This is a genomic window from Tropicibacter sp. S64 (genome assembly GCF_049803835.1).
In the GTDB taxonomy this organism is placed as follows: domain Bacteria; phylum Pseudomonadota; class Alphaproteobacteria; order Rhodobacterales; family Rhodobacteraceae; genus Pacificoceanicola.
The window spans coordinates 54,621-112,291 of record NZ_JBNAGK010000013.1; the positions used below are offsets into that span (position 1 = coordinate 54,621).

Below are 57,671 nucleotides of genomic sequence, written 5' to 3' on the forward strand. Positions count from 1 at the left end.
GTTCCAGCGGCTGAGAGGAGACATTTCGTGACGTCCAAATCTTCCTATGTCGCGCTCGGCGTGATGGCTCTTATCGTGCTGGCAGGACCGGCGCTTGCGCAAAGCATCGACCTCTCGCCCGTGCAGACGCTGCTGCAGGGCATCGTCGATGCGATCACCGGTCCTTTGGGCATCGTGATCGGCACGCTTGCGCTGATCGGCGTGTTCCTCTCCTGGCTCTTCGGCATCCTCGATTTCCGCCAGGCGCTTTGGGTCGTGGTTGCGATCGCGGGCATCGCCGCGGCGCCCACCATCGTCGCAGCAATCTGGACGACCTGAGAAGTACCCATGTCCGACCAGTCCCGCGTGTTTATTGGCCTTCTCAGGCCGCCCAAGCTGATGGGCTTGCCGATCATGTATGCCATGGTCTGGCTCTTCGGCTCGACGCTTCTGTTCCTCTGGGTCCAGAGCTGGGTGGTGGCTGTGTTCGCGGGGCTGGCTTGGCCGGCGCTCTGGAAGGCCGCGGACTGGGATCCGAACTTTCTCGATGTCCTGGTGATCACCTTGCAGGAAACCCCGCCCACGGCGAACCGCAAACTGCACGGAGGTGACAGCTATGCCCCGTGATGGACTGGCCAGTGACGTGGCCGATACCCTCGATCCGCTGACGGCACTGCCGGCATGGGTCAAGGGCGAGAAGCGGCTGTCGTCGATGCTGCCTTACGTCAGCCTTGTCACCGACCGGACGATCCGGACGCGCGGCAACGAGCTGATGCAGTGTATCCGGCTTGAGGGGGTGAACAGCACCACGAGTGAGGATGCCCATCTCGACCGGATCGGCGGGCTTCTCGCCGGCATCGTCGCGCAGGTCGGAACCGAGTTCTCTTTCTACCTGCACAAGGTGTCGAAAGCGGTCGATGTGACCCTGCCGCCCATCCCGGGCGAGGGCTTCGCGGCCGCCGTCGACCAGCGCTGGCGCGCGCATCTGGGCCGGTCGGGCCTGCGCGACAAGACGCTGACCCTGACGGTGCTAAAACGCCCGGAGACAGGCAGCCGTCTGCCCTTCGGTCTGGGAGCGTCCCGCGCGCGGCATGCAGCCGACACGACCCGGCGCTTGCGCAAGCTCGATGAGGTCGTGGGGTTTCTCCTGTCGTCATTCGATGAGCTGAAACCCCGACTGCTTTCTGCCAAGACCGGCGAACTTTTGGGCTTCCTCGGCTCGCTCAACACCGGCGAAGAGCACCCGCTCTTCCCGCGGTCGCGCCTCGGCGTGATCGCCGAGGACGTCGCCAACACCCGCGTCACCTTCCGCGGCACGACCATCGCACTCTCGGACGGTGCCGTCGGCGACAAGCTCGGCGTGATCTTCGCAGTGAAGAACTACCCCGCCAAGACCGACAGCCTGATGCTCGACGAGTTGAACCTGCCCGTCGACATGGTGGTCACCCACTCTTTCGTGCCGATCAACGCCAACATCATGGCAGGCCGGATCAAGCGGCAGCTGCGCCTGATGCAGGCCGCCAATGACGGGGCCGTCAGCCTCGCGCAGGAACTGGAACTCGCCCAGGACGATCTGGAATCGAAACGCCTTATCTTCGGCGAGCACCACATGACGGTGGCGGTCTATGCGCGGACCCAAGCCGCGCTCGACGACATCGCGGCCGAGATCCGCAACATCTCCGCGACTTCCGGAATCAACCTGATCTCGGAAGCCTTCGGGGCCCGGGCGCATTTCATGGCGCAGCATCCAGGGAACACAGGGGCGCGCAGCCGCAAGGCCGCCATCACGAACCACAACTTCGCCGATCTCGCCACCTTCCACCGCACCCCGCTTGGCAAGACCGGGCGAGAAGTCCCTTGGGGCGTGCCGATCACGCTTTTCCCGACGCCCGAGCGCAGCGGGTTCCGCTTCAATTTCCACGAACAGGGCGCGCCGGATCGTGAACCCACGGGTGGACACACGCTGATCCTGGGGCGTCCCGGCTCGGGCAAATCCGTGTTGGCGGCGTTCCTGATGACCATGGCTCGCCGGGCCGGCGCGCGGCTCTTCGTCTTCGACTATCGCGCCGGGATGGAAATGGCCGTCCGCGCGCTTGGCGGCAGTTATTCGACGGTGCGAGCCGGGCGGCCAACAGGGCTCAATCCCCTGCAGACCGAGATCGATGCCCGCGGGCAGGCTTGGCTTGCCGACTGGCTCGCGAGCCTTCTTGAGCGCCGCGAGCGGCCCCTGACCCCGGTGCAAACCAACCGCCTGCAGGAGGTCGTGCGCCAGAACGCCAGCGCCGGGAATGCGGGGCTGCGAAACTGGTCGGATTTCGCCTCGCTCCTCGTCTCCACCGATGACGAGGGCGATCTGTTCGAGCGGATGCAGGAATGGACCGCCGAGGGCCGCTATGGCTGGATCTTCGGGGCCAATGCCGAGGACAGTTTCAGCATCGACGGGGACGTCGCAGGGTTCGATCTGACCGGCATCCTCGATTCCGAGAGCGAGCGCGAACGCATGGCGGTCCTGTCCTACCTCTTCCGCAGGGTCGAGCGCGTGATCGAGGATCGCAAGCCCACGATCATCGTCATCGACGAAGCCTGGAAGGCGCTCGACAACGCCTATTTCGCCGAGCGGCTCTCGAACTGGCTGGTGACCGCCCGCAAGCAGAACGCCGTCGTCGTGATGATGACACAGTATGCCAGCCAGCTCGAGCGGACCCGGACCGGCAAGACCATCGTGGAAGCCGTGCCAACCCAGGTGCTTCTGCCCAACGTCCGCGCGTCAGCCGCCGACTACGCAATGCTCGGCCTCAGCGAGAAAGAGCTCGACGTGCTTCTGGGCGTCGGCTCGGCCTCGCGGCTGGCCCTTGTCCGCGATGACCGGGGCGCAGTGGTGATCGACGCCGATCTGAGCGCCCTCGGCCCGCTCGTGACCATCCTCGGCGGCATGGAGAAGGGCGAGGCCCTCGTCGGCCCCGACTACCGTGACCGCCCTGATTTCTGGAGAGTGACATGACCCGTATCATGATCCGCAGCGTTGTGCTGCTTGGCCTTGGCCTCACCCTGACGGCTTGCGCGCAGCATAACCCTGCGCAGGCAAACTGCTTCAACTTCCGCGATGCACCTGCGCAGACGGGAACAGCCACGACGACGATCTCGACGATGGGTGCCGCCGTCACGCGGCGCGACACGGCTTGCGATTTCGTCCTCTTGGGGGCGGGCGGCTAAGCCCATGCGGACCTGGTTTCCCCTCTCGATGATCGGCCTTGTGCTGGTGGTTCCCCATGTGGGGACTGCCGCAGCGCAAGGCGTGCCGACCTTCGATCTGCGCCTTTTCGCAGAGCGCCAGGCGATCCTCGAGCAAACCGATCAGGATCTGGCGCTGCAGCAAGACCGGCTGACCCGCGAAGAAGAACTGGCCGAGATCGAGCGCCAGCAACTCGCCTCCCTCGAAGGGCTGATGGATGCCATGTCCCTCGGCTCGGGCGATGTCGCGGGCACCGTGGCCGGGCTTGAGGCGGGGCAGGGGGTAGTTGGTGACGTCGAAAGTGCGGCCGCCAGCCTCTACGCGCCTGAGGACAACAACCCGGCCGCAGCCCGGATGTTCGGCGATGCCCGGGAAGGGATCGAGGAGCTGATTATCCGCGCCGCGCGCGACACCCATAGCCTGCCCGGGGTGAGCCGCGCGGGCCTGTCGCTCGTCCAGTGGCGCTGCCTGTTGCAGGCATTGATCTGGCAGGAGAGCCGTTTTCAGATCGGGGCGCGCTCACCCGTGGGGGCCTTCGGACTTACCCAGATCATGCCCGGAACGGCGGGCGATCTCGGGATCTACCCGGCCTATTACGACGACCCCTGGCTGCAGGTCACCGGCGGCGCGCGGTACCTCGCGCAGATGCTGAACATGTTCGATGGCAACATCATCCACGCGCTCGCCGCTTACAACGCAGGCCCGGGCAACGTTCAGAACTATGGTGACGTCCCGCCCTTCGCGGAGACGCAGCATTACGTCGTTGTGATCCCCCAGCAGTACAACAGCTATCTCGCCGCCGTGGGCGGCATCGATGCGCTCGGCACCATTGACCCTGTCCTTCTGGCGAATGCGAGCTTCAGCCTCTCCGCCCATGGGGCGGGGGTCTATGGGGATTATTCGCTGGTCTCGGTCCGCGCGGCGGCCCTGCGGGTGCAGGACATCATCACCCGAATTGGCGAGACGGAAGATCTGCACGAGGCCATCGCGCTCAACACCTATGCGCGCGCCGAATTGGCCCGGCTGGTCGCGATCCGGACCCGGATCAAGGCCGCCCATACCCAGCCGCTGAGCGAGGAACAACTCGCCATGGCCGCAGCCCAAGCCGCTGAGCGGCAGTTCATGGATTTCACCCAGGAGACATTGCGATGATCCGGCGCTTGTACCGTTCCCTCACCACCACCGCCGCGACCCTCGCGCTGACCACCGCCCTCGCGGGGCCTATCACCGCTCAGGGCGTGCCCACGGTCGATACCCAGAACATCGCCCAGGAAATCCGCCAGCTTCAACAGATGCTGCAGGATTTCGGGATCCAGACCGATCTTCTGGACAATGCGCTCGAACAGCTTGAGACGCTGCAAGGCCAGCTCGATCAGCTGAACGAGATGTATGCGTCGCTGACCGGGCCGCGCAGTATCCTCGGGCTCGCCATGGGCGGCGATCTCGACGATCTCCTGCAGGCCAACTTCGAAGACATTCCCGGCCTGATCCGAGGCATCCAGGCGGGCGACTGGTCGAGCCTGATCGGCCCCAACGCAGGGCCCCTGCGCACACAGATGGAACAGGCGCTGGCGAGTGCAGGCTTCGACGAGGACTCGCTGCGCGAGATCGCCACCAGCGGCAATCCCGGTGCGGAAGGTGTCGCGACCCGCGCCACGACCGGTGCCGTGATGTCTGCGGCAGCCCAGAACAGCCATGCCGAGGCGGCGCAATCGCTGGAACGCGTCGAGCAACTCGTGTCGTTGATCCCCGACATGGAGGACCTCAAGGAGTCGATGGATCACAACACCCGCGTCACGGCGGAACTCGCCATCGCCATGACGCGGATGTGGGAGCTTGAAGCCATCCAAACCCTCGGCGCAGGCAATGCGGGCGTGGTGGATGCCGCCACCGTCGCCGAAGAGCGCCGCTACATGGACTTCACCCTTCCGAGCCTACGGCCATGACCAAGGCACCGGACATGACGGCAGGCATGAGTGCGCGGGAACTCGTTGAGGAGGAACTGATCCATGGCGCGCTGCGCCGGGAGCAGCTCTGGAGGATGATCGGCCTTGGCGGGGCGGGCTTTGGCGTTTTCGGCTGCCTTGCAGCCGCGGCCGTCGCCCTGATGGTCGAGACGCCCCCGCCAGTCGTCGTGCCCTATGATCCCGCGACGGGCTTGGCCCTGCCGAACGCCACGGTCGAGACGGTGCGACTTGCCGAGCGACCTGCGATCATCGAGGCGCAGATCTACCGCTACATCCTCGACCGCGAAGCCTACAACCAGCTCGACAATGATCTGCGCGTGCGCCGGGTGCTGGCGCAATCCACCGGGGCGGCCGAGGCCGGCATGCGCGCCATGTGGACCTCGGGGCAGGAGAGCTATCCGCCGACCCGCTACGGCCCCGCGGCCGAGATGGCCGTCGAGATCGCCTCGATCACGCTGATCGGCGAGAACCGCGCGCAGGTGCGCCTCAGAAAGCGCCTGACCAGCCCGCAGGGGGCGCAGGACGGATCCTTCACCGCGACGCTGATGTTCGCCTTCCAACCCGAACGGACCCGCTCGATCGACGATGTCTGGCAGAACCCTTTCGGCTTCACCGTCACCCAATATGCCATCCGATCGGACCGTTCCGAATGACCTCTGTTCCAGTTCTTGCCCCAGTTCACGCCCTGCTTGTCGCCGGTGCCCTCGTGCTCTCCGCACCAGCCGCCTTCTCCGAGACCACGCCGCGCCCTGGCTCCCATGACAACCGCGTCCGGATCGCCACCTGGACCGAGGGGCAGGTCTACCGCGTCGTCACGACCCTGACCCGCGTTACCACAGTCGAATTCGGCGAAGGCGAGACCATCCGTTCGATCATCGCGGGCGACACGGTGGGCTTCCAGTTCGACGGTGTGCCCGGCGGACGCGCCTTCGCGATCAAGCCCGCCGCCTCTGGGGTCGCCACCAACATCACAGTCTACACGAACCGTCGCTCCTACTACTTCCACGTGGTCGAAGCGCGCGAGACCCCGCATTACGTCGTGCAGTTCCGCTATCCCGAGAGCCGCGTTCAACCGGCCCGGGCAGTCGCGGCCGAGGCGCCGAATGCCAACTATGCCGTCAGCGCCCGGGAAGAATTCACGCCGACCGCCATCTGGGATGACGGCACCTTCACCTATTTCCGCTTCGCGCGGAACGCGCCGGTCCCGGCGATCTTCCGCTATGCCAATGGCGGCGAGCGGGCGGTGAACAGCACAGCACTCGAGGACGGCGTCATCCGTGTTTCGGGCGGGAACCGCCAATGGGTGCTGCGCCTCGGCGAAGACGAGGTCTGTGTTCAGGATATGGGTGGGCCCACATCATGAGCCAGGACACCGAAGACCTCGCCGCGCGTCTCGTGGCCCTTGAAGCGACGGGCGACAAGAAGCGCGGTGCCGCACGGCCCTCCCCGCTTGCCGCCATCCTCGGTGTGGCCGGGATCGTGGCAGCAGGCGGCCTGGCCTGGGCCGCCCTGCAGCCATCACCGGAAGCGCCCCTGCCGACCGCGGCCCCCGAAGAGTTTCAGACCGCAGGATCGGGCTTCGGCGACCTCGCACCCATGCCCTTGGTTGAGCCTGCACCGCCGCCGGCCGAGACGGGCCCCTCCGCGTCAGAACTGGCGCTGATGGAGAGTCTCGCAACGCTACGCGCGGAACTTGAAGACCTGCGGGCGCGGCCCGTCGAGGCATCGGACAGCGGGGTAGAGCAGGCCATCGCCGATCTCACGGCGCAGATCGCGGCGCTGCAAGAGGCCTCGTCTGAGGCGCAGCGCGCGCTCGAGCGGCAATTGACTGAACGCGACCGCGAGCTAGACCAGCTGCGCATGGACCTCGAGGTCGCGCGGCTGACCCCGCCTGCGCCCACGGACCTCGGTCCGAACGAGGAGGAATTGCGGCTTGCCGAACTCGAGCGCCGCCGCATCGCGGAGGCCGAGGCGCGGGCCGAACGCATCGCATCGCCCATGATCGCGTTTTCCGGGATGGGGGCGGGGACCGACCCGGAGAACAGCATAGAGGCCGCGCGCCTGAATGAAGACGAAGCCTTCGTGCGCGCAGGCGGAAGGCCTGCCCCGGTGACGCGCGCCGAAGTGATCGTGAACCCCGGCAACACCGTCGTGCAAGGTACGATGATCCAGGCCGTGACCGAGACGGCGCTCGACAGCACGCTGCCCGGCGCGATCCGGGCCATCGTCTCAGAAGACGTTCATTCATTCGACGGCACGCGGGTCCTGATCCCGCGTGGCGCGCGTCTCGTGGGGCGTTACCGCTCCGATGTGGCGCTCGCGCAGTCGCGGGTCATGGTAGCCTGGGACCGCATCATCCTGCCCGACAACCAGACCGTGGAGATCAGCGCCTTCGGTGGGGATGAACTCGGCCGCACCGGCACCACCGGCTTTGTCGATACCCGCTTCGCGCAGCGCTTCGGCTCGGCCGCGCTGATCTCGCTGATCGGGGCCTTGCCTGCAGCCGCGGCGGGACAGATCGAGGATGAGGCTACGGCCGATATTGCGAGCGATGTGGGCACGGACCTACGCGACAGCACCCAAAGCGTGATGCAGGACTATCTCGCGATCCGGCCCGTGATCCATGTCGATCAGGGCACGCGGATCACGGTCATGGTCGACCGCGATCTGGAGATTTTCTGATATGGCGGCAAGCTATCTCGAAGCCTCGCTCGACCGGCTGGGCGCGCCCGTGCAACGGGACGACACGATCGAGATCTGCATCAACCCCGATGGTCGGGTCTGGGGCGAGTTCCAGGGCGATCATTTCATGCGGGGTCTTGGCACGCCGCTGACGCAGACCGAGATCAAGGACCTCGGCAATCAGATCGCCTCGGCCGCCTCGACCACGCTCAGCCAGAAGAAACCCATCGTCTCGGTCTCGATCCTCTACCGGGCTCGTCCGATCCGGGCGCAGGTGATCCAGCCTCCTGCCGTCGAGGGCGGCTTCTCCATCTCGCTACGGTTCTTCTCCTCCCTGCCACTGGAGGCCATCAAGCTTGGCTTCCTCTATGGCAAGGAGCGCAGCCTCGATGGTCTGCGCCGCGAACGGAACGCCGCGCTGCGCAATGTGGTGGCCTCCGGCGATATCGACGCCGCCTTGCGGTTTTGTGTCGAGAACAAGCTCAACATGATCGTTTCAGGCGGCACCTCGACCGGCAAGACAGTCGCGGCGCGCAAGATCCTTTCGCTGATCCCACCCGAGGAGCGGATCATCACCATTGAGGAGGCGGCGGAACTGCGCCCTGAACAGCCGAATGCCGTGACGCTGATTGCGGACCGGGACACGGATGCCCGCAGCGCCGATGTGCTTCTGGCCTCGACCCTGCGCATGCGGCCCGACCGGATCGTGCTGGGCGAGGTCCGTGGTCGCGAGGCCATGACCTTTCTCGAGGCAATCAACACCGGCCATGGCGGCTCGCTCACCACGCTCCATGCCGAGACCCCGCAACTGGCGGTCCGCCGCCTCGCCATCGCCGCGCTCAAGACCGATGTCCCGATGACCTATGTCGACATGGTCGACTACATCGAGGGCTCCATCGACGTGATCATCCAGGCCGGTCGCCATGACGGCGCCCGCGGCATCACCGAGTTCTTCCTGCCGGGGCAGGCAAGACATCCAGATCAGAACACTGCCGGAACCGGGGGCACAAAGCGCCCTGCGGTTGCCGTCGAATGACCCGAAAGGATAACCCCATGCGCAAGATCACCCTCGCCGCAGCTGTGGCCCTGTTGGCCGCGCCGCTCGCGGCCCAGACCTCGCCTCAGGTCACGAATGATCTCACCGTGACCGTCACGCCCCAACAGTACCGGATCTGCAACGACCGGCCCGCACGGCCGACCTGGATGGATGAAGTCCACCCGCGCGAGGCCTACAAGGCGCTAACGTTGATGCGGCTTTACGAGTTGCGGTCCTGGGAGGCGATCAAGGAAACTGGCGACTGCGGCTGTGATGTCCGCTTCCCGTCATGGGATGCAACCTCAGCCGAATACGAGGAACGGTTCGCGACAAGCACGCAGGCGGAGCACACTCAGGCCCAATTGGCCCTCCGCACCGAACAGAACCAGATCGCCCGCGACGTCCAGGATACCTGTGAAGCGCAAGGCAACTGGTAATGAGCATCGTCAGCTGGATGGTCGGAACCGCCGACGGCTTCCTTGCCGATGCGGCCGAGTCCCAGTTCGGGGCTGTGGCCAGCAATACCGGCACGATCGTCCTGCTGATGGTCACGCTCTCGCTGATCGGCGTCTGCATCAACATGGCCTTCCAGTTCCGCAGCATGGATGGAGCCAGCTTCTTCTGGTACCTGATCAAGCTGATGCTGATAGGGCTCTTCGCCTTCAACTGGGCCAACTTCAACGCGGTCGCCAACGCCGTCATCGGCGGGCTCGACTACGTCGCCGGGGCCCTGATCTCCTCTGTCGGCGGCGGCGGGGCAGGAGCCACCTACTTCGCAGGCGAGTTCGACCGGCTGATCATAGAGTTCAGCCAATATCTGAACGCGATCGGCAACAACCTGAACTGGATGACCGGCGCGATCCTCGGCGGCATCGGCCTGGTGCTCCTGAGCCTCCTTGGTTTCATGACCGGCATCGTCCTCATCTTCGCCAAGATGATGCTGACCCTGATGCTCGGCCTCGCGCCGATCATGATCGCGCTGTCGCTCTTCGATGCGACCAAGGATTTCTTCCACAGATGGGTCTCGACCACCATCAGCTACGCCTTCTACCCCATCGTCATCGCCGCCATGTTCTCGACCGTTGTCGGCATGGCGAATTCGCTTCTGGCGCAGCTGGGAGACCCGAACTCAGCGACCAACATCGGCTCGCTGGTGCCGTTCTTCGTGATGGTGTTCCTGGCCAAGGGCTTCGTCGCGGCGACGCCGCTGATCGTGCGGGGGATCTCTGGGAACCTGATGGTGGCTGCGGCGCCTGCGATCGTCAGTGGGTCTGCAGGGGTCCTGCGGGGGTTGGCAAACACCTCTGGTGTGCAGGGCAGGGCGCGGATCGGTGCGCTCACGACAGGTGAAGCGATCGGCCGAGGGGCGGTGCAGGCTCCTGCTGCGGTAAAGAGCGCCGCGGCGACGGCAAGCGCGCAGGTGGTCAGGATGGCGGAGAGGGCAAAGCGGCTGGCTGGTTGAAGCCAGAAGCGAGTGCCGCTCCCGTGATGGATGGTGGCGATTGAAGCGCGATTTCAATACTTTGCCGAATGCCGTGTGCAGCACGTGTTCATGTTTCGATCACGCAATTTCGTACCGTATAGTGCTCATTTCGGTTAGTCATGTTTGATGCAGTATAATTTCGTTTCCCAATTGTGATATCGAGGACCAGCCGAACTGCGCCGTCACAGACTGCGATGGAAACGCATTCTTCGCCAAACTCATGAGAGTCCATCCTAGTCAGGAGTTGGAGCCTCCGGCAAATCAGGCACCGTTCCAACTACCGCAGACGGTTCACTGAGGTCCGGAACTCTCCGCTAGAAGAGACGGGCTTGCAATACCGTGCGATTTTTCTAGCGTCGGATTGCCGGTGGTATTGGTTCGCATGGCCACCGGAAAGCCCGCGCCAATTGCAATCACCGTGTAGCCATGACCTTGGACTCCACGGCACAAAATTGCGACCGTGAAGACCAGCGCCGAAATGGCGCTGGTCGTGGCAATCATGTTCGCCATCGAGATGGCGCTGGCCCTAGTTCTTGATGACATTGTGCTCAGGGCCGTAAGGGAAGCCGGTGATGTTCTCGACCGTGTGGTCTTCACCGATAACCAGGATGTCATGTTCGCGGTAACCGCCGGCACCCGGTTGCCCCTCCGGGATCATCACCATCGGCTCCATGGAGACGACCATGCCGGGCTTGAGCACGGTGTCGATATCCTCACGCAACTCGACTCCGGCCTCGCGGCCGTAGTAGTGGCTCAGAACACCGAAGCTGTGACCGTAGCCGAACGACCGGTATTTCAGCAGATCCCATTCGCGATACATCTCGTTGAGCTCGATCGCGATGTCCATGCAGCGCGCGCCGGGCTTGATCAACTCGAGACCACGCTCGTGGACCTTCACGTTCTTCTCCCAGATGTCGAGGCTGGCATCGTCCACGTGATCGCAGAACAGGGTGCGTTCCAGCGCCGTGTAGTAGCCGAAGATCATCGGGAAGGTGTTGAGCGACAGGATCTCGCCCGACTGAACCTTCTTGTTGGTGACGGGGTTGTGCGCGCCGTCGGTGTTGATGCCGGACTGGAACCAGGTCCAGGTGTCCATGAGTTCCACGAAGGGGAAGGAATTGGCGATCTCGCGGATCATCGCGTTGGTGCCGGCGATGGCCACTTCATGCTCGGGAACGCCTGCCTTCACGGCCGCGGCGACAGCGGCCCCGCCCACGTCGGCGACGCGCGCGCCTTCCTTGATCAACTTGATCTCTTCGGCGGACTTGATCGTCCGCATCCACATGGCAGGCTTGCCGATGTCGACGAACTCGACGCCGGGCAGGGCGTCCTGCAGAAGCTGACGATACTCGAGCGAGACATGGTCGAACTCTATGCCGATGCGCTTGGCGCCCGGCGTCAGCTGCTGGATCGCGCGATAGAAGTTGTCGCGACGCCAGTCCGTGTAGGTGATGTTGTTGCCGAAGCTCCGGCGGAAGGGCTGGCCGCCGTCGATCCCGGCGGAAATCGTGGTGGCATTCTTCTGGTCGATGACCATGCCGTATTTGCGGCCGAAGTAGCAGTAGAGCCAACCGCTGTAATAGTTGATGCAGTGATACGACGTGAAGAGCGCCGCATCGACGTCGTTACTGGCCATCCAATCGCGCAACTCGTTCTGGCGACGGGCCATTTCGGCATCCGAGAAAGGCGAGAACTCCTTCTCGCCGTTGTGCCATTCCATGACGTGGAGCATGTCAGCGACGTGGTTGTTGCCGTCCATCTTGAAGATCCTTCCTGCTTGCGGTGTTCTTCCGTCCGTAGCAGCGCGGGATCGCGACGAAAAATTAATTGAAATGATGCGACCATAAGGATTACAAATTCACAGCGCTTGCCGTCATCCCGCCCGCGTGCGGGTCGGCAGGCGGAATGTCGAAACCTCGTCCGTGATCTGTTCGATCAGTCTGAGCGCGGCATCCGACATCTTCACATGCTTGTAGAACAGCCCGACATGGAGTTTCGAAAGCTGCGGGAATCCGTCACTCGGCGTGAGGATGCGCATCCCGGGCAGCAGCGTCTTCTTGGTCAGGGCGGTAACGCCCATGCCGTGCAGGACCGCCTTCTGGAGGGCGGACACCCCAAGGCTCTCGAAAGACACGCGCCAGTCCCGGCCTTCGGAATTCAGCGCGTCGATCATGCGCTTGCGATAGGGGCAGCCCTGGGGATGGGCGATGATCTTCAGCGGTTTGTCAGGATCGATCCGGTGGTCGCGGGCGCAGGCCCAGACCGGGCGTTCGGACCAATAGATAGAGACATGCGGGGCGGGCATCGTGTCTGTGACGGCGATCGTCATGTCGAGATCGTCGACATGAAGGGCCGACAGGAGCTTTCTGCTCCAGTCGCAGCGGATGTCCAGCAGGACGGCGGGATTGTCGGCAGAGAACCGCGCGATGATGCTTTGGAAGTAGTCGATCGAGTAGTCCACCGGCAGGCCGATCCTGAGCGTCCCCAGAAAGGCCGCCTGCTGCAGGTTGGCGACGGCGCGATCGTTGAGGCGCAGGATCTCGCGCGCATAGCCCAGCAGCGTCTGCCCTTCCGGCGTCAGCTCGATCTGCTTGCCGTGGATCTCGACCAGCTTGCTGCCCGCAATTTCTTCCAGGCGCTTGATCTGCAGCGATATCGCCGGCTGCGTCCGGCCCAGAACGCTCCCGGTCTCCGTATAGCTGCGCAAGTCGGCGACGGTCACGAAGGTCCGCAGCAAGTCCGTTTGCAGGTTGGTAAATCGGCGCATCATTAACAATCCTTATTCAAGTATTGTTACTATGAATTTCTGCGGAAAGGCAAGGTGCCCTAGGGTCTGACGATCTTCAGATGCAGGGGGTGCAATGCCACATTCTACCGTCTTTGCCGCCGAAATGCCTTGGCCCGACTACCAGAAGCGGGTTCAGGGGGGCGAGGTGCCTGTCCTGATCCCGCTCGGGTCGATGGAACAGCACGGGCATCACATGCCCATGCATGTCGATGTGTTGCTGCCGACCGAGTTCGCGCGACGCGCCGCCGAAAAGGTCGGCGCCCTCGTCGCGCCACCGTTCACATATGGATACAAGTCGCACCAGAAGTCGGGCGGCGGGAACTTCTTCCCGGGCACGACCAGCCTCGATGGGGCGAGCCTGGTGAACGCGCTCAAGGACGTGGTCAAGGAATTCGTCCGGCATGGCGTGCGCAACCTGTGCATCGTCAACGGGCATTTCGAGAATTCGTGGTTCATCACCGAAGCCATCGACCTCGCCCTGCGCGAACTGGGCTGGGGCGGCATCCACGACGTCAAGGTCGTGGTCCTGTCCTACTGGGATTTCGTGGATCAGGCCTCGATCGACAAGCTCTACCCTGACGGCTTTCTGGGGTGGGACATCGAACATGGCGGCGTTCTGGAAACGTCGCTGATGCTGCGTCTGCACCCCGACCTAGTGTCCCTAAAGGACGCGGTCGAACACGCGCCTGCGACTTTCCCGCCCTATGACGTCTATCCCGCCAAGCCCGACTGGACGCCGGCCAGCGGCACGCTGTCCTCGCCCAAGGACGCGACCGCCGAGAAAGGCGATATCCTGCTGGAAGTCTGCACCAGGGGAATCGTCCAGGCGCTGCGAGCCGAGTTCGGCAAGGCGGCCGCGCTGGCGAATGCAAGCTGACCCGACCGCCAAGAAAAACGAATTCCAACAAGGAGAAACCCCGTGTCCCACCACCTGATCCGCCCCAGCCGCCGTAGCCTGTTGAAGATGACGGGCGCCGCGGCGCTGGCCACACCCTTCCTTTCCATTCGTGCCGCCGCACAGACCACCGAACTGTCGATGCTCGCATGGTATGGTCATGCCGAGCCCGACATCGTCGGTGAGTTCGAAGAGGCCAATAACGTCAAATTCGTGCCGAAATACTATACCGGCGGCGACAACATGCTGGGCCTGATTGCCCAGTCGCCGCGCGGAACCTTCGATGTGATCCTCTCGGACGGCGAATACGTGCAGCAGCTCAACGCCGCGGGCTATATCGAGGAACTCGACCCCGCTGACTATGCCTTCGACGACTTCTTTCCCGAGTTCCAGAAATTCCCCGGCCACTGGCAGGACGACAAGCTCTTCTCGGTCATCACGCGGTTCGGCTTCCTCGGGGTTGCCTACAACACCGACGCCTTCACCGAGGCTGAAGCTTCCAGCTACGATCTTTTTGCCGACGACCGCCTGACCGGCAAGCTGGGCCATTTCGACTGGCACCTGCCCAACCTGGGCCAGATGAGCCTGCATGTCGGCAATGCCTCACCCTATGACATCGACGAGGCGGCCTGGGAAAAGGTTCAGGAGCACACCATGGGCCTGCGTCGCCAGGCCGGGGGCTTCTTCGACTACGGCGGGACGTTCTCGTCGCTCGATAGCGGTCAGATGCTGGCCTTTGCCGGGATCGGCGACTGGATCACCGGCGCGCTCGAAAAGAACGGCAGCCCCGTGCGCAGCGTCATCCCCGAGCAGGGTGGCCTGCAATGGACGGAGAGCTTTTCGATCGGCAAGGGCTCACGCAACCCCGACATGGCCCGGAAGTGGATCCAGTACATCACCTCGCCTGAAGGCCAGGCGAAATCGGCCAACATGGCCGCCTACCCGGCAATCATCCCGTCGCAGGCGGGCTGGCGAGTCCTGAACGAGACCGACCCGGCCGAAGCGCAGCGCCAGAACATGGTCCTGGGCCAGCGCAACGCGATGGACATGATCCGCGAAGGGCTGATCCAGTACCGTCAGCTTCCGGTTCAGCAGAGCCTCGAGGACTGGAACGATTTCTGGTCCGACTACAAGGGCGCCTGACGCGCGGTCCTGTAGGAGCGCGTGCGTGACCCGCGCTCCTACAGGCTGTACTTTTGCCGAACCATGGGGTCCGAAATGACCAAGCGACCGACACCGTTTTCCCTGATCCTAGCGATGCCCTTGCTCGTTTGGCAGCTGGTCTTCTTTCTGTTTCCGCTGCTTTTTCTCGTCGCGATCAGTTTCTGGACAGTCCGCAACTTCCAGATGACGCCGGACCTGAACTTCGGCAACTGGGAACGCGTTTTGACCCGCGGCGTGTTCTGGGACGCGTATTTCCGGACCTTTCTACTGGCCACCGCGGCCGCAGCCATCACCAGCATCATTGCCTTTCCGGCGTCTTACGCGATCTCGTTCAAGATGAGCGAGACAGCCAAGCGCTGGATGGTCTTCATCCTGATCATCCCGTTCTTCACCAGCTATCTTGTCCGTGTCTATTCGCTCCAGGTGTTCCTGTCCGATGCGGGGATTGTGAACGCGGCACTTGGATTTCTGGGGCTTGGGCCCTTCAGCATGCTGAACAACACCTTCGGCGTTCTGGCGGGGATGGTCACGCTGACCCTGCCGCTGGTCATCCTGCTCCAGACCTTCAGCCTGAATTTCGTCAACCGCGATCTGATCGAGGCCGCGCACAACCTGCGCTGCGGGCGTCTGCGGACGGTCTTCGCGGTGATCGTGCCATCGGCCAAGGTGGGCCTGGTCATCGCGGCGCTTTTCGCCTTCATCCTCAGCTTCGGCGATTTCGTGAGCCCGCTCTATCTGGGCGGCGGCAACCCTCCGACTTTGTCGATCATGATCACCGATTTCACCAAGTCAGGGCAGCAATGGCCCCGGGCCGCGGTCGTTGCGATCATGATGATCGTCACGCTGCTTACCGTGGCCTTCGCGGCCGTCTCATACGCCTACAGGGAGCGGGGGAAGCAGGATGGGCAATGAAAGCCGCATCATCAACGCGCTGCTCAGGGCGCATGTCGCCTTGTGCCTGCTGTTCATCTTCGCCCCGATCGCCGGGAGCTTCGTCTTCTCGCTGAACTCCGACCGGTTCCCGTCGCTGCCGCTGGGTGCGTTCTCGACCGAATGGTATCGCCTGATCTGGGAGGACCCGCTGGTCTGGCAGGGCTTTGCCAACACGGTCGTCGTCGGCCTGACGGTTGCAGTCATCGCGACCGTGCTGGGTTTCGGCGGCGCATACACGGATTTTCGGTACAAATTCACCGGCAAATCCGTCTACCTCGCGCTGGCGCTCTTGCCGCCGACGATCCCGGTCGTGATCCTGGGCCTTGCGATGCTGGCCTTCCTGAGCCGCGTGAACCTGTCGGGCACCGCCATCTCGGTCATCATCGCTCATGGCGTGATGTGCAGCCCGTTCGCCATGGCGATCATCCGGCTGCGCCTGTCGCAGATGGACCCCGACCTGGAAGCGGCGTCCTGGAACATGGGGGGAAACCAGTGGCAGACACTTCGCCATGTGATCATTCCGTTCACCAGGCCCGCGATCTTCGCGGCGCTGTTCATCACCATGGCGGTCTCCTTCGACGAATTCGCGGTTGCATGGTTTGTCTCGGGGCTGAACGAAACCCTGCCGGTGAAGATCCTGGGCTTCCTGCAGGGGCAGGTCAGCCCGCGCATCAATGCCATCGGCTCACTCGCCTTTCTCAGCTCGATGACGCTGATCATTTTGGCCCAGCTTCTGCTGCGCCGTCCGGAGGACAAGAAGACATGAAAGCGCAAGCACGCATGCCACAGCAGTCAGACGCGATCGTCAGGTTCGACAATGTCGTGAAGCGCTTCGGCGAATTCACCGCGGTCAAGAAAGCGGATTTCGAGATCGCACGCGGAGAATTCCTTGCCATCATGGGGTCGTCGGGCTGCGGCAAGACCACGACGCTGCGCATGCTGGCGGGACTCGAGGACCCGTCCGAGGGCGCGATCTATCTGGATGGCGAGAAGGTGAACGGAAAGGCCACCTGGGATCGCGACACGCCCATGGTCTGGCAATCGCTTGCCCTGTTCCCGTTCCTGACGGTTCGGGAAAACGTCGAGTTCGCGTTGAAGATGCGGGGGGTCGGCAAGGAGGAACGTCGGCAGCGCGCGGAAAAGTGGCTCGACAAGATGCAGATCACTGAATTCGCCAGCCGTAACATCAACCAATTGTCCGGCGGGCAAAAGCAGCGCGTTGCCCTGGCCCGCGCCCTGGTCACGGAGCCGAAGATCCTGCTTCTGGACGAGCCGCTCTCGGCGCTCGATGCACATCTCAAGGTGCGCATGCAGGCCGTCCTGTCGAACCTCCAGAAGGATCTCGGGATCACCTTCGTCTACGTGACGCATTCGATGTCGGAAGCCTTTTCCATGGCGGATCGCGTGGTCATCATGAGCCGCGGTCAGATCGAGCAGATCGGCACGCCGCAAGAAATATACCGCGAGCCCCACAATCGGTTCGTCGCGGAGTTCCTTGGCTCGGCCAACATTTTCGACGGTGTGGTGCGGGGCCCCGCCGGTGCGGACGGCTGGCAGGTCGCCTTCGAGGGCGGCGATACGATTCTGCCGCGGCGCGAACTACCGGACGCCTCGGTGGGTAAGGCGGTGACCTTCATCGTCAGCGCCGAGAACATGCAGTTGAGCCGACAGGACAGCGGCCACGCCGGGATTGCAGCCATTGTCGCGGGCGAGGAATTCAGCGGCGGATCGGCCATGGTCTTTCTCGAGACTGCGGGCGGACGCGAACTCAAGGTCCAGAAAAGCCACGACGCGTTGTCGTCGCTCGATCTGCATGCAGGTTCGGAAGTCGTCGTGCACTGGGCGCCGGAAAGCTGCCACGTGCTGCCAGGCGAGAACAAAACGACTTGAACGAAACATCCGCGCGCGCGAGTGAGGAGGCGCGCGGAAGCCATGCACCCATGGGGGGAGATCATCATGCTCATTCGATCCGGAGTTTTCAGGGGGGTGAATCCATACTCATCCCTGATTTCGGCTGCCGTCATCCTGCTTTTCGTGGTTCTGGTTCTCGCCTTCCCGACCGCATCCGCGGCGTGGATCGACAGTGCCAGAACCTTTGTCACATTCTTCTTCAACTGGTGGTACGTGGCCCTTTCGGGCGTATTCCTTGTCTTCCTGATCGCCATCGCCGTCAGCAAGTACGGCGTGCTTCGCCTTGGCGACGCGGACGAGCGGCCGAAATACAGCTACTTCACCTGGTTCGCGATGCTTTACGCGGCGGGGCAGGGGATCGGCATCATCTTCTGGTCGATCGCCGAGCCGGTCTTTCATTATTCCGGTGGGACGCCCTTTGCCGAGGGCACGGCAAATCAGGCGGCCGCCGACATGGCGATGCAGGTCACGTTCTTCCACTGGGGGCTGAACGCCTGGGCGATCTACTGCATCGTGGCGCTGGCGCTTTGCCTGGTCAGCTACCGGCTGAAAAAGCCGCTCGGGATCCGCTACACGCTTTTTCCGCTGTTCGGAGATCGCGTCGAGGGGCCGCTCGGCGTAGCGATCGACGTGATCGCCGTCTTTGCGACGATCTTCGGCATCGCCACGTCGCTGGGATTGGGCGTGACACAGATCAACGCCGGTCTGAACCATATCTGGGGCGTGCCGATCTCCGAGGCGGTCCAGCTCATCCTGATCGCCGTTATCACCGCTGTCGCCCTCTGCTCGGTGTTGTCGGGCCTCGACCGGGGCATCAAGTGGCTGTCGCAGGTGAACATGTGGCTCACGCTTGTCCTTCTGGTATTTTTCTTCGCCTGGGGACCGACGCAGTACCTGGTCGTCAGCCTGTTCGAAGCGATCGTCGCCTACGCCGCCAACCTGATCACCTTCAACGTCTATGTCGAAAGCGTGCCGGCCGACGCGACCCGGTGGAGCGACATGTGGCAGGGCTGGTGGACCACCTTCTACTGGGGCTGGTGGATTTCCTGGGCGCCCTTCGTCGGCGTGTTCGTGGCGCGCGTGTCCCGGGGCCGCACCGTGCGGGAATTTATCTTCGGCGTCGTCGGGGTGTCGTCGCTGCTGTCCTTCGTCTGGATCGTGGCCTATGGCGGAACCGCGCTCTGGGCCGAGCTTTTCGGGCCGGGCGGTGTGTCCGACGCTGTGAGCGCAAACGTCTCCATGGCCCTGTTCGCGACCTTCGAGGCCATGGATGTCGGCTCAATCGGCGTGGTCGCCGGGGTGCTCGGCACGATCCTCGTGACCACGTATTTCGTGACCTCGTCGGACTCGGGAACCCTGGTCGTCGCGACGATCCTGAGCGAAGGCAACGAGCACCCGATGTACCGTCACCGGGTGATCTGGGGCTCGTTCGAGGGGATCGTGGCCGCGGTCCTGCTGGTGGCCGGAGGCAGCGCAGCGCTGAGCACCCTGCAGACCGCGGCAATCATCGCGGCCCTGCCGTTCTCCGTGATCATGGTGCTCATGGCCGTCGCCATCGTCCGCTGCCTGTCGATGGAGCATCTCGCAGAGAAATCCGCGCGGCTGCGCAACGCGGCCTGAGCTAACGCGAAGGGGGCGAAGTCAGCCAGACGGCGAAGCGGACCAGCCCCCATCACGTCACACGAACAGATCGCGCGCATCCTGCGCGCGATTTCTTTGTCTCCAGGCCTCGGGCGGCTCCCCCTCGCGGGTGCGGAAGACCTTGCCGAAATGCGAGGCGTCGCAAAACCCCGCGGCGGCCGCGATCCGCGTGACCGACTGATCGGTGCTGACCAGAAGGTGCCGCGCCAGCGCCAGCCGGACCGACAGGCCCGCATCCGCCGGTGTCCGCTGCAAGGCTTCGGCGAAATGCCGCTCCAGCCGCCTTCGGCTGACCTTGAGGCGCTTGGCAAGCTCGTCGACGGTCAGGGGCGTCGCCACGTTCTGCCGGATCAGGTGGAGCGCCTTCCTGACCAGCTTGTCCGGCGTGTTGAACTCGAGCGGAAGGCCCGGTTGCGGGTTGTCGGAGGTCTGCGCCTCTTCGATGATCATGATGTTCAGGCTCTTGCGCGCCGCGGCCTGGCCGACATGTCGATCCACCAGATAAGCCGCGAGATGCGCCGAACTGACCCCGCCCGAACAGGTCAGCCGGTCGCGGTCCACGACGAAGATCTCGTCCGAGACCGGGATGAGACCTTCGAACTGTTCCAGAAAATCGTCGTGGTGGAACCAACTGACACAGCAGCGATACCCGTCCATCAGCCCGGACTTGTGGAGGATGAAGGCGCCGGTACAGACCCCGATGAGCGGCACATGCGCCTCGGCCGCCTGCCTGAGATAGTCGATATAGGCGGGGTTGAGCTGCTGGATCGCCGGAAGCAGGCCGCCGACCACCACGAGGTAGTCGAACCGCTCCGGATTGCCCAGGCGCTCGTCGGGCTGGACGGGAATTCCGCAACTCGACACCACCGGGTCCATGGTCGCCGAGACCACGCGCCAGGAACACCGGATCGGGCGCGAGCGGTCGCCCTCGTCGGCCGCCAGACGCAGAACGTCCGCGAAGTTCGCAAAGGCCGACAACGTGAATTGCTGCGCCAGGATGAACCCGATCTTGAGGACGGGCCGTGGCTCCATCGCGGTTACTCCCCGAAGCGGTTTCTGGCGTGAATATACCACGCTTCTGACGCATAAATACAATGCCCGATTTCGGCGATATGAGAGAGGTATTGCGTCCGCTTCCCCTTCCTGAATCGAGGCTTTCGACCATGACCCACTTTTCCGGCTTTTCGCTGCTGAAGAACGCCCTGACGGGCCACAAGAACTGGCCCGAGCAGTGGCCCGACAAGGAGCCGAAAAGAGAGTACGACGTCATCATCGTGGGCGCCGGCGGGCATGGTCTGGGCGCGGCCTACTACCTTGCCAAGGAGCACGGCATCACCAACGTCGCCGTGATCGAGAAGGGCTGGCTCGGGGGGGGCAACACGGGGCGCAACACCACGATCATCCGGTCGAACTACCTTTATGACGAAAGCGCCCGCCTATACGATCACGCGCTCGACCTGTGGGAGAACCTGTCGACCGAGCTGAATTACAACGTCATGTATTCCAAGCGCGGCGTGATGATGCTGGCGCATAACGTGCATGACGTGCAATCCTTCCAGCGGCACATCCACGCGAACCGGCTGAACGGCGTCGACAACCAGTGGTTGACGCCCGAGCAGGCCAAGGCGTTCTGCCCGCCGCTCAACATCTCGCCCGATGCACGCTACCCGGTGTTGGGCGCGGCCCTGCAGAAACGCGCCGGCACCGCGCGCCACGATGCGGTTGCGTGGGGTTATGCGCGGGCGGCCGCGAAACGCGGCGTGGACATCATCCAGAACTGCCCGGTGATCGCGATCCGGCGCGGCGCCGACGGTGCGGTCGAGGGGGTCGATACCGCCAAGGGGTTCATCAGGGCAAAAAAGGTCGCGGTTTCCGCCGCCGGACATACCTCGGTCGTGATGGACAGCGCGGGCGTGCGGATGCCGCTGGAAAGCTACCCGCTGCAAGCGCTGGTGTCCGAGCCGGTCAAGCCGGTCTTTCCTTGTGTCGTGATGTCGAACACCGTGCACGCCTATATCAGCCAGTCCGACAAGGGCGAACTGGTGATCGGGTCGGGCACCGACCAGTATACCAGCTATTCGCAGCGCGGCGGCCTGCCGTTGATCGAACACACGGTGGCGGCCATCTGCGAGGTGTTCCCTATCTTCAACCGCATGCGGATGCTGCGCAAATGGGGCGGCATCGTCGATGTGACGCCCGATCGCTCGGCCATCCTGGGCAAGACGCCGGTCAAGGGGCTCTATGTCAATTGCGGCTGGGGCACCGGTGGCTTCAAGGCCACGCCGGGGGCGGCGCACACCCTGGCCTGGACCGTGGCCAGGGACGAGCCGCACCCGATCAACGCGCCCTTCACGCTCGAACGCTTCACCACCGGCCGTCTGATCGACGAAGCCGCCGCCGCTGCCGTCGCGCACTGATCGCGCGCACGCCCCGACGCGAAAAGGAAACAAGACCATGCTTCTGATCCATTGCCCCTATTGCGACGATACGCTTCCCGAACTGGAATTCGCCTATGCGGGCGAAGCGCATATCGCCCGCCCCGCGGACCCGTCGAAACTCGGCGACGAGGAATGGCGCGACTTCCTGTTCATCCGTTCCAACGTCAAGGGCGTGCACGCCGAACGCTGGCGCCACATCCATGGCTGCGGACGTTTCTTCAATGCGCTCCGCGATACGGTCAGCGACCGTTTCGTGACCACCTACAAGGCCGGTGAGGCCCGTCCCGACATCGCCAAGCTGGAGGCCGCGGAATGACCGAGTATCGTGTAGAAGGCCGGGGTCGCGTCAACCGCGCCAAACCGGTCACATTCACCTTCGACGACCGGACCTACAAGGGTTTCGAGGGGGATACCGTCGCCTCGGCGTTGCTGGCAAACGGCGTGCACCTGATGGGGCGCAGCTTCAAGTATCACCGCCCGCGCGGGGTTGTGACCGCAGGCTCGGAAGAGCCGAACGCCCTGATCGGGACGACCCGCGGCAAGGGCCGGTCCGAGCCGAACACCCGGGCCACGATGCAGGAGATCTATCCAGGTTTGAAGACCGAGAGCCAGAACAAGTGGCCAAGCCTCAAGTTCGACCTCGGCGCGATCAACGATCGTCTCTACATGTTGTTCTCGGCAGGCTTCTACTACAAGACTTTCATGTGGCCCCGCAGCTTCTGGGACAGCGTCTACGAGCCGCTGATCCGCAAGGCCGCAGGCCTCGGCAAGGCGCCGACGGAGGTCGATCCGGACATCTATGCAAGCCGCTACCGGCATTGCGACGTGCTGGTGGTCGGCTCGGGTCCTTCAGGCATCGCCGCGGCGCTGACCGCCGGGCGGGCAGGATCGACGGTGGTTCTGGTGGATGAAAACCCCGAGATGGGCGGCACGCTTCTGTCCGAACCCTCGGTCACCATCGACGGCCAGCCCGCCTGGGAGTGGCTCGAAGGGGCGATGGCCGAGCTGGACCGCCTGCCGAACGTTACCCGCATGACGCGCACCACCGCCATCGGCTACTACCATCAGAACATGATCGGTCTGGTGCAGAAACTGACCGACCACATGGGCGAAGCCCCCGAAGGGGCGCCGCGCGAACGATTGTGGCGGGTGCGGGCGCGCGAGGTCGTGCTGGCGCAAGGCGCGATCGAACGGCCCATGGTGTTCGACGGCAATGACACGCCTGGCGTGATGCTGTCCGGAGCGGCGCAGACCTTCCTCAACCGCTTCGGGGTTCTGGTCGGCAGGAAACCCGTTGTCCTGACCAGCCACGACAGCGCCTGGTACAGCGCCTTCGACATGGCCGATGCGGGCGCGACGGTCGTCGCTATCGTGGACACCCGCCCGGACGTGCCGCAGGCCCTGCAGGACGCGGCGAAATCCCGCGGAATCAGGACCTGTCTCGGCTACACCGCCACCGGTACCAAGGGTCGGCTGCGGGTCAGCGCCCTGCGCGTGAACCCGGTCCGCAACGGCAAGGTCGGTGCCGCGCAGATGCTGTCCTGCGACGCGGTGCTGGTCTGCGGCGGCTGGACGCCGTCGCTGCATCTTTTCTCGCACACCAAGGGCTCGCTGCACTGGGACGAGGAGGCCAGGGTCTACCTTCCGGGCCACAAGACCGAAAACGTTCATATCGCTGGCGCCGGTCGCGGGCTCTGGGGCATAGCGGCAGCGCTTGCCGATGGCACGAAGGCGGGCGTCGACGCGGTCCGGTCGCTTGGCGGCACTGTCGGTCCGGCGACCTACGCGGTTGCGCAGGACCGCACCGGCACCGGGATCACCCAGAAGGAACTGCCGACCGACCGCAACCCGGGCAAGGCCAAGGCCTTTGTGGACTTCCAGAACGACGTGACCGCCAAGGACCTGCGCCTTGCCGTGCGCGAGGGCATGCGATCCATCGAACATGTGAAGCGCTACACCACCAACGGTATGGCCACCGACCAGGGCAAGCTCAGCAACATGAACGGTCTGACCATCGCCGCGGACGCGCTTGGCAAGGAGGCTCCGAAGGTCGGTCTGACGACCTTCCGGCCTCCCTATACGCCGACCACCTTCGGGGCCTTCTGCGGCTATCACAAGGGCAAGCACTTCGAAGTGACACGCAAGACGCCGATCGACGCCTGGGCCGAGGAGAACGGCGCCGTGTTCGAGCCGGTCGCGCTCTGGCGGCGGGCGTGGTACTTCCCGAAGGCTGGCGAAGACATGCACAAGGCCGTCGCCCGCGAATGCAAGGCGACGCGCGAAAGCCTAGGGATGTTCGATGCCTCGACGCTGGGCAAGATCGAGGTCTCGGGCCCCGACGCCACCGAGTTCATGAACCGGATGTACACCAATCCCTGGACCAAGCTCGGGATCGGGCGGGCCCGGTACGGCCTGCTGCTGGGCGAGGACGGGTTCATCCGCGACGATGGCGTCATCGGCCGCATGCGAGAGGACCTGTTCCACGTCACCACCACGACCGGCGGCGCGGCGCGGGTTCTGAACATGATGGAGGATTACCTCCAGACCGAATGGCCGGACCTGAAGGTGTGGCTGACCTCGACGACCGAGGAATGGGCGACCATCGCGCTGAACGGACCCAACGCCCGCAAGGTGCTGGCGCCGTTCGTCGAAGGGGCCGACATCTCTGCCGAGGCCTTTCCGCACATGTCGGTGGTGGAATGCACCGTCGCCGGTTTCCCGTCGCGGCTGTTCCGGATCAGCTTTACCGGGGAGTTGGGCTTCGAGATCAACGTGCCCGCCCGCCATGGCCGCGCGCTGTGGGAGAAATTGTGGGAAGAGGGTCAGAAATACGACATCTGCCCCTATGGCACCGAGACCATGCACGTTCTGCGGGCCGAGAAAGGCTTCATCATCGTGGGGCAGGACACCGACGGGACGGTCACGCCGCAGGATGCCGGCATCGGCTGGGCCATCGGCAAGCAGAAGCCCGACTTCGTCGGCAAGCGCTCGCTCGAGCGGCCCGACATCGTGGCCCCGAACCGCAAGCAGCTGGTGGGTCTGCTGACGGAGGACCCCAGGACCGTGCTGACCGAGGGCGCCCAGATCGTCGAGGACCCCAAGCAGCCCAAGCCGATGAAGATGATCGGGCACGTGACCTCGTCCTACTGGTCCGAGGCGCTTGGCCGCTCCATCGCCATGGCTGTGGTCGAGGGCGGGTTCGACCGCATGGACAACACGTTGCACGTGCCGGACGCGTCGGGGAAAGCCATCCCCGTGAAAGTCACCGGAACCGTGTTCTACGACCCCGCGGGCGAACGCCTGAAGGTCGAATGAGGAGGATGAGATCATGAATGCTCCCGTAACGTCTTTCGCCGGCGTGTCCGTCACGCAGCTTGCGCCGGTCGCGCGGTTCAATCTGCGCATCGCGCCATCCGATCTGGGGGTCGCCTCGCAGGCCTTCGGTATCGATCTGCCCACAAGGATCGGGCAGGGGACGCGGAACGGTGATCGGGCGGCCTACTGCATCGGGCCGGACGAATGGCTGTTGCACGCGGCCGAAGCGGACCAGCCGTCCATTGTCGCCGCCTTCGACAAAGCCCGGGCCGGAACGCCGCACAGCCTTGTGGTGATCTCGGACCGCGAGCTGACGATCGGCATCACCGGCCCTGCCGCGCGCGAGCTGCTGTCGACCGGTTGCCCGCTGGACCTGTCGCGCCTGACGGTCGGCGGTGCCAAGCGCACGGTCTTCGACAGTGCCCAGATGGTCCTGATCCGCGACGGCGAAGACGCCTTCCGCATCGAGGTCTGGTGGTCCTTCTACCCGCATGTGCGCGGGCTTCTGGATATCGCCGCGCGCGAACTTGCGATCGGACTGTAAACCCCGCCTGACCGGTTCATCGACGCGCCCCCCGGCGGGGGCGCGACTCTCTCCTCTTGTCTTTAAGGACCCTTTCCCATGCTGGACACTGCCAAATCGCCCCGCCTCTCAGACACTGCCGTTTTCGATGCCATCCGCCACGAGCTCGACCGCCAGCAGAACCAGATCGAGCTGATCGCCTCCGAGAACATCGTGAGCCGCGACGTCCTTCTGGCCCAGGGTTCGGTCCTGACGAACAAGTATGCCGAGGGCTATCCCGGCCGACGCTATTACGGCGGATGTGAGCATGTGGACACCGTCGAAGAGATCGCCATTGCCCGCCTGCGGGAGCTTTTCGGTGCCGGGTTCGCCAATGTGCAGCCCCATTCCGGCGCGCAGGCCAACCAGGCGGTGTTCCTCGCTCTACTGCAGCCGGGCGACCGGATCATGGGCCTCGATCTTGCCCATGGCGGTCACCTGACCCACGGCTCGCCCGTCACGATGTCGGGCAAATGGTTCGATGTGGTCAGCTACAAGGTTTCCGAAGACAACCTGCTGATCGACATGGCCACCGTGCGCAAAGTCGCGCTCGAAACCAGGCCCAAGCTGATCGTGGCCGGGGCATCGGCCTATCCGCGGCACATGGACTTTGCCGCCTTCCGCGCCATTGCGGACGAGGTGGGCGCCTACCTGATGGTCGACATGGCGCATTATGCCGGTCTGATCGCGGCGGGCGAATACCCCGATCCGGTGCCCCACGCCCACGTCGTGACCTCGACCACGCACAAGACCCTGCGCGGCCCGCGCGGCGGCATCATCCTGACCAATGACGAAACGCTGGCCAAGAAGATCAACTCCGCCGTCTTCCCGGGCAACCAGGGCGGGCCGCTCATGCACGTGATCGCCGCCAAGGCCGTGGCCTTTGGCGAGGCGCTGCGGCCGGAGTTCAAGGACTACGCGAAAGCGGTGATCGACAATGCCCGCGCGCTGTCTCAGGTTCTGGTCGCCGGGGGGCTGGGCGTCGTGTCGGGCGGCACTGATTGCCACATGGTGCTGGTCGACCTGCGCCCCAAAGGCGTCACCGGCAAGGCCGCCGAAGCAGCGCTGGAGCGCGCCGGCCTAACCTGCAACAAGAACGCCATCCCCTTCGATCCGGAAAAGCCTTTCGTCACCTCGGGCGTGCGTCTGGGTACTTCGGCGGGCACCACCCGCGGCTTTGGCGAGGCGGAGTTCCGCAAGGTCGGCGCGCTGGTGCTGCGGGTCATCGATTCGCTGTCGGCCAACCCTGAAGGCGACGCAGCGGTCGAGGCGGCTGTGCTTGACGAGGTGCGCGCGCTCTGCGCGGCCTATCCGATCTATGCGGACGGCGTCTGAGCCATGTTCCTGTCGGTCTTCGACATCTTCAAGATCGGTGTCGGCCCCTCGTCATCACATACGATGGGACCGATGACCGCGGCTGCGCGGTTCCTTGACGCCTTGCGCGGCGGTGCCGAGAAATTTCCCGGCGCGGATAGGCTCGCGCGGCTCGGGGCGTCCCTGCACGGGTCGCTCGCCTTCACCGGCAAGGGCCACGCGACCGACCGTGCCGTGATCCTGGGACTGGTGGGGTATCTGCCCGATACGCTTGATCCCGATCGGGCCGAGGTCCTGGAGGCCGAAGTGCGCCGCACGAAGCGCATCAGCCCTCCGGGGTTGGGCATACTGGACTTCGATCCCGAGACCGATCTCGTTTTCGACTACGGCCCGCCCTTGCCTGGTCATGCCAATGCGCTGGTGCTGCGCGCCTTCGACCAGCACGGCAACCCCTACCTGACGCAGACCTACTATTCGGTCGGAGGCGGCTTTGTCGTGACCGAGGCCGAACTGGCGGCGGAGAAGGCCGCGAAGGCCCAAACCCTGCATGCCGAGAAGGCAGCGATGGGCTATCCCTATCCGTTCGGCTCGGCGGCCGAGATGCTTGAGATGGGCCGCGCCTCGGGCAAGAGCATCGCCGAGATGAAACGCGCCAACGAATGCGTGCATCAGCGCATTCCGGCCCCGGACCTGTCGAAGCAGATCAGGCGGATCTGCGACGTGATGAACGACTGCATCGACCGGGGGCTGCGCATGGAGGGTGTGTTGCCCGGAGGTCTGGGCGTCCGGCGTCGCGCCAGGGCGATCCACGAACAGCTTCTGGCCGAACGCGGGAACAACCGCAGCCAGCCCCATGTCGCCAATGACTGGCTGTCGGTCTACGCGATGGCGGTGAACGAGGAAAATGCCGCCGGGGGCCGGGTCGTGACTTCGCCCACCAACGGCGCGGCCGGTGTCATGCCCGCGGTGATCCGCTACTATCGGGATCACTGCATCGGCGCCACGGATGACGGGGTGGAGACGATGATGCTGACGGCCGCCGCCATCGGCGGGCTGATCAAGCATCGCGCGTCAATTTCGGGCGCGGAATGCGGCTGTCAGGCCGAGGTGGGCAGCGCGGCGGCCATGGCCGCCGCCGGGCTCTGCGCCGCTTTGGGCGGCACCAACGCGCAGATCGAGAATGCCGCCGAGATCGCGCTTGAACATCACCTCGGGATGACCTGCGACCCGGTTAAGGGGCTGGTGCAAGTGCCTTGTATCGAGCGCAACGGTCTTGGCGCGATCAAGGCGGTGTCTGCCGCAAGCCTCGCCTTGCGGGGGGACGGCACGCATTTCATGCCGCTCGACAACTGTATCGAGACCATGCGCCAGACCGGCAAGGATATGAACACGAGGTACAAGGAGACGAGCCTTGGAGGCCTTGCTGTCAACATGCCGGAGTGCTAATTCTAGGCGGTTTTAGCGTGACGCACCTGAACCAAGCATTCGTCTGATCTGGACCCGGTATTCACCGGAGGGGAGCTTGGTGATGGAGGCCATTTTCGTGTGCGCTGTGTGTGCAATGAGTCGTCGTAGAGGGGCAAATTCGGGGATATTGGGGCGTATTTCAGCGTAGCAGCATCCGCCACCAACAGATTGCAGATACACAAAAAAATTTAATAAATCAACATTCTAGATTGTCTGCGGGCCCTATGGAGGATCAGACCGAATGTCGCGTAGTCTCAACGGGGTAGGCTGCGGCCATGTGCAGATCATGTGCAACGTGATAAATCCAGAGCGACACCGCCCAAGCTGCGGTGTCCATCATTCAACGTGAGCTGCCATGATCGCCCGCGTTGTCTGTACCGCCGCCGCGAGCTGGGTCCTGTCCGCCTCCTTGAGCCCCAGTCCAGCCAGATCGAACGACAATTGACCGGACCCACCGCCGCCCGCCGCAGCGCGTGCTGCTCGGCCGCGCGCCCGACCTGATAGCGCTGGCTGCGGATCCTGCGGCTCCGTTGCAGGTGCCTCAACCGTCATTGACGAGGACGCAGTCCCAGACCCCTGCGCCCCCGCAGCCGTCCTCACCTCCTGCAGTTCCAGCTTCAGCTTCTCCACCGTCTCCCGCGTCTCGGTCATCTGCCGGTCCCGCCTCAGCCCGTCCTCATCCGGATACGGGAAACTCCCCACCTGACCGATATGCAGCGCCTTCAGCGCCGGGTCCTCGAAATACTTGATCCGCCGCGCCCGGATCGGCATCTGTGCGTCGATCACAAGGATCACCTCGTCCAGGTCCATGCGCCGGGCCTGATCTTCGGTCAGGAGCGGGGTGTCCTCGGTCCGCTCGGAGACGCTGCGCCCCTCGAACGGGTTGCGCCCGACTGCGCGAGACCGGGTGACCACGCGCTTGGTGGTTTTGCCAACAGCTTGGCTCAGCTCCTCGATGGTCTTCTGCTCGGACGGGGTGAGGTAGAGTTTCACGCCAGCGCCGCCCTGAAGCGACCGGCGCGTGTTTTCGCCATAGATCTCGTCCAGCGCCGGAATGGTCTGGGTGACGATGGCGAGGTTGCCGCCGAAAGAGCGCAAGGTCTTGATGCTCTCGGCCACGATAGGCATTTTCCCGAGCCGGTCGAACTCGTCGAGCATGATCATCACCGGCCACGGCTCGTCGTCGCCCGGCTCCTGCGCCTGCAGGGAGGCGATCAGGTCCGAGAAAAACAGCCGGATCAATGGGGCCAGCGGGCGGATCATCTCGGAGTCGACCACGAGGTAGATCGCGTGGGGCCGCCGTCGGATATCCCGGAAGGAGAAGTCCGAGGTCGCGGTGGCCGCGTCGATGGCGCGGTTGTCCCAGGTGTCGAGACCCGAGGTCATCAGGAGCGACAGGTACGAGGTCAGGGTGTCGTTGTTGGTCGAGGCCATGCGCTCGAAGATCAGCTTGGCAGATGTGTTCTTCACCTCGTGCGCGCGCTTCAAGTACTCCTTCTGCTTGTCACCACCCGAGGCGGTGATGCGGTAGATCTCGCCGATGGTCGGCACGCCGCGCTCGAAGGCCAGAAGGCCTGCTGCGACGAAGAGATCGATACCCCCGGCCAGGAGCCCGCTCAGCTTTTCGTTGTCGGTTTGCAGGAAGAGCTTGGCGGTGAGCTTCAGCTCCATCTGCTGCCGGTCGGGATTGGTCATGGCCGCGATGCGAGCAAGCGGGTTGTAGCGATGCGTCGGGCGGTCCCAATCAGTCGGCGCGAACCGGAACACCTTGTCGCCCATGCTGGCGCGGAAGCGGGAGGTCTCGCGGAAGTTCTCGCCCTTCACGTCCAGCACCACGGCCGAGCCCTTGTAGGTGAGCAGGTTCGGGATCACGAAGCCCACGCCCTTGCCCCGGCCCGTTGGCGCAACGATCAGCGCATGCGGGAAGGTTTTCGACACGAGGAAGAGGCGCTTCGATTTCGGGGGGCCAAGCTTGCCAAGAAGGAAGCCGCCGCCGGGCTTGGCAAAGAAGCCGTTGCGCTTCATCTCGCCCCGGGTCTGCCAATGGGTCGTGCCGAAGCGCGTCAGGGCATCGCCCAGAAGCGTCACGCTCAGCATCAGCGCGGCGATCCCAAAGCCTGCGAGGATCAGGTTCACCCAGAGAAAGTCCCGCGGCGCGCTGACACCAAGGGCTCGGTACTCGCGCGCAAGTAAGGTGACGTCGAAGGCTTGCGTCGACAGGCCATAGCGGATGGTAAGGTAGCCCGTGGCCACGACATAGCCGATGGCGAGACCAACCAGCGTCAGGCTCAGGATCCCGCCCGCGATCTTGCCCTTATCCATGGGTGATCCCTTTCTCGCCATGCGCCGCTGCGTGACGCGCGCGCTGCGCCTCGATCTGTTCTTCGGCCAGGGCATCCAGCACCCGCTCCATGGCGGGGCCATGGGCCGTCACCTCGCTGCTTTCCAGATAAGCCTTCGCGAGTTCCAGCTGCCGCAACGGATGCTCGGTGAACTTTTCCAGCACATCGGCGTGGCCCGCGCGCAGGGCTGTCACCGCATTCGGCGTGAGGTTGCGGTCGATCTGGGCGACGAGGCGCTGTCCATCCGTCTCGGTGAGCGGTTCCACGTCCTCGGCCTCTGCCCGCTGCAGGAAGGTCAACACATCAGGGGCCGTCTCAGCCATGAAGCGCCGTTCGGCATAGTCCTGCCGCGCCTGATCCTCGATGTCGAAGCTCCGCTCGCTGATATAGGCGCGGGACGCCCCCATGGCGCGCAGGCGGTTGATTTCCTCCTGCACTGCCGCCCCGAACTCCTCGTCCGGCATCTCGGCGCGGTAGCGCGCGAGCGTGCGGTCGTCTTCCGTGATCGTACCAAGATTTTGCATTGGATCGCGCAGGGCGAGGTCCATGTCCCCGGCATGGAGCGTGCGGTCTTTCTCCTCGACGGCGAACTCCTGCGGCTTGCGGCTGTCCGTGATCTTGTCCCAGGCCATCGATGCCAGTTCAGCATGATCGGACGACCGCTGCGCGAAGGCGTTGAAGGCGGCCCGAGCTTCCTCCACCTCAACGGCACCGGCCCGGCGCACGCTTGGGTCGTCCGAGAAGGGATGGTCGAAATCCGTCCGGCGGAACTGAGCAACGAGCTCCTGGAAATCCCTGCGCTCGGAGGGGGCGAAGATGGCGGACTCGCACGCCGCGCGCTCGGGCAGCGTCACACGCTGGGCCTGGGCAACCGGGTCATCCTTATCCTTGGTCTCATCCACCTCGTCGATGGCCCGCAGGATGCGCGCATCGGTCAGCGTGTCGCCCAGGCGGACATGGACGGCCTCCAGCCGGTCCAGCGCTTCCTCGCGGTCCTCGCCTTTCTCCAGATCGAGATCGCCCGCCTTGGCGATGGCTCGCAGATCCTGCGCCAACCATTGCCGTTCGAGCGCGGCATTGCCGGCACCCTGACGCATGCGGGCGACCACGGCTTCGGGGTCGATACCCGTGCCCTGCAGCGCCTCGCTGAGGCGCGCCTTGACTGCATCGTCGTCGAGGCTTCCCATCTGGTCCTCGCGCATGTTCGCCCGCGCATAGACCCCGTCCCGGGACGGCGCATCGAGGAGGGCGGCCGAGCGGTCCCCCAGCGGATTGAGATGCGCGACCGATGCCAGCACATCGGTGAGCTTGCGCTCGATCTCCGGCCGCTCGGATGCGGGTGCCCGGTCGATCGCCGCTTCGATCTGACGGATGTTCTGAGAAAATTCGGTGATCAGCGTGTCGAACGCTGTTTCGTCTTGGGACATGTAGATGGCTCCGTCAGATTGGATCTGACCGCCACTGGCGAGGATGGTGCTGGCCCGCTCGAGTGCCTCGGCCACGTCATCGAAGTTCGACCGGGACGCCTCGACCGCCAAACCCCGATAGGTCAGCGTATTGCGCGCCACCGTCTCAAGGGCGGTAGCCAGGTCAGTCCCCGTGCGCTGGCGCTCGATCGGCGGCCGGCCTTCTTCACGGGCTTTGTAGACCTCGTCTATCTCGGCGCGGTAGGTCGTGACCCCCCGGTCAAGACGCCGTGTCGCCTCGAGCCGGATCCCGTGGACCTGTGCCGCCTCGACCATCGCCACCCGGAAGGCGTCGTAGTTGAAGTGGTGATCCTTCCCGAGAAAGAACATTTCGCCATCCTTGCTGCGGCGGTTCAGAACGATATGCGCATGTGGATGCGCGCGATCTTGGTGTATTGCAGCAATATAGTCGAATTGCGACCCCTCACCTTGAAAGAACCGCTCGCAGACGGATTCCGTGATTGCGCGCACTTCTTCGCCGCTGGTGCCGACGGGAAAGGCCATCAGAAGATGCGAGGTGTGCCCGAGCTTCGGGCTGTGCCGCTCACCCCACTGGTTCTCGAAGCGCCGCACGACCCGGTCGATCTCGGCCTCGGTCAGGGTCTTCTTGCCGTCATGGTTACCACGGCTGTCGAGGATATGGCTCGACTTGGTCGTCAGATAGGTAAGCTGGGCCTTCAATTGCGCGCCGGTATGGCACCCGCCTTTCGAGATCGGCTTGAAGATGGCCGGCGAGTAGCCGCGCGCTGCCCGGACCATCTGCGCCTTCTTCGACAGCCCCTGCCAACTGCCCGAGACCCGGCTCCAATCGCGATCGAAGAGGGCGGGGCTGACGCCGCGCGCCTCACTCCGCGCCACGTTCGGCCACCTGCTCCGCTTCCTGCCGCGCCAGACCGGCGAGGGCCCTGGTGACTTCGAGGTCCAGATCGCGACGCCGCGCGCGGAACATCTCCTGGATCTGATCGGCCATGTCGAAGACAAGAACGGCGAGGTCGCGGATCTCAGCATGGCTGGCGGGGGTATAGGGCAGACGCTCCCCTTTGAGCTTCGCCTCATTCAGGCGGCGCGCGACCTGGTTCACGTTATTGCCGACCCGGTTCAGCGCCGCGCTCATCCCTTTCAGTTCATCCGTCATGCCCTCATCCGGGCGCAGGAGATCGTCGGCCGCGAGCATCAGGCAGCGCATGGCATCTGACCGATGTGCGATCCCACGCCGCGCAAGGGCGGCGTCGAAGCCGCGAAGGTCACGGTCGGTCACCCGCATGGTCAGCACACGGGTGCGGCTGTCATTGGCCGAGACGGTGGAACGACCCCGGCTGAGCACGTTGTAGACGGTCTTGGGGGTGACCTTCAGCGCCGCACTGATCGCACTGACCGAGACGCCTTTCGCCCGTTCCCGGACGATCTGACGGCGTTCCTGATCGGTCAGTCTGCGACTGCTGCCCATGTGAAGTATACGTTCCTATTTCTTGCCAACTTCGTACAAGCCCGCCTTCTCCCAGCACAAGCGGAGAAGGCACCAAGGGCTTGTACTCAATGTAGAAAATCGGCCTCGCGGGCCGATTTGACGTCCTTTGGCAAATGCAGCGCGCAAGGCGCTCAATGCAACGCGTCCCGCGTTGCCTGCACCGCGCATCGCGTCCTTTGGACTGCGTTTTGCGCGCTCTGCAGCACGTCTTCTGGCGAGTGCCCGATGGCATGTGCCGCCTGCATCGCACGTGGTGCCGGATGATCCACGTCCAATGCAGAATGCGTCGCGTTTCCTGCAACGAGGAAAATGGCACCCGCCGGATGTCGCGCGTCATCTGGGCAATGCATCGCGCAGAGGGGATGACGTCGGGTGTCGCGTGCAGCGTGTCTTCCGTCCCATGCGCGATGCACCATGCGCCCCGCATTTCGCCTGAGGGAGCCCGCATCCCGTCTTCTGCTTGACGCCGTCGTACAAGGAGTTTAGCGACGTAGAAACATCTTTGTCTTGTTTCACCATTCTTGCGAGAGGTCCGCCCCTATGCCGAACGACAATCTCGTGGTGATCGCCGCGATGGCCCGGAAGGGGGGGAGTGGCAAGACCACGCTCTCGCGCGCCCTGATCAGCGCTGCTGTTGCCGCTGGCCGTCGCGTCCTTCTGATCGATACCGACAGCACCGGCGTGCTCGGCACCTGGCACAAGCGGGCTGAAGCCGCGGGGTTGGGATCGCCCCTGCTGCGCTCTGCGACTGTCGAGAGCGTGGGGGCCGTGGATCGCCGGATCGAGCAGGTCTATGCGGCGGACTCGGCAGATTTCATCTTCATCGATACGGCAGGCGTCGGGGCCGAGTGGTCGGACGGGATCGCCGTTCTGGCCGATCACATCGTGACACCGGTGATGCTCTCGACCTCGGATCTCGATGTCGGCACGCAGACGGCTGACTGGTTCGAGAAACTCCGCGCCCGCGTCGATGACCCCAACAGCCTGCCCCGCCACCACGTGGTCCTGAACATGGTGGACCCCAAGACCACCCGAGCCGATGCTGCCCTCATCGAGGCGGCGATCGCACGGTTTCCGGTGGTCGAGACCGTGATGATGCGACGGAACGTCTACAAGGAGATGGACGAGAAGGGCCTTCTGCACGCTGTGGCGCTGCAGAAGCAGGCCGATCCGAACCCGCTTATGCGCCCCCATGTGCGCCATGTGGTCGAGGCGCTCGAAGAGGCGACCGACATCCTCAACAACATCCTCGCGGCGTGAGGACGGGGCGGTGAGGAAGAAGATCCCGACAATCACGCGGCCCGACCCCGCCTATGCTGCATCCCTGCGCGCCGAGGTGGAAGGAGACCCGGGAAGGGAAGAGGTTCTGCGAGCTGAGACGATGCCAGAAGCTGCAAACGTCGACCCTGTGGTCTTGGACAGTCACGCTGCTTCGCCGCCAAGTACGCAGCCTGCGCCCACTCCTCAGCCCAGACCGGAGACAGCCGGGCGTGCAGCATCCGCGGCTATGGTATCTCCCACCCGCCCACGCCGCAGTCCGGCGACGCGCAAGATCGACATCCGGGTGAACGCGCTGGAACGGCAGGAAGAAGCCCTGATCGATTGCGGCGTCGATCCCGCCCATGTCATCCGCGCCGCTCTGCGCCGCGCGGTCAAGAACTGGGCGCTCGGGTCCGAGTTCATCCCTCCGTCGGAAGAGCAGCGCACACGGATCACCGAATGGCGCGCACGCACCTCGCTGGCGGTCGATGCCCCTGCGCTGACTGCCCTCTTGCGCGTGCATGACCCCCTCGATGTGCTGAGCAAGTGGGCCTTGGTCCGCGGCCAGATCGAGCCGCGCGTCTGGGCAGAGATCGACATACTCCTGGACGAGATCGCCGTTCGCGCTGCAGCGCAGAATGCAGAAAAGGATACGCCAGAAACCTGTCTATAAAGACAACTTGTCCTTTTGTCGGTGGGTTCTTGCCGAGGCCGCTGACTTCATCTTGCAGTTGCAGAAACCCAACCCTAAGACGTTCAAAACGATATTGCGGCCTCGTTGTTAACAAGTCCTGCGGTCAGTTTGAGAGGAGCACATCGTGACCATTTTACCACGGCTTACGGCCGAACCGATCATGCGCATCCTCTGCAAGAAGACCGACACGCTGGTGGGCTACCTGTACCATTGGAACAATGGAGACCTGCAGCCTGCCTGGCTCAATGATGCCATGCCCGATGTGCGCTACGAGCCGATGGTCGAGGCCGCCTGACCCGCGCAAAGGCCTAGCCCTTTGAGGGATCCTGCGGATGTGTCCGCCGGTTCAAGCATCTGGCATGATGCATAGATCGCGCTTCCATAAATCATGATTTGTCGCTATTTTGAGTTATAGGAAAGGAACCTATAGCTCATGCGTTGGAACTGGTCGCAACCCGACTGGCCGAATTTTCGCTTTGACAGCGCCGTCGTCGAACCTCTCGAACGGCAGTTTCTGTTGTCGTCCGGAGAAATCGTCGGCGCCGTCCGACATGTGACCGATGACGAGCGCGACCGCCTGCGCATCGAACTGCTGAGCGAAGAAGCGATGCGGACCAGCGCCATCGAAGGCGAGGTGCTGGACAGGGCCAGCGTGCAATCCTCCCTCCGCCGTCAGTTCGGCTTGACCGCCGACGGCGCACCGTCAAGGCCGCGCGAACAGGGCGTCGCGGAGATGATGGTGGACGTCTACTCTACCTACGCCGCGCCTCTGACCCACGAGACCCTCAGCCGCTGGCACGGGATGCTTCTATCCCATGATCGCGGCCTCGAAACCATTGGGGCCTACCGGCGGCATGCAGATGCGATGCAGATCGTCTCGGGGCGTATCGACCGGCCGACGGTGCATTTCGAAGCGCCGCCCTCCGCGCAGGTCCAAGGCGAGATGGACGTGTTCGTCGACTGGTTCAACCGAACGGCGCCAGACGGTCCAACGCCCCTGCCGGCATTGACCCGCGCGGCGCTTGGGCACCTCTGGTTTGAAAGCATCCATCCCTTCGAGGACGGCAATGGCCGCCTCGGCCGAGCCCTCGCCGAAAAATCCCTCGCACAGACCATCGGCCAGCCAAGCCTGATCGCGCTGGCGTACACGATCGAACGGGAGCGGAAGGCCTACTACGACCAGCTTGAGGCCCACCAAAAGACACTGGGCGTCACTGGCTGGCTGATCTGGTTCGCCGACATCGTTCTGAAGGCGCAGCAGGTAACCCTGACACAGGTCGCGTTCTTCATCGCCAAGGCGAAATTCTACGACCAATTCCGTGATCGACTGAACGAGCGACAAGCCAAGGTGATCGAGCGCATGTTCCGCGAGGGGCCTGACGGATTCAAAGGCGGCCTAAGCGCCGAAAACTACATCGCCATCACCGGCACCTCTCGTGCGACAACAACCCGGGACCTGCAGGACCTGGTGGAGATGAGCGCGCTGAACCGGACCGGAGAGCGGCGGCATACGCGGTATTGGCTGACGATCTGAATCAATATGAGTTTTGAAAAGCTTAAATTCGGCAGGCCTCACTCAAGTAATCACCTCAAGGCTTGAAGCCATGGAAATGATGTTATGCCGATTTTCAATATGGTAGTTTCAAACCGGCCTTGATTATTGCGTGGGCTACCTCGGTGAATGGTATGTTTGAGATTGAATCTCGAAATAGCCGCCGAAGTTCTGTCTCGAACTTTACCTGATCAAGGTATCTCTCATCTTCCTCAATCATGTACACCGACTTATCCATTAGAACGGTAACTCGTCCGTCAGACTGGTGATTAAAAATGGACACTTCGCCCGTGCGCAAGTCAACCTTTGTGCGCTCCGAAAGCCTTGGCAGAGCGCTTGTGGCGAAGTCCGGGTAGAGGAGTGCTGTCAGCTTCCGAAACGCAAGGTGGACGCGATATATCGTGGTGCCGTCCAGAGTTCCCGCAAGGGTTTGTGCGATGCCGATGTAGGTGCGCAGTCGCGGTGTCAGCTTTGGCAGGTCGCGGGCGTGTATCTGGTATTTGTCGCCTGACAGGTGCCCGACGCCGGCCATTGCATGGGCGTGCGCCTCCTCCGCAAGGGCGTCCATATCGCCGGCGTCGAAGAGCATGCGTCGGCCGACCCCCTCTGCCGCGGATAGCGTGCCGAAGAACGCACGGATATCGCGTTGCAGCTCAGGCGACAGCCGGCGGTACGGGGCACGGCCGGAGAAAGCACCGAGGGCGAAGAAACGACCTACCTGGTCGGCGCGATGAGCAGTAGCGGCGGCCATCTCCTCTGCCGGGATCGCTGCTAGTACATCGGCTATCGCCGCTTTTACGGACAAGCGCCCTTCCGCTAAACGCATTCGCAGATCTGGGGGTATTTCATCTGCGTGAGGGACGCGGCCCATTGTCAACAAAAGGTCTATGAGATCGTTCCTTACCGAAGCGAGAACTTCTTGGCGCCAGTACGACCCAGACGCCAGGTTCGACGGCGGGCGGGGCACCGACAGGATCGGCCGACCGCCCCCCATTCCCATTTGTCGGCGCGATAGAACGCGTTGTTCGAGCTCTTCATCACGGAACACAAAGAAGATGCCCGGACCTGCCGCTATGGGCGCCATATCCAGCGTTTCGAGCAGGAGGCTCCGCAGTTCCACCTGCGTGTAGTAGCGCTGGAAGGTGCCGCGAGAGGAAAGGAAGCCATCGCCATGCGGCCGGTGGCCTGAGACATCGCCCTTGCCGACCAACATGACCGCAACGGCCAGGCAACGCTCGGCAAGATCGAAGGCCTTGCGCAGCACGTCGCTCCGCTCGGCGGGATCTTCTACGACGTTGAGCACGAAGCCGAGGTTAACGACGTGCCGCGGCGCGAGCACACTTCGATCTGGTGCGAAGTGCGGGTCCCAGCCGACCGCATCAATCCCGGCGGCCCTGAGCGCGCGCACGTCGTCGCCGCGGCCGCAGCCGTAGTCGAGAACGCTGACTCCGTCCTCTAGAAGCCCCGCCGCGTTGAGCGCGGCCATCGGGGCGGACAAGCTGTTCCGTCCAATTGCCGTCCTGTGTCGGGCGACGGGTGGCATGCCGTCACCAACGGGGCTCTCCGCAACCTCAGCAGTCATCGAAACTTCCACGGGTGGTCCGGAGGCAACGACACGGTGATCGCGCACCTCGAGTCCTGCTTCGGCCAACGCGGCCTCCCAGGCGTCTTGCCGCCCACGCCGAGTCATGTCGACGAAAAGGCCTCGCCGCTCAAGCTCCTGCGTCAGCGCCACATAGACATCGCGTCCGGGGGCATCGGGGGACAGCAGAAGTTCCTTTCGATGGAGGATCGGCGGATTCGTCCGGTAGCGACGGACGGTCACCACGCCAGTGTTTAGATCGACACGGAGGCTTTGGCGCAGCGCAGGAAAGGCATGCTCCGCGAAGTCCTCGTAGTGCAGAAGTGATACGGCGCAGTCATCCGCCAGATCAATCTTCGCCACGTTCCAGTTGCCCTGTGGAACGTGCTCGGCAGCGGCAGCGATCAGCCTCGACTGTTCCGGAAGCAGGCTGTCCATAGCAGACTGGTGCACATAGAGCGCACCGCCAACCCGCTTCCCTATGCTAGACCCATCTATCTCCATTCATGACCCTCGCGCTCGGCGGGGCACCGGGCGCCAAGCGAGTATCAGCTGAGTCGAGATGCCCAATAGCTCTTTGCCGCGTTGGCAAGGCGATGCATATCCTCTGTTTCGGCAAAGGGCACCTGAACCACGAAGAAGTTCTGCCCTGGTGGTAGCTGCTGATTAGCAAGAACGCAGGCGAGATGGCCCTTGCCTAGGAGCTTTTCGGCGCCGCCGACCCCGAGTACCATCCGTGAGCCCGTGCTATTCTGCACCTTCAGGCAAAGGCGGTTACCCATGTTGTCCCGAAGCCGCCCTGGTACAGCCTCCGCGTCGGCGCGCTGGGTAATCAAGGTCAGGTGAATACCCGCTGCACGCGCCTTCATTCCGAGATTGGCCACGGAGGAGAGCACGACTTCCTGATACTCCTTCTCCTGCGCCATCCAAGCGCCCAGCTCATCATGCACCAGAAAGATCCGTGACATCCGCTGCTGAGGGGTGACTTTGCGGTTGTACTCCGTGATGTTGGCAGCACCGGCCGCGGCGAATTTGTCGTAGCGGGCGTCCATCTGGACCACGAGATCTTGGAGGATCGTCTGCGCGTCGCTTATCTCGGTGACAATCGGCACCTTCATCTGCGGAGCGCCTTCCAGCCAAGTGAAGTCCACTCCCTTCTTCGGGTCAACGACGATCAGCTCGGCTTTTTCGGGATCATTGAAGGCAATCAGCTGTAGCAGGATACCTTGCGTCAGGATCCCCTTACCGCTGCCGGTCTCGCCCGCGATCAGAGTGTGCGGACCGTGCGCGTCGTACCCAGCGAAGGACTCGGACAGGTTCAAATACAACAACCGGTCCTCATCTTCACGCGCTCCGAGGATGAATGAGGTGGCTTGGCCGGGGTCACGGTCAGGCCAGATGGCGCCTAGCCAGGTCGAGGCAAGGGGCACGCGGGCCCGCGTCTCCCGCGTCACGAAGACTGAGATACGGCCGCGCCCGGGCCGTACATCTGCAACCTCGATGCCATATGTCGTCAGCAATTCGCTTGTGCGCTTCTCGATCTTGTCGACAGTCAGCGAGGGGTGCCCGCGGAAGGCGATGAGCGCGCCGTTGGGCGTCAGCCTCGGCTTAGGGTCCGCAAACTCGGCCTGCATGCCAAAATGGCTTAGTGCGCGCTGGGTTTCCATCGCCATCCGATCGGCCCAAGCGAGGGAATCGGCATCGGTGATAGCTCCGCCCTCGGTTGCCGCCATATCGCGCAGGACTTCGAAGACTGGAGGCGGCAAGAAACGCGGCGGCTCTAGCGCCGGCTTCGCATTGGCTGCATCTTCTTGTGCTTCCGCCGGCTCCGAACTGGTAGTATCGGCGGAGCCACCCGCGTCCGTCGTACCCTGCGTCACCTCTGGGTTTTCGTCCGACAGTTCTTCCGGGGCGGTCGAGGCTTCCTCTACAACTGCCGTGGTGTCCGCAGGCGGTTTTGGGCGTGGCTTCGGCGCATCGCCTTCGCAATACCAGTCGATGTCGCCGAGACCTTCGCGCTGGGGAACCTCTCCTGCCACCGTGTGCTGCAGTGTCTGACGGATAGCCGGGGTGGTCAGAACATGGTGGCGAAGAAATGGTCGATCCGGATCCGCCTCACACCGCCAGACCGGACCATGATCGTCGTGCAGGCACACCACGGCTTCGCCACTGATCTGGAACGATACTTCGCCGGCGCTCAAGGCGTTGAAGAACGCGGCACGCTGGACGGGATTGGGAAGCCGCTCCGTCACACCGTCCCGGTTAACCAGGAGATCGGCCAATCTTGTGCAGGCCGCCGCCCTCGAGATGGCGTCATCGTTGTCGATGAACAGACGGATAAGACGGTCCACCGTGTCATGGACCTGTTGTTGCGCTTCCCGGATCGTGGCTAGTTCGGAGGTTTTCTCAACAAACTTTGCTTCGCCCACCTGTAGGAGCACTCGGAACGTCGCATTGTCATAGTCGATAGTGACGGCGATGGCATCGGCAACCCGCCCCTTCTCGGACATGAACCAGCCGCGGTAATCGTCGAGAGAGATCCAGATTGGGTCGTAGTCCACTGTGCTCTTCAGCGCGCCCTCCATCCAAGCGCGCATCACGGCGAGGCCGATCATTTCACGTGAGGCGTTGGTGTATCGGGCAGCCGATAGGACCTTCTGGCCCGAGATCCGCAGCACGTCACGGATTACTACCCCCGCGAGCCTCTCCGCATCCGGCGCAGTGATGCCGCAAGCATCGATGAGATCATCGCGGACGTTTCGTTTAAGCCGATCATCCACCTTGCCGGCGCTTATGATCACCCGTCCGTCCGCTCCCGGGACCGAGATGTCGCTGATGATCTGAACGCCGCTGCGCTCGAACAGGGTTCGGCTGGCCACCTTATCATAGGTGATCACCCATTCCGCCAACTGGTGTGCACGGCGGATCAGATCGACTACCTTGGCGTCGGCAAATTGTGCCTGCCGGATCAGCACCCCGTGAAACCCACCAGGCAAGAAGCCTTTCGCCAGTTCGTAGAGTAGGTCCTGGTACTGTCCTACTGCGCGAGGCGGCCTCGGTAGTGTGAGGTAGATTCCCACGCCTGAGGCATCGGTCTCAGTCATCCGGCGCCGGGGTCGCCGAGCCATGCCGGGATCGAAGGGGGCAGGAAGATCGTGCGAGTCGCCGGCCTCCTCAACCCAGACCGGATCGGCATGGTGGCTGATGACATCGTGCAGGAAGACCAAATCGAGGTCCCGCACCTTACTATCCACTCCCTCCGCTGCACGGTTTGAGCGCACGTCGACCCGCAACCTCGACAGAAACCCGCGCGCCGTCTCGCTAATATTCTCTGCTCCGAGGCGGAGGTTTTGGTTCCGATATATCCTGCGCATGCGATCCTGATCACGATGCGTGATGACAAGGTCGCAGCGCAGGTCTGACTTCCGTTGCAGACGCTTGGCCATCTCCCGCGCAACCTCGCGCGGCAGAGTCTGGCTTTCCGAGTCGAAGATTGCCGCCGAAAGGTTGGTAGCCTCGTGGGGATGAACCTCCAGGTACTGGTCGACGCCCTCCATGAACTTCACGGCAGCCGATGGCGCGGAAGCTTCGAGCGCCTCTTGGTTGCGGGCTACGCAGTCTGCAGGAACCATCAGGCTGTAACCGCCAAGATCCTCGACCGAGATCATCGTCATTTCGCGAGCAAAAACGACCTCGGGAAAAACCCAGCGGGAGCGAGCGAGCCTCCGCTCTTGAAAGGCACCGGAGAGATCGGCGCTGCGGGCCGGGCCGGACGTCAGTACGGCCTCCACAAAAGAGGAAAGCTCAATTATCTTCGCTCGCCGCTCGGCCAGCCGAAGGGGGTGCCAAGCGGCCAGAATAGCCATAGAATCGGCACCGTCGGAGGCCACCACGCCGATACCGGCGACAAGCGCACGAATATCCCGTCCCGCCCGGCCCGTGGTCGCGGGCAAACGACATGTGCGGCATAGGATTCCATAGGCCTCGGCCTGCTCTTCGAGGATGCTCGATGCGAAGGCCGCACCCGGGTTCTCCGACAATTGCTTCACCGCCCTACGATACGAAATGTCGAAGGCTTCGGTGGCCGCCATCACGGCCGTCGCGGTTTCGCTGTCCAGTGTTCGGTTACGTTCAAGCTCTTGCAGCCGTGAACGAAGATCTCCAAGCAGATCCTCCTGTGGCCGGACAACCAAATCGAAGGTGCGTCCCTGCTGGCCTTGGGCTACATCGCTGAAGGAATACCGGTCGTATAGGCTCGTAGAGGAGAGGCGCGTGTTCTCCCCGCTCGAGCGCGGCGCGAAGTTCAGCGGTCGGAACACGCTGTCGCCCGCCTCGGCCGCCTTGGCTAGGGCGTCGAGATCCTCGATTAGGGCGAGGCTGATAGGTTCATCCTTGGGTGACTTTCCGGGTTGCCACGTCGTCTTGACCCGGGGTGCTTGCTTGGGGGGATTGCGAAGACCGCCCAGGTCAGTCAGATCCTCGGCCTCTACCAGATACAGTTCAAGGTCGATCTTCCGCGCTTCGTTGCCGCCGGCATCCCCGGTACCCTGGTACTTCTCGGCTGCGGCCAAGTCCCAAACTACATTTGGCCCGAAGAGCGCTTTCAAGGCCCTCAGCTCAAAGTTGAACAGCCGATGAATATCTGGATCGAGCCCCTCCCAGAAGAGGGCCTTGTCGTGCTGTGTGGCACGAACGAGGACCCGCGGCTCAGTCATGTCCACCAGCGCCGCGTCGCCTGCAATTATGAGTGCCTCGAAACCCTCGGCAAAGGCAGACAAAAGATCGTGCCCAATGACTTCCTTTGAAAACAGTCGCTTCTGCCAAGGCTTGAAGAGTTTGACGTCGCGGCCCAGGCGCTCCTGCCAACGATTGAAGAACTCCACCTCGACGTCGCGTGGCTCGCGTGGTGTGGTGTTGGTCAGGCTGTCGAGAAGGTCCCGATCTTCTTTGGTGACATCGTGGCCGTAGTTGCCTTCGATGAAGCGCAGGGTGCGCTTGCCGAGGCTTTCCGTAGAGGAACTCCGCTTGCCCCCAAACACGCTGGCCCCGACGCGTTCCCAGGAAACCTTGCGGCAGAACGCTTCCTGGCTTGGTCGCCACCCGCCAGGAAGGATCATATCTGCGTCGTCCAAGAGAGCTCGAACAGCGTCGAGAGCCTCAATCACCTCAGGCTCATTGTCATGCTGGAACTCGTCCACCCGTGCACGCACAGCTACGACATCAACGCGCTCGTGCTTGGGCGTCATGAGAGTGGCGTAGACCCCGGCCTCGAGGCGGGCATCGCGAAAGGCTGCAGAGAAGTCCCGCGCACGCGCCTTCGGGTTACCTTCCGGCTTGAAGGCTGGAAGCTTGACGATGCCGTCTTTGGGAATCCGTAGAGCCGGCATCGCATTCCTGATGCGGACATCGACTTTATAGGCAAACGCCTGATCGACTATGGCACATATGAAATCGACCCACATTTGAAGGTCGAGGCACACTTCCCGTGCGTCGCGGAGTCCTTCGAGTGCGGCCCGAAGGTAGCTGTTGGCCTCTCCTGTCTCTCTCAGTTCCGCGACCCATGCCGGGATTTGGTCAATTATTCTGGGTTCGTCGATGCGGGAGATCGGGCCAAGTCCGGCGCCGATGCCCTCACGTTCGGCGTCAGGCGGCGCGAAGACGATGACTTCGGCGGCATCATTGTGGCGCCAATGGACAGCGGATTCCTCGGACAGATAATCCTCATCGACCTGCATACCCGGTGCTGCCTTGGGGTTCATCTTCAGAAGGAGGCTCCTGCCATGTAAATCTGCAGGCTTGTTGCGAGCGATCCCCTCAAGCGCCTCGGCCTTCAAACCAGCGAGCATGAAGGTGACACGCTGCCCGGCCGCCGCGTTGTCTACGGCACTCAGCACAATCCCCCAGACGACGCGAGCGATTAGATCGCCTCTCCTAGCGTCAGGGGCGGAAACCTCGGAAAGCTTTGTTGATAAATTCATCTCACAACCTGTATGGGTTCGTCACAAATGCACAGTCATCCGAAAGCCGTTGCGTCAGGGCGAGCCGGGTCATGCGCGCCTCGAGGGCGGCAAGGTTTGCTTCGTAGCGCTCGACATGGATACGCCCGAATGCATCCCGGGCCTCCTCGGGGCCGATGACCAGGCCATAGCGCCGGTAAAGTTGGGCCACGAAATCCCGCAACTCGATGGTGTGCGTGACATTGGCGAGAACGAGGGAAAATAGCATCCCATCATCGAGGGCGAACCACGGTCCAACCCGTTGTCGCGACGTCGCCAGTCCTGACGCCTTTGCTAGCGGCAACAGGTACTTGTAGGTATTATTCTTATCACGTTGCATCGCGTGGTCGATGAATGCTTCTAGTTGTTGCGCAGGTGTCGCAGCGTTTCCGCGATGGTCATCGCCCTTGGTGAAGCCAAATCTTTCCTTCAATGCTTGCTTGGCGAGTCCAGGATCGCTGCGCTCTAGCGCCATCTTCCAACGATCGCAGTCCCCAAGCACTCGCTCCACAAAGGCGCGTACCGCACGATTGGCAACATCCCGGTGCAGGTTGAGGTGGACCTTGGCCTCCTCGCGGAGCTGCTGGTTGCCTCCATCGGTAAGATCGGCAACGATCGGTATTGCTTTTGGTGCCCCAACCTCTTCCTGTGCCCGCTCCGCCAGATAGACGACGATGTTGAGCCCGGTGATACGGAAAAGAGGCTCGAAGAGGTGGCCCTCCGGCAAGCGATTGCACATCAGGACGTTAAGCCAGTCTTCGGCGAGACGATCATAGGCCGACAGGGTCAGGTGCGGGAGATATCCGATCTGGGTGTTGGACGCGCCGGTGTCTGCCGGGTCTGACAAGGCTTGTGCGATCCGATTGATCGGGTCGTTTTCGGAGAGAAGCCGCTCTTGGACCAACCGCTTCAGCTCAACCGCGAAAGATGAGCGGTTCAGCATCAAATATACAAGCTCGCCACCTCGGCCGAAGAAGCGACGGTCAGCCGTCCAGCCGCCGCGGGCCTCTCGCATGTCCGTGCAGATCATATCCGGCCCGGTCACCGCGAGGAAGCGCGACGTCCACCGTCGGTTGTGCATCACATCAAGCTCTCGCGACTGCAGCAGCCGGACTGCTTGGTGCAGAGCGTTGATATCCATTGAAAACCGTTCGTTTAGGTAGGCGAAGGCATCGTGCGAGGCCCCCGCGCCGAGCTCGCGTTGTCCTTCACCGAACTGCGCGTTGACCCGTTTTTTCCATTCGTGCCACTTTTCGTGGTCCGGGATGGAACCGTCCTCGACAACCTGTTCAAGATGCCGATCCTGAAACAGCAAGAATCGCATCTTGCGGCGGTGAGGTAGAGCATAGTGAAATGCTTCATGTGCGTCCGGCTTGGGCAGGACGCTGCCTAGAGGTCTATCCGCGCAGACTGCCAGCGTCTCAAGGACGATCATGAACGGCTCTTGCTCCTGCACGAAGCGGTGACCGTGAATGAGCTCCTGCACACGCATGTCGGAACTGTCGAGGACGTTCGGGGGCGGCGGCAGTCTGCTAGTGGACATGATGTTCATCACCAGGCATCTCCCTCTGCCATGATTGCGATCGCATGCTCTTGCAGGTTGCCGTCCAACATCCGGACCTCCTTGGGCATCGGAGCTGCTCCGTCGAACTCGAACGCCTGTCGGACTTCCGTGGCCACCTGCAACTGGAAGCGCTCGACCTCCCGCTGGCATTCCGAGGAAAAGCTTGCCGGCAGAGCACCATCGGCAATTCGAAGCAAGCACTCTACCAGGGTTGGTCGAAGCGCCAAGTCCACCGCCCGATCCACCCGCCCTCGGGTTACGACTCGAATTACCGGTGGTCGGCCGTTGTCGGAAGGACCGACGCGGTGGTTGCCAGACACAAGGAAGGACATCGTGCTAATGCCGCCAGTGCGAGGATGACCGGCATGCTGCACTAGCAGTGGGATTTCACTGCCCAGATAGACACCGGGTGGCGCTGTTATCCAAAGGCGATCGTCTGTGATCGTCATCTCACCGGTCATCATGCGGTTCAGTCCGCGCAGCAACTGGCGAGCAATCTGCTGTGGCATGCCCGAGCCGAGGAGGCCATCGACCATCGCGACGTAGTCGACGCCATGCTTGAAGACAGACAGATTCCACGGGCTGCGGTGTGGGTTGGTACGGACCTCGGCACTCTGCGGATCGAGCGAAAAGAACAGCCGCCGCCGCTGATCGACAATGGCGCGCTGAAGATCGGCTGAATGGCGGGACGGGTCACCCCGGTACATGTCTCGAATCGAAGCGAAGATGCGCACTCCGTACCACGGACAATCAGGCAAGCTTTCGTCGCCCCACAACAGCCCGTGATCGAAGACATTGTTGGTTTCAAACCCCACCTGATACTCGCTGAGGACTGTGAAGGCGCCATATTGCCGGCGCTCACGCTCGGTCAGGTTCACCCCAAAGGCATTGGCGAAGGGATTTGTCGAACCATAGTCGTTCTCCCGCGCCCGTCGCTGCGCCTTCTGACAAGTCAACAGGGTCGAACCGGCTCGTGCGTCTCCGAGCAGGATATTGACCGTGAGCAAGATTAGCTGACGGATCGACAGATGTCGTCCATCGGCGGCTGCCATGCGGATCATGTCCTTGAGCCGGGCACGCATTGATGCCGGATCGTTCCGCAGAAGGATGTCGCGGTTGCAGCGGATTGGACAGGGATTGTCCTTGTCGGCAAGCGCCGGACAGCCCTCGCACCCTCGCCATCCATCGTGGGCCACCACGCCGTCGACGATCTGATCCACAAGGTGGCGATGGGACTGCCGCGACATGTTGACGAGCAAGAAGTGTCCGTTCGGATCTTCGCGGGCGTCGGTGCGCAGCATCTCCGCGAACCGGTCGTGAAGCTCCGCTTCCCCACGATCTCGGAAGAACTTCAGCAAATGACCATCGTTGACACATATAATGAAGACTTCGGTGCTCTCCCCGGTCAGCGCAGCCATGATGTCGGGAAATATGCGGTTCTTCTCAGCTTCGTTGATCTCGCTGAGGTCCTTAATGAAGAGAGCCGATCGGCCGGACGACAAGGGCTTAGGCAGGGTATAGATCTTTTGTGTGTTGGACCAAACGCGAGCCTCGCCGGACAGCGCTTCGGCCACCTTCCGAGCGGTGTACGTTTTGCCATCCCCAGCCGTCCCGGTAAGGATCACACATTTTGGCGTGGCGGACTGCAGAAGCCCGATCAACTCGGCAGTGAGGGGCTGGTCAATTTCAAGGGCCGCACAGCCAGTCCTCTTGGCGGCCTCAACCACAAACTCATCGTAGAGATTATTCGAGGACGCTTGAGGGCCGTAGGAGGCCAAGAAATCGACGAGGGGGTTGCTGTTCATCCTAGCCTCACAAGTGGCAGATGGCGCATCCGTCTTCCGGCTCGCCTGTTGGGGACGCATAGCGCTCGCGAAGCTTTTCCAGCTCCTCCAGCGAGCGGGTCTGAGACCAAGTAAAGCGCCGCCCGTTCGCCTTGGTCACCTCGTAGGTCTTGGCCGCCTCGAAGAGCTCAGGGTGACGTTCTTTCAACCCCTGCCACTCTCCAACTTGCTGATAAAAACAGAAGTAGCAGCCCGACCGCGACCGCCAATCGTAGTAGGGCGGCAGCCCGAGACCGCTGCCCAGCAGCAAGTCGCGAACGTCGTCGAGGCCGAATCCGATGTCCTTGAGCGGATAGACCGGCAAGATGTTGTTGCGGTTGGACAGCACGACCGGCTTGGCGCGTCCTGTTTCGGCCTGCCCTTCGTCGTCTTCAGATGAGGGTCCGGCAGAGGCGCCGCGAAAGCCTTCCCTGTTCTCGTCAGCGCGAATGCCGATGTAGCTAAATGCATCGTCGCCGCCGACGAAATGCTCGAACGGCTTGATCTTAAGCATGCGGGTGCACCAGCGCGCCTGCGGGTTAGGGAGGAAGCCCGAATAGACTTCGTTCAGCAAGACATCGAAGGGCGACCGGCGCCCACCTTTTGAGCGCACCTGCAGCTCGGGTAAATCGAGGGCAGTAAGCCGGTTGATTTCGACTCCGAAGATTGCCTCGAACCGGCGCAGATAGCTGTAGGTCTCGGGCAGCTCTGCCCCGGTGTCTGTGAACACGAACTCCAACGGCAGGTCGCTGTGCCGTTCGAGCATATACACCGCCAGCGCGGTGGAGTCCTTGCCCCCACTCAGCGGGATGATATGGCGCCGTGACCGGTCCTGCACCGCATCGGAAAGACTAGTTGGCGTCATGACGTTCCCCTATATATCTCATCCAAATATTTGATCAGACGCGCACGACCGATTTTTGCATCGTAAACGTCAAAAATTGTCGCCAGCTTGTTGCGCAAAAAAGGCTCGAATGCGTCGCTGCCGTCTGCGCGCTCAAGCACCGCTTCTTCAATTCGCACAAGTGCCTGCTCAAGCCGAGCGCGAAAGAGATCAGCCGTCCGGTCATCCCATGCTTCGAAGCCCTCTCCACATAGAATGCCGCTCAACTGAGTTACGAAACCTCGCGCTCCCCTGGGGGAGTTGCTGGAGCTGCGCGCACGTGCGAGTACCCCCCTAGCTTCATGATCAAGGGCGCGCACCTCTTCGTCTCCCAGTGGAACGCAAGCCGCCCACTCCGAGGCCGCATCGAGAAGAGAGCGCGGACTGCCCCTGAGCCGACGGCTAAAAATCACTGCAGCGACGTCAATTGCTTGGTCAGCAAAGGCCGATGATACACCTTCGATCTGGCGTACAGCTGTGACGAATACTTCAATCGTCTCTGCGTTCAGGGCTGGCTCTCCGAGCACCTGCGGCAGTTCTCGGAATAGGAAGTTTACGGGGTCGAAAGACTTCTTGCGCAAGAGAGGCTGGAGCAGATCCGCATTCTCGCCCAAGCCTTTTGTGCTGAGGGCCGTAGGCGGAAGACCACTTCGCCATTCCAGTAAGGCATCGTAAAGCCCTCGCAGCAGGTCTGGCTCCTGCGGGTCAAGGTCTCCGACTAGACACCGGATCATCTTCTTGAGATTGCTTAACTGCCCTGACGTCAGACTCGGCACTTCCAGTTCGAACCGCTTTGGTTCCTCGCACATCTTTTCAATCAGGCTTGGCTGGATGTCGTCCACATACCTCGCGCGGCCATCGACGAGTTCCCGCAACGCCAACGCTCTTCCGAACGCAATCATACCTGCCGTCAACAGGAGTGGCAGCACACCTTCCCGCAGCCCGATTGGTGGGGCTGTCAACCGGTCGATGAGGTCCTCTACACTCTTGAGTCGTTCAGATGGTTGGGCAAAGAATCCCTCGATCTCTGACCATACATGCCTCATCGAGAGATCATCTAATTCGGAAGGCATCCGCCACCGCCAAGCGCCGTTGATGCAGCCATAGAGGCCGGTGTGCTCGAAGACCGTGCGGTAGATTGAGGCGTCGGCGGATGTGGCGCCTTCGTAGCCGAGCGCACGGATACCAGTGCGTTCGATGATCGCAAGCATGCAGCGTTTGCGGGCCGAGCGAGTTACTGCCGAGACTCTGCGCCGGACAACCTGCTCGTTGGCAATCCGCGGAGTATAGGAGAAGCGCTCCTCGAATAGGCGCGAAAGGATCTCGCCTGACGTGCCGCTCTCGGCGAACCTGTGAGTCGCCGGCCCAGATAACCAGACCACCTCGCCACGGTCGGGGTTCATCAGGCGTTCGAGGCTCTGACGCAGTGCTGCCTCGGCCTCGGACTTCAGTTCCTGAAGCTCGCGCTCCACTAGCGGATCGGTGGCAAGAAGCTCGTGGCGGTCTAACAGCGCCTCCATTGCGAGGAGATCAGCGAGAATTGGGCCAACCTCGGCGGAACGGCGGGGCAGTGCCAAGATTAGGTGGGGCGGAAGGGCCCGGGCAAGCTCCATGAGGTCTGGCCGGTCTGCAGTAGCGTCGATGACTAGCGCCACAAGCGCATCCTCGCCATCGGCATGAGCACGAAGTACCTCCAGGCCTGGAGCCGAGATCAGGTCGCCTTCGCGCACGAAGCGGGCCCGAGCGAAACGGGTAATACCTCGGGCGTGGTTGTATGGTGGCGCAGTATAGGCATCTGGCGGGAACATTCGTTCCAGCGACTCCACAGTGTCGCTTTCCATCGCCAATCGCGCGGCCTCCTCAGCGACCATCTGACCAAGGTCGATGTCAGCGCCATGCCAGACCGAAATGTCGTCCACCCTGCGGCGATGGAGGAGCAGTTTGCGCGCCACTAGCGCTTCGATTGCGGCATTGACGGCCTCTGACGTCGTTGGGCTGCCCTCCGCCACAGCATAGACCAGCCGCGTGTGCGGCAGCTTCAGCCGCTCCGCGCTACGGCCAAGTTGCAGTAACGCCGCGGTTTTTATCACCCTCCGTTCTAGATCTGTTTCGGCGCGTGACAGCGCTGTCTCTGTCTCGACAAAGCGGCGGTGGGTGCCACCTGGTCCTGTGTCCGAGCGCATCGCGGGGGCGAAGAAGTCGTAGAGCGCATCAACGCCTAGGGCTGTCCCAGGCTCGGCCGCCGCCACAACATCAGCAAGGTAGCGGAACATCGTCCGTTCGGCCTGAGCCACCTGCGCGGCGAGGCTTGGCAGAATCTGCAGCGCTGCCGGTGTCAGCGGCGCAGTGCGGGAAAGGATGTCGGACAGCCTTGCGTCGTCGGTAATTTCGGCAAAGAAGCCCGCGGCTCGGGCGCGGGCAATGGCAGCTGCATCGGGCGCGTCGCGTCGCTCGTCAAGCGCCTCGGCCAGCATCTCCATCGCGTCGACGCCATCGTCGATCAAGCTCAGCGTTTCAAATCGCCCCTCGATCTTTCTCCACGCCGATTGTGCCGTGTCCGATGCACGTCGGGTGTAGTGGTACACCCCTTGGTGCATGAGAGTGGTCAGCGTCACCCGAGGCTCGGTCCGTCGCACCGCCCATTCCGCTAGATCCTGCACCGCCAGCAGGTCCTCTGGACGGCCCTCCCGCACAAGGGTTTCCAGATGCTGGCCGAACTCGTCCCAGACGATAGCGATCTGCGCCATGCCGTTCCGCCGGGCGCGGCGAAGGATGGCCGCCAGAACGTTGGAGAGCGGGCCTGCTTCCACTTCCGCCCGCTCGGCAAGCTCTGCAGCTAGGTCGGGGCAGGCGCCATGCAGCAGCAGGAGTAGCGTCGACCCGTGGGGCTCGACTGCGCCCAAGGCCGGGTCCACTGCAGCGATCCGCGCGCGCAGCTGCCGGGCCATAGCCGGATCGCCAGCAAGAAGGGTGATCCCGGCAAGCGCGGCAAGCGATTTTCCCGCGCCATAAGGTGCGACCACATTAGTGGCCGAGCTCCGCTCAAGTCCGCAGACAGCGCGGACCACCTGTAGGGTCTTGCGCGTGGGACGGTATGCGGCGATCACCTCTGCCCGCGCGCGGTCATCCGCGATGTTGATTGAGCGCAAGAGGTTCATGCCGCCTCCCGGGCTGCGCCAACGCGGTCATAGAAGCGCCGCGCCCAGATCGAGGCAGCCGCACTCGGCAGCGAAACATAGCGTTCGCCGGCCAGTGTCCGCACCCGCAGGACCTCGGGCCCAAGTTCACGTTCACTTGCTGCGGCAAGATCCAAGAGCGCTTCGCGTGACCGACCTAACATGGCCCCGGCGCGTGTCATAGGCGCGCTGCCGATCGCGATGTCCTGCAAAATCCCCTCACGCAAAGTGGCGGAGGGCTGGCTCATCCCGAGCGCCGAAAGGACGAGCCCAAGTGCCTCCGGCGGGATGGGCGTCGTTTCCGATCGCTCGAAACGGTCCGTCCCGTGGAGATGTCGCCACAGATCAAGCCGGTGAAATGGTGAACCTAGATTGTCTTCTGGATCACTACGCGAACGTGGCACCGGTACGGCGTAGGCCTGCATCACAGCAGCAACCTCGCGTTGCACCGTCTTTACAGCTGGTGCCTTTCCTCGTTTCGACGAAAGATCGCGCATTAGTGCCTCAGCCAATACTGTCCGGTTGCAGCGCTCTGGTCGACGCGGCGAAAAAAACCAGGGCAACGACGTCTCGGCTCCACAAGTCATTGCGCTGGCATGCACCAGCCACCAAGTGCCCAGCCGAACCATATAAGGATCATACTCTGCCAATACGGCGCCGAGGGGCGTGGGCTCTAGCGGACTGTTCCTGTTCGACCGTGTCGCGAGGCCCGTCGCATGCAACCACCAGCCAATTGATTTAGCCATGTTGCGCCCGACTCCAAGTTGGTCCGCTGTCTCAGGTGCCGAAAACACGCCTACACCGCCTGCTCGCAGGTGAAGGAGGCCCTTCGTCAACCAGCCTGGCCTCGGATAGAAGGTTTCATGTCCGCCAAGCTTCATACAAGCCCACCCATCATCTCCCGAAGAAACAGCGCCTCTTCCACCATTGTTTGTGCTGCGAAGTCGACGTCATCTTCTTTTGTGTCGACGGCAAAAGCTATTCGGAGGCTTGCATAGGCATCGTCTCTTGAGAGGCCCATCGCAAGTAGCGTGCGTGACGGCTCTGGCTGCCCCGAGGAACATGCCGAAACCTGCGAGCAAATGATGCCACGCGCCTCAAGGCGAGCCACAAGTGCCATGCCATCTATACCCTGGATCGTAAGGCTAGCAGTGTTCGGCACCCGCAGCGTATCCGAGCCATTCACGCGGACGTCGGGGATTGCAGTAATAACTTGCTTCTCAAAGCTGTCGCGCAGTCTGCCCATGCGAGCAATAGCGCTATCTAGGTTCCGCTTTCGGAGTTCGCACGCGACACCGAGACCGACGATACCTGATACGTTTAATGTACCGCCTCGCAAACCACGCTCTTGCCCGCCACCTATTAAAACTTCTACTTGCGGTACAGTTTCCGGCTGTATCAAAATCCCAATACCTTTCGGCCCGTGCAGCTTGTGACCTGAAAAAGTAAGATATGATACGCTATCCGCTTCAAAAACAACCCGCCCCACCGCTTGTGAGGCGTCAATCAGACAAACGGCGCAATATTTTTGTGCCATGAGCTTGATTGCAGTCAGATCCTGAAGAACACCCGTTTCGCCATTGGCCCAAGCTAAAGCTATCAGTTTAGGCCCGCTAACGGCCTCTAGAACTGATTCAAGTGCATCCAGTCGCCAGCGCCCGGATTTGTTCAGAGGAACTGTTCTGACTTTCTGTGGCATGTGTCGAAAATAAAATCCTGCCACAGCTGGGTGCTCTGCCGTCGAGGTTATCAGCGTCGCTCCGAGTGTCGCGTGATAACGCAACACTGCCTCGTTAGCTTCAGTAGCACCAGAAGTGAAAATCACTTGCTCTGCCCGCACTCCGAGCAGTCGTGCCACCTGTTCACGGGATAACGCCACTGTCCGTGCGGCGGCCTGTCCAAATCCGTGCGGGCTCGACGGATTAGCCCAGTCACTCTCGAGAGACCGAGTTACAGCGGCTACGACCTCTGGGAATGGTCGAGTAGTAGCGTTATTGTCGAGGTAGACTATTTGGGAATGCATCTGTTCAACTAACGTCTCTCATCACTTCGGCCAAATTCAAAAGCACAATCTGCTGATCGTGCGGCTTCCGCACTGAAGGATCGGTATCTAGGCCAAGCCGCTTCAGCGCGTAATACAATAGAGCGCGTCTTACCTTAATCTTCGCCTTGCCGCCGCGCATGCCGTAGTCCAGAGCGATGACCTTCGCCTGCGTATCCGAGAGGTCGGGGTGAGGGGCGATCTCCAGCGTTACCTCGGAGTGCCAATCATTGTCGTCGATGGCCGACGTGTCGGTGTCCCGCGAACCGCGGATCTTGAGCATTCGGGACAGCAGGAAATCCTTGAAACAATTGTCGGCAAAACAGAATGCTCGCGTGTGCCAGCGGAAGCCGTCGAAGGCGATTGCGTGAGGCGCGATCCAGCGCCAGCTTGGCTCCGGGTGGGACAGGGATTGGTATCTTACCTCGATTGCTTCGGACCGGCGGATGGCTCCTACGACAGAACGAAGTGTCAACGGATTGACGCCGCGCACAGGCATTGGGGCAGATGCGTACGACGGGAGGTTGGCAATCCAGGATTCCTCGCGGTCGAGGACTCCGTCGGCGAGCGAGCGTAGCTGCGCTAAGTAGCGGCTGGCATTGGGCTCCAAGAATCGAGCTTTGAAGTTCGAGCCACGTACATATGTCCGCGCGCTCTTGTCGTAGACCATATTGTTGGGTGCGAAGCCGATGTAGCGGTTCAGGTCGGTGGACGCTTGGTTCACCGAGACCCCGAACTGATCCATGAGATCGCTGCGATTCACATGCCCCTCCCAGAACAAGCGGAACTCTATGAACTCGAGGCGTTGCTCGACCCCCCAGCGCAGTTCCGACTCGGCATTAGTCATCATGGTCTCCCGGCCCAATCAGTGCGAACGGAAACTATGCACACCCACTTTATGGGCCTACGGAAACCCTATCCACATGAATGGGCACAATCAATCGCTTTTGTCCTGGAAACACAGATCCTCATCCTGAGGTCACATGACCAGTGACCCCTCGTAGGCGGCTTTCACTTCGATTTCCCCGCGAGGAGAAAGGGGGCTCACGCCCCCTTCTCGAACTTCATGACCGGGATGCCCAGCTTCTTGGCCTTGTCGGCGAGGTTTTCCTGGATGCCGTTGCCCGGGAAGACAAGGACGCCCACCGGCAGCACGTCGAGCATTGCGTCGTTGCGCTTGAAAGGGGCGGCCTTGGCGTGCTTGGTCCAGTCCGGTTTGAAGGCGACCTGCGTCACGCCACGGGCATCGGCCCATTTGGCGGCGATGAGTTCTGCGCCCTTGGGGCTTCCCCCGTGCAGAAGGACCATGTCGGGATACTTGGTCCGGACCTGATCGAGCTTACCCCAGATCAGGCGGTGATCGTTGAAGTCGGTCCCACCGGTGAGGGCGACCTTGGGGCCTGCGGGCAGCATCACTTCGGTTTCCGCGCGCCGCTTGGCAGCCAGGAAATCGCGGCTGTCGATCAGCGCTGCGGTCATGTGCTGGCGGTTCACCATCGAGCCGGTGCGGGGGCGCCAGGTGGATCCCGTGTGATGGACGAACTCGGTGGCGGCGTGATCTCGCATCATGTCCATGCAGTTGCGTCGTTCGATCAGCGTCAGGCCTTCGGCCGTCAGGCGCTCAAGCTCGGTGGATTTCACCTCGGAGCCGTCCTGCTCCCGCTGAAGGCGGCGCTGTGCCTGCTCGTTCTCGTCGAGCGACCGCTCAATCCTCGCCGTGGCGCGGTGAAAGAGGTTGACCTGGCCCCAGAGCACCTCTTCGAGGTCGGGTTCCATGCGGGTGTCTTCCAGGGTCGCGACGAGGGCATCGAAGATGTCGGCGACGGCGACCGCAAGGCGCTGCCCATCGGGCATCGGGCGCGGATCGGGCTCATCAAAAGGACGGAAGCCATAAAGCTGCAACTCGTCGAGCGCATGGGCGGTCTGGGATGCGGTGTGGGCGGGTTCATACGCGTCGTCGTGGGTGTGGATGGTCATCGGTTTCTTGCCTCCGGGCCTCAACTCGTCCGCGCGACATCCCGCGCGGCCTTCATGGGCAGACCCGAGCCGTCGGGGCGGTTGCCCCTTCACCCCGGCTTCACCGGGGCCGGAACAGCGTGGAGGAGGTCGGCAGGGAAGCTATTTGTCTCGCGATGCAAAGGCGGCTTTGCCGCCGGCGGAAATAGGTTCCCTGCCGACCTTGCAGGGGCAACCGCTTTGACGGCCTGCCCATCTCTTGAAGGCCGCGCAGGGCTGACGGGTGGATGCGCAAGGCCCGGGATGGGGTGAGGACGACGATCCAGAGCCACGACTGGGATGCAGCCCCCTGCCCCGCACTCCCAGACCCCCCTGCGCGATGCAGCTCAACTGGGCAGGCGATGCCGATCCTCTGGCCCGATCTGACGTGCCAGATGCTGGCGCAGCGCATCCTTGCCGTTCGCCCGAAGATCATCGTTGAAATCCCCGAGCCTCGGTTCCAGCAGCCGCACAGGGACCCCGACCTCGGTGGCTCTGTTGCTCAACCTGTCCGCCGCGCGTTGCCCGGCCGGATCGCGGTCGATGGCGATGTAGAGGCGCTGCAGCCCCTCCGGCAGCAGGACCGCCCCGAGGTGACCGGACGAGAGCGCCGCCCAGACGGGCAGGCTGGGGATCGCCTCGGACAGGGACAACATGGTTTCGATGCCTTCGCCGACGACGAGGATGTCATCACACGAGGTCAGCCTGACGGCATTGCCGAGGAGGTGACCCATAGCCCGACGCTCTGGATTCACAGCCGCCTTCCCCTGCCCGTCAGCTGCCAGCCAGGTGCGATGCACGCCCCGCACGGCCCCTGCCCCATCGGTAACCGCCGCGATCATCGCCGGTCTGGGGATACTCCGGGTCTGCCCCTCTTCCCGATGCCAGCACTTCGGGTGGAAGCGTAAGGCGCCGTTCGCCCCGAATTGGGTGATGCCTCGGGAACGGAGGTAGGTCTCAGCAAGCGTGCCTGTGATCGGGTTCGAGGCAGCAAACAAGCGCGCTGCTGCCGCAGGAGTGCC

The 57,671-nt window shown here is 62.9% G+C and carries 47 protein-coding genes (2 of these 47 cut by a window edge); 29 read left to right on the forward strand and 18 right to left on the reverse strand.

The features are described from left to right. The 13 genes in view from ACP159_RS19535 to ACP159_RS19595 are tightly spaced (at most 26 nt apart) and all read left to right on the forward strand, a layout consistent with a single transcriptional unit that may run on beyond the window. Positions 1 to 31 carry the end of a lytic transglycosylase domain-containing protein gene (locus ACP159_RS19535; protein WP_425101484.1) on the forward strand. Its footprint begins 779 nt before the window's first position, so the window shows 31 of its 810 coding nt (coding positions 780–810); its start codon lies off the left edge, out of view; it ends in the stop codon at positions 29 to 31. Next, on the forward strand, positions 28 to 318 hold the full coding sequence (locus ACP159_RS19540) for a TrbC/VirB2 family protein (RefSeq protein ID WP_425101395.1): 291 nt from the start codon (positions 28 to 30) through the stop codon (positions 316 to 318). The genes ACP159_RS19535 and ACP159_RS19540 overlap by 4 nt, the downstream gene beginning before the upstream one ends. Positions 319 to 327: 9 nt before the next feature. Continuing rightward, positions 328 to 606, forward strand: a complete 279-nt coding sequence (locus ACP159_RS19545) for a type IV secretion system protein VirB3 (RefSeq protein ID WP_045682577.1) — start codon at positions 328 to 330, stop codon at positions 604 to 606. Further along, positions 596 to 2,980 carry a type IV secretion system protein B4 gene (locus ACP159_RS19550; protein WP_425101396.1) on the forward strand — a complete coding sequence of 795 codons (2,385 nt, stop codon included), beginning with the start codon at positions 596 to 598 and terminating at the stop codon, positions 2,978 to 2,980. Before ACP159_RS19545 ends, ACP159_RS19550 begins: the two co-directional genes overlap by 11 nt. Next, positions 2,977 to 3,192, forward strand: coding sequence for a hypothetical protein (locus ACP159_RS19555; RefSeq protein WP_425101397.1), 216 nt, complete (start codon positions 2,977 to 2,979; stop codon positions 3,190 to 3,192). Before ACP159_RS19550 ends, ACP159_RS19555 begins: the two co-directional genes overlap by 4 nt. Positions 3,193 to 3,196: 4 nt before the next feature. Next, the gene (locus ACP159_RS19560) at positions 3,197 to 4,363 is read left to right on the forward strand and encodes a lytic transglycosylase domain-containing protein (protein ID WP_425101398.1); all 1,167 of its coding nucleotides are present in this window, start codon (positions 3,197 to 3,199) and stop codon (positions 4,361 to 4,363) included. Then, positions 4,360 to 5,157, forward strand: a complete 798-nt coding sequence (locus ACP159_RS19565; RefSeq protein WP_425101399.1) for a type IV secretion system protein — start codon at positions 4,360 to 4,362, stop codon at positions 5,155 to 5,157. Before ACP159_RS19560 ends, ACP159_RS19565 begins: the two co-directional genes overlap by 4 nt. A gap of 26 nt (positions 5,158 to 5,183) precedes the next feature. Continuing rightward, the gene (locus tag ACP159_RS19570; RefSeq protein WP_425101485.1) at positions 5,184 to 5,831 is read left to right on the forward strand and encodes a virB8 family protein; all 648 of its coding nucleotides are present in this window, start codon (positions 5,184 to 5,186) and stop codon (positions 5,829 to 5,831) included. Next, complete coding sequence (locus ACP159_RS19575; RefSeq protein WP_425101401.1) at positions 5,828 to 6,541, forward strand: TrbG/VirB9 family P-type conjugative transfer protein; 714 nt, start codon at positions 5,828 to 5,830, stop codon at positions 6,539 to 6,541. Before ACP159_RS19570 ends, ACP159_RS19575 begins: the two co-directional genes overlap by 4 nt. Continuing rightward, positions 6,538 to 7,860, forward strand: coding sequence for a TrbI/VirB10 family protein (locus tag ACP159_RS19580; RefSeq protein WP_425101402.1), 1,323 nt, complete (start codon positions 6,538 to 6,540; stop codon positions 7,858 to 7,860). Before ACP159_RS19575 ends, ACP159_RS19580 begins: the two co-directional genes overlap by 4 nt. A 1-nt stretch (position 7,861) precedes the next feature. Further along, the gene (locus tag ACP159_RS19585; RefSeq protein WP_425101403.1) at positions 7,862 to 8,896 is read left to right on the forward strand and encodes an ATPase, T2SS/T4P/T4SS family; all 1,035 of its coding nucleotides are present in this window, start codon (positions 7,862 to 7,864) and stop codon (positions 8,894 to 8,896) included. 17 nt (positions 8,897 to 8,913) lie between these two features. Next, entirely contained in the window at positions 8,914 to 9,333 is a 420-nt protein-coding gene (locus ACP159_RS19590; protein ID WP_425101404.1) for a hypothetical protein, read from the forward strand. Continuing rightward, a complete protein-coding gene (locus tag ACP159_RS19595) occupies positions 9,333 to 10,358 on the forward strand; it encodes a type IV secretion system protein (protein ID WP_425101405.1) in 1,026 nt (341 codons plus the stop codon). Before ACP159_RS19590 ends, ACP159_RS19595 begins: the two co-directional genes overlap by 1 nt. A gap of 312 nt (positions 10,359 to 10,670) precedes the next feature. Here the strand turns inward: ACP159_RS19595 and ACP159_RS19600 are convergent, their stop codons facing one another. The 3 genes from ACP159_RS19600 to ACP159_RS19610 form a co-directional block, all read right to left on the reverse strand. Further along, positions 10,671 to 10,889 carry a hypothetical protein gene (locus ACP159_RS19600; RefSeq protein WP_425101406.1) on the reverse strand — a complete coding sequence of 73 codons (219 nt, stop codon included), beginning with the start codon at positions 10,887 to 10,889 and terminating at the stop codon, positions 10,671 to 10,673. Between the two features lie 16 nt (positions 10,890 to 10,905). Then, on the reverse strand, positions 10,906 to 12,138 hold the full coding sequence (locus tag ACP159_RS19605) for a M24 family metallopeptidase (protein WP_425101407.1): 1,233 nt from the start codon (positions 12,136 to 12,138) through the stop codon (positions 10,906 to 10,908). 114 nt (positions 12,139 to 12,252) lie between these two features. Continuing rightward, positions 12,253 to 13,146 carry a LysR substrate-binding domain-containing protein gene (locus ACP159_RS19610; RefSeq protein ID WP_425101408.1) on the reverse strand — a complete coding sequence of 298 codons (894 nt, stop codon included), beginning with the start codon at positions 13,144 to 13,146 and terminating at the stop codon, positions 12,253 to 12,255. Positions 13,147 to 13,240: 94 nt separating this feature from the next. On the opposite strand from ACP159_RS19610, the gene ACP159_RS19615 reads away from it, so the two are divergent. The 6 genes from ACP159_RS19615 (at position 13,241) to ACP159_RS19640 (ending at position 19,690) form a co-directional block, all read left to right on the forward strand. Next, positions 13,241 to 14,044, forward strand: coding sequence for a creatininase (locus ACP159_RS19615; RefSeq protein ID WP_425101409.1), 804 nt, complete (start codon positions 13,241 to 13,243; stop codon positions 14,042 to 14,044). A gap of 87 nt (positions 14,045 to 14,131) precedes the next feature. After that, positions 14,132 to 15,205, forward strand: coding sequence for a polyamine ABC transporter substrate-binding protein (locus tag ACP159_RS19620; RefSeq protein ID WP_425101487.1), 1,074 nt, complete (start codon positions 14,132 to 14,134; stop codon positions 15,203 to 15,205). Positions 15,206 to 15,280: 75 nt separating this feature from the next. Then, complete coding sequence (locus ACP159_RS19625) at positions 15,281 to 16,138, forward strand: ABC transporter permease (protein WP_425101410.1); 858 nt, start codon at positions 15,281 to 15,283, stop codon at positions 16,136 to 16,138. Then, positions 16,128 to 16,925: an ABC transporter permease gene (locus ACP159_RS19630; protein ID WP_425101411.1), complete on the forward strand. Its 798-nt coding sequence runs from the start codon at positions 16,128 to 16,130 to the stop codon at positions 16,923 to 16,925. Before ACP159_RS19625 ends, ACP159_RS19630 begins: the two co-directional genes overlap by 11 nt. Beyond that, positions 16,922 to 18,049: an ABC transporter ATP-binding protein gene (locus tag ACP159_RS19635; RefSeq protein WP_425101412.1), complete on the forward strand. Its 1,128-nt coding sequence runs from the start codon at positions 16,922 to 16,924 to the stop codon at positions 18,047 to 18,049. Before ACP159_RS19630 ends, ACP159_RS19635 begins: the two co-directional genes overlap by 4 nt. Before the next feature lie 96 nt (positions 18,050 to 18,145). Then, entirely contained in the window at positions 18,146 to 19,690 is a 1,545-nt protein-coding gene (locus tag ACP159_RS19640; RefSeq protein ID WP_425101413.1) for a BCCT family transporter, read from the forward strand. Between the two features lie 57 nt (positions 19,691 to 19,747). Here ACP159_RS19640 and ACP159_RS19645 read toward each other — a convergent pair whose 3' ends face one another. Beyond that, positions 19,748 to 20,743 carry a GlxA family transcriptional regulator gene (locus tag ACP159_RS19645; protein WP_425101414.1) on the reverse strand — a complete coding sequence of 332 codons (996 nt, stop codon included), beginning with the start codon at positions 20,741 to 20,743 and terminating at the stop codon, positions 19,748 to 19,750. 131 nt (positions 20,744 to 20,874) lie between these two features. On the opposite strand from ACP159_RS19645, the gene ACP159_RS19650 reads away from it, so the two are divergent. The 6 genes from ACP159_RS19650 to ACP159_RS19675 all read left to right on the forward strand — a co-directional run bounded on the left by ACP159_RS19650 (position 20,875) and on the right by ACP159_RS19675 (position 28,786). Then, a complete protein-coding gene (locus ACP159_RS19650; protein WP_425101415.1) occupies positions 20,875 to 22,128 on the forward strand; it encodes a sarcosine oxidase subunit beta family protein in 1,254 nt (417 codons plus the stop codon). A 37-nt stretch (positions 22,129 to 22,165) separates the two neighbouring features. Further along, the gene (locus ACP159_RS19655; protein WP_425101416.1) at positions 22,166 to 22,465 is read left to right on the forward strand and encodes a sarcosine oxidase subunit delta; all 300 of its coding nucleotides are present in this window, start codon (positions 22,166 to 22,168) and stop codon (positions 22,463 to 22,465) included. Beyond that, entirely contained in the window at positions 22,462 to 25,464 is a 3,003-nt protein-coding gene (locus ACP159_RS19660) for a sarcosine oxidase subunit alpha (protein WP_425101417.1), read from the forward strand. The genes ACP159_RS19655 and ACP159_RS19660 overlap by 4 nt, the downstream gene beginning before the upstream one ends. 13 nt (positions 25,465 to 25,477) lie before the next feature. Further along, positions 25,478 to 26,008 (forward strand): sarcosine oxidase subunit gamma, encoded by a 531-nt coding sequence (locus ACP159_RS19665; protein ID WP_425101418.1) that lies wholly within the window; start codon positions 25,478 to 25,480, stop codon positions 26,006 to 26,008. 78 nt (positions 26,009 to 26,086) lie between these two features. Next, positions 26,087 to 27,361, forward strand: a complete 1,275-nt coding sequence (glyA, locus tag ACP159_RS19670; protein WP_425101419.1) for a serine hydroxymethyltransferase — start codon at positions 26,087 to 26,089, stop codon at positions 27,359 to 27,361. 3 nt (positions 27,362 to 27,364) lie between these two features. Continuing rightward, a complete protein-coding gene (locus ACP159_RS19675; RefSeq protein WP_425101420.1) occupies positions 27,365 to 28,786 on the forward strand; it encodes an L-serine ammonia-lyase in 1,422 nt (473 codons plus the stop codon). Positions 28,787 to 29,143: 357 nt separating this feature from the next. Here ACP159_RS19675 and ACP159_RS19680 read toward each other — a convergent pair whose 3' ends face one another. From ACP159_RS19680 to ACP159_RS19690, 3 genes are read right to left on the reverse strand one after another with little or no spacing between them, the layout of a single operon-like run. Further along, complete coding sequence (locus ACP159_RS19680; RefSeq protein ID WP_425101422.1) at positions 29,144 to 31,129, reverse strand: type IV secretory system conjugative DNA transfer family protein; 1,986 nt, start codon at positions 31,127 to 31,129, stop codon at positions 29,144 to 29,146. Continuing rightward, the gene (locus ACP159_RS19685) at positions 31,122 to 33,473 is read right to left on the reverse strand and encodes a relaxase/mobilization nuclease domain-containing protein (protein ID WP_425101423.1); all 2,352 of its coding nucleotides are present in this window, start codon (positions 33,471 to 33,473) and stop codon (positions 31,122 to 31,124) included. The genes ACP159_RS19680 and ACP159_RS19685 overlap by 8 nt, the downstream gene beginning before the upstream one ends. Continuing rightward, positions 33,460 to 34,062, reverse strand: a complete 603-nt coding sequence (locus tag ACP159_RS19690; protein ID WP_425101424.1) for a helix-turn-helix domain-containing protein — start codon at positions 34,060 to 34,062, stop codon at positions 33,460 to 33,462. The genes ACP159_RS19685 and ACP159_RS19690 overlap by 14 nt, the downstream gene beginning before the upstream one ends. Before the next feature lie 561 nt (positions 34,063 to 34,623). Between ACP159_RS19690 and ACP159_RS19695 the strand changes: the two genes are divergently transcribed. From ACP159_RS19695 to ACP159_RS19710, 4 genes are all read left to right on the forward strand, one after another. Then, complete coding sequence (locus ACP159_RS19695; RefSeq protein WP_425101425.1) at positions 34,624 to 35,343, forward strand: ParA family protein; 720 nt, start codon at positions 34,624 to 34,626, stop codon at positions 35,341 to 35,343. 247 nt (positions 35,344 to 35,590) lie between these two features. Further along, positions 35,591 to 36,016 carry a hypothetical protein gene (locus ACP159_RS19700; RefSeq protein ID WP_425101426.1) on the forward strand — a complete coding sequence of 142 codons (426 nt, stop codon included), beginning with the start codon at positions 35,591 to 35,593 and terminating at the stop codon, positions 36,014 to 36,016. Between the two features lie 145 nt (positions 36,017 to 36,161). Next, positions 36,162 to 36,332: a hypothetical protein gene (locus ACP159_RS19705; RefSeq protein ID WP_425101427.1), complete on the forward strand. Its 171-nt coding sequence runs from the start codon at positions 36,162 to 36,164 to the stop codon at positions 36,330 to 36,332. A 138-nt stretch (positions 36,333 to 36,470) separates the two neighbouring features. Beyond that, positions 36,471 to 37,571, forward strand: a complete 1,101-nt coding sequence (locus ACP159_RS19710) for a Fic family protein (RefSeq protein WP_425101428.1) — start codon at positions 36,471 to 36,473, stop codon at positions 37,569 to 37,571. A 94-nt stretch (positions 37,572 to 37,665) separates the two neighbouring features. On the opposite strand, the gene ACP159_RS19715 is transcribed toward ACP159_RS19710, so the two are convergent. The 11 genes from ACP159_RS19715 to ACP159_RS19765 form a co-directional block, all read right to left on the reverse strand. Further along, positions 37,666 to 39,609, reverse strand: a complete 1,944-nt coding sequence (locus ACP159_RS19715; RefSeq protein WP_425101429.1) for a DNA phosphorothioation-associated putative methyltransferase — start codon at positions 39,607 to 39,609, stop codon at positions 37,666 to 37,668. A 110-nt stretch (positions 39,610 to 39,719) separates the two neighbouring features. Further along, positions 39,720 to 45,149: an FtsK/SpoIIIE domain-containing protein gene (locus ACP159_RS19720; RefSeq protein ID WP_425101430.1), complete on the reverse strand. Its 5,430-nt coding sequence runs from the start codon at positions 45,147 to 45,149 to the stop codon at positions 39,720 to 39,722. 1 nt (position 45,150) lies between these two features. Continuing rightward, positions 45,151 to 46,719 carry a hypothetical protein gene (locus ACP159_RS19725; protein WP_425101431.1) on the reverse strand — a complete coding sequence of 523 codons (1,569 nt, stop codon included), beginning with the start codon at positions 46,717 to 46,719 and terminating at the stop codon, positions 45,151 to 45,153. Then, positions 46,719 to 48,536 (reverse strand): hypothetical protein, encoded by a 1,818-nt coding sequence (locus tag ACP159_RS19730; protein WP_425101432.1) that lies wholly within the window; start codon positions 48,534 to 48,536, stop codon positions 46,719 to 46,721. The genes ACP159_RS19725 and ACP159_RS19730 overlap by 1 nt, the downstream gene beginning before the upstream one ends. Before the next feature lie 7 nt (positions 48,537 to 48,543). Continuing rightward, positions 48,544 to 49,419 (reverse strand): phosphoadenosine phosphosulfate reductase family protein, encoded by an 876-nt coding sequence (locus ACP159_RS19735; RefSeq protein WP_425101434.1) that lies wholly within the window; start codon positions 49,417 to 49,419, stop codon positions 48,544 to 48,546. Further along, positions 49,416 to 52,595 carry a hypothetical protein gene (locus tag ACP159_RS19740; RefSeq protein WP_425101435.1) on the reverse strand — a complete coding sequence of 1,060 codons (3,180 nt, stop codon included), beginning with the start codon at positions 52,593 to 52,595 and terminating at the stop codon, positions 49,416 to 49,418. Before ACP159_RS19740 ends, ACP159_RS19735 begins: the two co-directional genes overlap by 4 nt. Beyond that, positions 52,592 to 53,494, reverse strand: a complete 903-nt coding sequence (locus tag ACP159_RS19745) for a DUF4007 family protein (RefSeq protein WP_425101436.1) — start codon at positions 53,492 to 53,494, stop codon at positions 52,592 to 52,594. The genes ACP159_RS19740 and ACP159_RS19745 overlap by 4 nt, the downstream gene beginning before the upstream one ends. Next, positions 53,491 to 54,636, reverse strand: a complete 1,146-nt coding sequence (locus ACP159_RS19750) for a cysteine desulfurase family protein (protein ID WP_425101437.1) — start codon at positions 54,634 to 54,636, stop codon at positions 53,491 to 53,493. The genes ACP159_RS19745 and ACP159_RS19750 overlap by 4 nt, the downstream gene beginning before the upstream one ends. 4 nt (positions 54,637 to 54,640) lie before the next feature. After that, positions 54,641 to 55,501, reverse strand: a complete 861-nt coding sequence (locus ACP159_RS19755; protein ID WP_425101438.1) for a WYL domain-containing protein — start codon at positions 55,499 to 55,501, stop codon at positions 54,641 to 54,643. A gap of 197 nt (positions 55,502 to 55,698) precedes the next feature. Continuing rightward, a complete protein-coding gene (locus tag ACP159_RS19760) occupies positions 55,699 to 56,631 on the reverse strand; it encodes a DUF2493 domain-containing protein (protein WP_425101439.1) in 933 nt (310 codons plus the stop codon). 365 nt (positions 56,632 to 56,996) lie between these two features. Then, on the reverse strand, positions 56,997 to 57,671 hold the 3' portion of the coding sequence (locus tag ACP159_RS19765; RefSeq protein WP_425101440.1) for a DUF7146 domain-containing protein. It continues 357 nt past the right edge of the window; only the last 675 of its 1,032 coding nucleotides appear in the window; its start codon lies beyond the right edge, outside the window; the stop codon is at positions 56,997 to 56,999.

Bases quoted from the DNA above. Each gene is read 5' to 3' on its own strand.
- ACP159_RS19565 (WP_425101399.1), top strand. From the start codon at position 4,360: ATGATCCGGCGCTTGTACCGTTCCCTCACCACCACCGCCGCGACCCTC.
- ACP159_RS19740 (WP_425101435.1), bottom strand. From the start codon at position 52,595: ATGAACCTCTTGCGCTCAATCAACATCGCGGATGACCGCGCGCGGGCA.
- ACP159_RS19615 (WP_425101409.1), top strand. From the start codon at position 13,241: ATGCCACATTCTACCGTCTTTGCCGCCGAAATGCCTTGGCCCGACTAC.
- ACP159_RS19710 (WP_425101428.1), top strand. From the start codon at position 36,471: ATGCGTTGGAACTGGTCGCAACCCGACTGGCCGAATTTTCGCTTTGAC.
- ACP159_RS19745 (WP_425101436.1), bottom strand. From the start codon at position 53,494: ATGAAGCTTGGCGGACATGAAACCTTCTATCCGAGGCCAGGCTGGTTG.
- ACP159_RS19760 (WP_425101439.1), bottom strand. From the start codon at position 56,631: ATGACCATCCACACCCACGACGACGCGTATGAACCCGCCCACACCGCA.
- ACP159_RS19625 (WP_425101410.1), top strand. From the start codon at position 15,281: ATGACCAAGCGACCGACACCGTTTTCCCTGATCCTAGCGATGCCCTTG.
- ACP159_RS19665 (WP_425101418.1), top strand. From the start codon at position 25,478: ATGAATGCTCCCGTAACGTCTTTCGCCGGCGTGTCCGTCACGCAGCTT.
- ACP159_RS19630 (WP_425101411.1), top strand. From the start codon at position 16,128: ATGGGCAATGAAAGCCGCATCATCAACGCGCTGCTCAGGGCGCATGTC.
- glyA (WP_425101419.1), top strand. From the start codon at position 26,087: ATGCTGGACACTGCCAAATCGCCCCGCCTCTCAGACACTGCCGTTTTC.
- ACP159_RS19635 (WP_425101412.1), top strand. From the start codon at position 16,922: ATGAAAGCGCAAGCACGCATGCCACAGCAGTCAGACGCGATCGTCAGG.
- ACP159_RS19600 (WP_425101406.1), bottom strand. From the start codon at position 10,889: ATGGCGAACATGATTGCCACGACCAGCGCCATTTCGGCGCTGGTCTTC.
- ACP159_RS19555 (WP_425101397.1), top strand. From the start codon at position 2,977: ATGACCCGTATCATGATCCGCAGCGTTGTGCTGCTTGGCCTTGGCCTC.
- ACP159_RS19675 (WP_425101420.1), top strand. From the start codon at position 27,365: ATGTTCCTGTCGGTCTTCGACATCTTCAAGATCGGTGTCGGCCCCTCG.
- ACP159_RS19570 (WP_425101485.1), top strand. From the start codon at position 5,184: ATGAGTGCGCGGGAACTCGTTGAGGAGGAACTGATCCATGGCGCGCTG.
- ACP159_RS19755 (WP_425101438.1), bottom strand. From the start codon at position 55,501: ATGACTAATGCCGAGTCGGAACTGCGCTGGGGGGTCGAGCAACGCCTC.
- ACP159_RS19580 (WP_425101402.1), top strand. From the start codon at position 6,538: ATGAGCCAGGACACCGAAGACCTCGCCGCGCGTCTCGTGGCCCTTGAA.
- ACP159_RS19715 (WP_425101429.1), bottom strand. From the start codon at position 39,609: ATGGACAGCCTGCTTCCGGAACAGTCGAGGCTGATCGCTGCCGCTGCC.
- ACP159_RS19545 (WP_045682577.1), top strand. From the start codon at position 328: ATGTCCGACCAGTCCCGCGTGTTTATTGGCCTTCTCAGGCCGCCCAAG.
- ACP159_RS19730 (WP_425101432.1), bottom strand. From the start codon at position 48,536: ATGAACAGCAACCCCCTCGTCGATTTCTTGGCCTCCTACGGCCCTCAA.
- ACP159_RS19695 (WP_425101425.1), top strand. From the start codon at position 34,624: ATGCCGAACGACAATCTCGTGGTGATCGCCGCGATGGCCCGGAAGGGG.
- ACP159_RS19590 (WP_425101404.1), top strand. From the start codon at position 8,914: ATGCGCAAGATCACCCTCGCCGCAGCTGTGGCCCTGTTGGCCGCGCCG.
- ACP159_RS19650 (WP_425101415.1), top strand. From the start codon at position 20,875: ATGACCCACTTTTCCGGCTTTTCGCTGCTGAAGAACGCCCTGACGGGC.
- ACP159_RS19655 (WP_425101416.1), top strand. From the start codon at position 22,166: ATGCTTCTGATCCATTGCCCCTATTGCGACGATACGCTTCCCGAACTG.
- ACP159_RS19550 (WP_425101396.1), top strand. From the start codon at position 596: ATGCCCCGTGATGGACTGGCCAGTGACGTGGCCGATACCCTCGATCCG.
- ACP159_RS19725 (WP_425101431.1), bottom strand. From the start codon at position 46,719: ATGAACATCATGTCCACTAGCAGACTGCCGCCGCCCCCGAACGTCCTC.
- ACP159_RS19605 (WP_425101407.1), bottom strand. From the start codon at position 12,138: ATGGACGGCAACAACCACGTCGCTGACATGCTCCACGTCATGGAATGG.
- ACP159_RS19575 (WP_425101401.1), top strand. From the start codon at position 5,828: ATGACCTCTGTTCCAGTTCTTGCCCCAGTTCACGCCCTGCTTGTCGCC.
- ACP159_RS19645 (WP_425101414.1), bottom strand. From the start codon at position 20,743: ATGGAGCCACGGCCCGTCCTCAAGATCGGGTTCATCCTGGCGCAGCAA.
- ACP159_RS19690 (WP_425101424.1), bottom strand. From the start codon at position 34,062: ATGGGCAGCAGTCGCAGACTGACCGATCAGGAACGCCGTCAGATCGTC.
- ACP159_RS19610 (WP_425101408.1), bottom strand. From the start codon at position 13,146: ATGCGCCGATTTACCAACCTGCAAACGGACTTGCTGCGGACCTTCGTG.
- ACP159_RS19585 (WP_425101403.1), top strand. From the start codon at position 7,862: ATGGCGGCAAGCTATCTCGAAGCCTCGCTCGACCGGCTGGGCGCGCCC.
- ACP159_RS19735 (WP_425101434.1), bottom strand. From the start codon at position 49,419: ATGACGCCAACTAGTCTTTCCGATGCGGTGCAGGACCGGTCACGGCGC.
- ACP159_RS19720 (WP_425101430.1), bottom strand. From the start codon at position 45,149: ATGAATTTATCAACAAAGCTTTCCGAGGTTTCCGCCCCTGACGCTAGG.
- ACP159_RS19680 (WP_425101422.1), bottom strand. From the start codon at position 31,129: ATGGATAAGGGCAAGATCGCGGGCGGGATCCTGAGCCTGACGCTGGTT.
- ACP159_RS19660 (WP_425101417.1), top strand. From the start codon at position 22,462: ATGACCGAGTATCGTGTAGAAGGCCGGGGTCGCGTCAACCGCGCCAAA.
- ACP159_RS19700 (WP_425101426.1), top strand. From the start codon at position 35,591: ATGGTATCTCCCACCCGCCCACGCCGCAGTCCGGCGACGCGCAAGATC.
- ACP159_RS19750 (WP_425101437.1), bottom strand. From the start codon at position 54,636: ATGCATTCCCAAATAGTCTACCTCGACAATAACGCTACTACTCGACCA.
- ACP159_RS19620 (WP_425101487.1), top strand. From the start codon at position 14,132: ATGACGGGCGCCGCGGCGCTGGCCACACCCTTCCTTTCCATTCGTGCC.
- ACP159_RS19560 (WP_425101398.1), top strand. From the start codon at position 3,197: ATGCGGACCTGGTTTCCCCTCTCGATGATCGGCCTTGTGCTGGTGGTT.
- ACP159_RS19595 (WP_425101405.1), top strand. From the start codon at position 9,333: ATGAGCATCGTCAGCTGGATGGTCGGAACCGCCGACGGCTTCCTTGCC.